The organism is Streptomyces sp. NPDC097617, from assembly GCF_044761485.1.
GTDB lineage: Bacteria > Actinomycetota > Actinomycetes > Streptomycetales > Streptomycetaceae > Streptomyces.
On the sequence record NZ_JBIWCL010000029.1, the window covers coordinates 1 to 53,664 of the forward strand.

The window sequence follows — 53,664 nt, forward strand, 5'->3', positions numbered from 1 at the left end:
CCGGTGGACCGCTGGGAGGCCGACCGCGCCGCGATGCTCGCCGTCCCGCCGGTCACCCCACCGCACTGGTGGCGCTTCTCCACCAGGCTCGGCCGGGACCACTACATCCGCGTCGACACCAACGACTACTCCGTCCACCCGCGCGCGATCGGCAGGACGGTGATGGTCCGCAGCGACACCGAGGAGGTCACCGTCACCTGCGGTGATGACATCGTGGCCCGCCATGCCCGCTGCTGGGCCAGACACCAGTCCCTCACCGATCCCGAGCACGCCACCGCGGCCGCGGTCCTGCGCGGCGAGGTGATCCACCAGCAGGCCGCCCGCGCGGCCACCGCCCGCGCCGCGATGCTGGCCCCGGACAGCCTGGGCATCGAGGTCGAGCAGCGCGAACTGGGCACCTACGACCGCATGTTCACCCTCATCGAGGGCGGCGCCGGAAAGGAGGACACCTGATGGCCCGCACCATCGCGCCCGCGAAAACGCACCCCACGGCCGACGCGGGCAAGCCTGACGGCCACGGCGCCCGCACGGGCCGGCAGACCGCCGCCGACCTGGCCTTCCTCGCCCGGGCCATGAAGGCCCCCGCCCTGCTGGACGCCGCCGAACGCCTGGCCGAACGGGCCCAGGCCGAAGCCTGGACCCACACCGAGTACCTCGTCGCCTGCCTGCAACGCGAGGTCTCCGCACGCGACAGCCACGGCGGCGAGGGCCGCATCCGAGCCGCACGCTTCCCCGCGATCAAAACCATCGAGGAACTCGACGTCGCCCATCTGCGCGGCCTGACGCGCCAGCAACTCGCCCATCTGGGAACATTGGACTTCATCGCGGCCAAGGAAAACGCCGTCTTCCTCGGTCCGCCCGGGACTGGCAAGACGCACCTGGCCACCGGCCTGGCGGTCCGCGCCTGCCAGGCCGGACACCGGGTCGCGTTCGCCACCGCCGCCCAGTGGGTCGACCGCCTCGCCGCCGCCCACCATGCCGGCCGGCTTCAGGACGAGCTGGTCAAGCTCGGCCGCTATCCGCTGATCGTGATCGACGAGGTGGGCTACATCCCCTTCGAGGCCGAGGCCGCGAACCTGTTCTTCCAGCTGATCTCGAACCGCTACGAGAGGGCCAGCGTGATCGTCACCTCGAACAAGCCCTTCGGGCGCTGGGGAGAGACTTTCGGAGACGAGACCGTCGCCGCCGCCATGATCGACCGGCTCGTCCACCACGCCGAGGTCCACTCCCTCAAAGGCGAGTCCTACCGCATGCGAGGACGCGAACTCGGCCGCGTCCCCACCGCAAACGACAACGACTGACACCACCGAGACCGTTCGGTGGCTCAGGATTCAACCGTCCGAACTGGTCCCAAATTCAGCCGTCGCCGACACCCTGGCGCGCACGCCCGGAATCCTCTGCGGACTCGGTTGCGCAGCAGGCACCGGGGCATGCGGTCGGGCAGACGCGAACCGGTGTTGCACCGAGCCACCATGCCCGGTCGCCGAGGACGAGGAGATGGCCTGTGAGCGGAGTGTGGATGTACGCGCAGGACAGCTGTCGGCGTCCTTCGACTACGACGCCGAGTCTGCATGGGACGAGTCCCTGGCCCGCTCCTGGACGGCCCAGCCTTCGGCCCGCTGACCAGCTAGTGCGGAGGCAGCCCCCTCCAGCTGACTGCTTGCGGAAGCAATTCCGCGCGCCAGCGGCCTACCATCAAGAGCTGCCAGTGGGCGGGCCGGATAGCTCTGCCCCCTCCGGGGCAGCACCAGGGAGGGCGTGCCCCAACCGTGCCCTTAAGGGCGGTCAACAGCGGTCACAACCGGACTCCGGAGGGCCTTCGAGAGGGGTCCGCCAGGCCCTGTTTACGCAGGTCAGCCGCGGTTTGGACGCGCTCCGCGCAGCAAATTCCCAAGCTTATAGCGCGGGTTCGATTCCCGTCATCCGCTCCACGGCAAAGCCCCAGGTCACAGACCTGGGGCTTGTTTGTTGTCCGATGCGGCGCTACCGCTCCTCCCCCGATTTGACACCCCATCCCACTTCACGCCCGTCGGACTCGCCAAGATCGACACCGAACTCGGCCCCGCGCGCAAGCGGTTCGCCCCACGTCAGGCTGATCCCGCTCCCGTCTCGGACTTCTCGGCAGTCGTGAAGATCCGGTCCAAGTGGTGACGGAGCACCGCGATGGCCGACTCCGGACTCCGCTGGCCCACAAGGATGCTGGTGCCCATGGTCGCCGCCATCGCGAGCAGGCTGATCGCCTCGGTGCGCGCGTCGGCGCCCGGGTCGGCCAGGCCTGACGCCTGCGCCTGTTCGAGCAGTCCGGCCAGGGCGCTCTCCGCGGCGTCGGGGTTGTCCATGAAGGGCTGGGCGGCCAGCGCCTCGTCGGTCACCGACAGGATCGCGTAGGAGCTGTACAGCAAGTGGAACGTACGGCTCTCCGCGTCGGTCGGCAGTGAGGCCAGCAGCAGCGCCTCCACCGTGGCGCGCGGGCCCGGATCCGGGCCGGCGGCGGCCAGGCGGGCGCCCACCCGCGCGGTGAAGCGGTCGGTCAGGTGGCGGAGGCCGTAGAAGAGCAGCTTCTCTTTGGTCTCGAAGTAGTACTGCACGAGGCGCAGGGACACGCCGGCCTCCGCGGCCACGTCCCGCATGCCGACCGCGTGCAGTCCGCGCCGCCCCGCGACCTGGATGAGCGCTTCGGCGATCTGGGTGCGCCGCTCCTCGTGATCCACACGCTTCGGCATGTTCTGGTGTCTCCGCCCGTCGGTGATGGGTTTGCGGTCCGCTGCCCGAACCTCTTCATGATACCGCCGTACCACGGTCGTGATACATTCGTACCACGAAGAACGGATCTTCACCGGAGGTGCCGCCGTGCCCGAGAACACTGCCCGCGTACGCCGCGATGTCGGCCGCTACGTCAACGACACCCTGCGCGACCGCTACTTCGCCGCCGCCGACGTGCTCTACGCGACGGGGGCGCCCGTCCGCTCCGAGACGGACGTGGAGACCACCTTCGGCACCACGCACGTCTACCGGTACGGCCCCTCGGACCCCGCCGCCGCATCCCGTACGCCGATCGTCCTGATCCACGGCGCCGGCTACAGCTCGGCGATGTGGTACCCCAACACCCCCGGACTCAGCCTCGACCGCCCCGTCTACGCCCTCGACACCCCTGGCGATGCCAACCGCAGCGTCCACCGTGAGCCCATGTGGCAGCCCGAGCGCGCCGCGCAGTGGATGGCCGAGGCCCTCGACGCCCTCGGCCTGGACCGAGTCCACCTCGTCGGCTCCTCCTACGGCGGCTGGCTCGTGCTCAACCAGGCGCACCGGCGCCCCGGACGGCTCGCCTCCGTCACCGCCCTCGACCCCGGCGGCCTGGAGAAGGTCGGCCTGCGCTTCTTCGCCTGGGTCTTCGTGAGCCTCTTCGCCACCCTCGCCCCCAAGGCGCTGCGCCCCCGGCTCGCCAAGTGGCTGGACCAACCGGTCCTCGCCATCCCCGAGATGCGCAAGTGGATCCAGCTCGGCGCCCGCGCGTACCGCATCCGCCGACCCGCGCCCCTGCCGCTGGCCCAGGACGCACTGCGGTCCATCCGGACCCCGCTCTACGTGATCATGGGCAAGCACAGCCTGCTCGTACACCCCAAGCGGCAGCTGGAGCGCATACCGAGGCTGGTGCCGGGCGCCCGCGCCGAGATCATCTCCGCGACGGGGCACGGCCCTCAGATCGACCACCCCGACGTGGTCAACGCCCGGATGCTCTCCTTCATGGAGGACATCGACTCCCTCGACCCCGCTGCGGTCGACGCATAGGGCTGTTGCAGGGAGCAACTGCGCGGGCGGCGCCCACTCCGTGCCACAACGTGCCAGCAGGGGCGGTAAACACCGGTCAACAAGCGTGCCGCAGCAGCAGCCAGTACGGGGTCATCAGCGGCTGTTCATGCAGGTCAGGCGCCATGCATTGGCCCAAGTGCCGGGTGATTCCCAAGCTTATAGCGCGGGTTCGATTCCCGTCATCCGCTCCACAGCAAAGCCCCAGGTCAACGACCTGGGGCTTTTTGCTGTCTAGATCTCTCCGCTACCCACGCACCCCTGGCGCACCACAAGTCCTTTCGGCAGGCGCTGGGTTGAGCTCGGGTCATCACTCACTGCGAGGGGTCGGCTCAGCGGCCCTGGGGTCGCTGCCGGAGCCGCTGAGGCACTGGAGCCTCACATCCGACACGAGTGCGAGAGGCACGGTGCCGAGCATGCGGACGGAGGGCTCCAGTACGTGCTCTTCGGGGACCCCGGCCCCCACCGCGGCCAGGCGAGCGGTTGGCGGCCGGAGTACCTAGCCGTGCGGGGCGGCCTCGGCCACCTCGACCACCTCTGAGCCTTCGCGACGCACCCGCTCGGCCCCCCAGGCGCCAAGTGGCCCGAGCGCTTGGTTGAGCGTGTGCCCGTGCTCGGTCAGGGAGTACTCCACCCGTGGCGGCACCTCGGCGTAGACCTTCCGGCGCACCAGGCCGTCTTCTTCCATCTCACGCAGGTGTTGAGTCAGCATTTTCTCGCTCACTCCGGGCAGACCGCGTCGGAGCGCGGCGAAGCGGCGTACGGGATGGGCGTCGAGTTCCCAAAGGATCAGCCCCTTCCACTTGCCGCTCACCACGTCGAGCGCGGCGTCGATGCCGCAGATGTAAGGCCCGCGTCTCGGTGCCTTGGCCACCGCTGATCCCCTTACTGAAAGGTAAGTACCGAAGAAAATAGTGGGTACTTCCGAGAGTAGTGGCGCTCTCCGAGCATGGAGGGGTGAACGAACAACAGCAGCACCACACCACCAGGCAGAACAGCGCTGTCACCGTGATTGGGCTCGGCCCCATGGGCCAGGCCATGACCCGTACCTTCCTCTCCGCCGGCCACCCGGTCACCGTCTGGAACCGCACCGCCCGCCGGGCCGACGGCGTCGTCGCCGACGGAGCCGTGCTCGCGGCGACACCAGGCGAGGCGGTCGAGGCGAGTGAACTCGTACTCCTCAGCCTCACCGACTACCAGGCGATGTACGACATCCTCGACAGCGCCACCGCATCGCTCGCCGGTCGGACACTGGTCAACCTGAGCTCAGACACTCCCGACCGCACGCGCGAGGCGGCAGCGTGGGCGGCGGGCCATGGGGCCGCCTTCCTCACCGGTGGGGTGATGGTCCCGGCGCCGATGGTGGGTACAGAGGCGGGCTTCGTCTACTACAGCGGCCCCACCGAGGTGATGGAGAGCCGTCGGGCGACGTTGGCACTGCTCGGCACACCGAAGCATCTGGGCGAGGATCCGGGCCTCGCCCAGATGATGTACCAAGCCCAGCTCGCGGTGTTCCTCACCACGTTGTCCGCGTTGATGCACGCCACCGCCATGCTCGGCACCGCGGGAATGAAGGCCACGGAGGCGCTGCCGGAGTTGCTCTCCTTCACCGACTCGATCGGCGCCATTCTCAGGGCCGGTGAAAGGGTGCCCGGCGCCGCGCTGGATGCCGGTGAGCATCCCGGCGACCTCAGTACGGTCACCATGATGGGCGCGACGTCCGACCACATCGTGGAATCCAGCACGTCACTCGGCCTCGACCTCGCGCTCCCCCTGGCCGTTCAGGCCCACTACCGGCGCGCGATCGAGAACGGACACGGCAACGACAACTGGACGCGCATCATCGACAGCATCCGAAAGCCCCGCTGACCGCACGCAGAACTGCTGACCGACCCGTCCGGCGGGCGGCGCCGGCGGCCCGGGTCCAGGGCCGGCCGAACGCCGCCGACAGGATCGTGCACGCGCACGGCAGATCCGTCCCCGACGCTCGCCGGTGTCCGCGAGGTGACGCGCGGCTTCCCTCGCGTCGGCGAGCAGCGAGGCGTCGAGGGCTGGCCGGCGCTCGGGTAGCCCTGTCCGGAGGGCCGCCAGGCGGACGAGGAAGCGGACGGACGCGAACGGGTCCTCGAGCAGGTGCGCGATGGCGTCGCCGGGACGTGCGGCAGGGGCTTCGGCGAGGACGGTGCGCACCGCCGGTTCCCTGAGGCGGCCGAGCGCCGCGAGGGCGAGGGCACGTTGCCCGGACCGCACCAGGCGCCGTACCGGCTCGCGGGGCTCGCCGAGGCGGAGCAGGGCGACATCGCCCGTTTGGGGCCGGGGTCCGTCGCAGGCCTACCTGCTTCGCGCGCCGCGTCATGCCTTCGATTGTCGTGCGACACCAGCTGACCGTCTACTTCCCCGACCTTCAACGCTGTGCCAGGGCGTCGCCAATCCCACTCCCCGGAGCGCATCTTCTCCACGTAGTCGTTTGGAGTCGGCCGCCTTGCGTCGGCCCGACTCCGAGCCGTATCGCGCCCACGCTGCGAGCGGCTCCGAGGACAAGGGGCACCGCCTCATGCACTGGTATCTGTCTGTCCGTGGCCACGTGCCCGCGGCGGGGATGCGTGGGATCGCCGCCGTCCCCGGGACTCGGGAGCAACCGTGACCACCGACAAGCAGTTCAAGAAGGACACCCGCGAACTCGACCTGGTGGTGACGGCCGGCGAACGGCACCGTACGGACGAAGGGGCTCACCCTCGCCGACAAGCCGGGCCCGCAGACGATCCAGACGGGGTACAGCGACGTGGTGTCGGTGCGGCTGGTGATCCGTGAGGCGGCGGGGCTCACCCCGGGCCGTCATGTGGCGCTGACGGAGGTCGAGTTCTTCTGGAGGAGCTGAGACTGCCCTCACGGCCGGTCGAGTCTGCCCTCGGGTACCTGGCGTCCGCGGGGTCGCCCCGTGTATCCAGGACAAGGACGTACGCGAGACGTACGCAGGACACAGGCATCACGTACGGCTCCGATTCTCCGACGAAGGAAGCGCCAGTGCAGGACCACGCGAAGGTCAGGTCGAACGCTACCGAGGACGCCCGGTCGACGGTCCGCAGGCCGGTCACCGCACCACCCGCACAGGCCTCCGGGCTCCTCGGGCTGCAGGCGACGGTGGGGAACGCGGTGGTCGTCCAGCGTCTGAAGCAGCAGCCGCACCGGCACGGTGCGGGGTGCGGCCACGAGGCGGAGGAGGCGCCGGTCCAGCGCTCGGCCGTCCACGACGTGGTGCGGGCCGGCGGCAGGCCGCTGGACGGCAGCACGCGCGCGGACATGGAGAGCCGGCTGGGCGCCGACTTCTCCGACGTCCGCATCCACGACGACAGCGCGGCGAAGGCGTCGGCGGCCGAGGTGGGCGCTCGGGCGTACACCAGTGGGGACCACGTGGTGATCGGGGAGGGCGGCGCCGACAAGCTCACGCTCGCCCACGAACTCACCCACGTGATCCAGCAGCGCCAGGGCCCCGTGGCCGGTACGGACAACGGAGCGGGCCTGCGGGTCTCCGACCCCTCCGACCGCTTCGAGCGGGAGGCGGAGAGCAACGCGCGCCGCGCCATGAGCGGGGCGGCGCCGAGGACCGAGCAGCACGCACAGGAGGCGGGCCGGGCCGACCAGGGGGCGGCCCAGGAGTCGGTCCAGCGCTGGGCGGCACAGGCCGGCCCGAACCAGCAGCACATGACGGTCTCGGCGAACGGCGTCTTCGCCGTCCCGAGCGACGACGCCACGTCGATATGGATCCGCGTCAACGGGCCCGCGGGGTCCTACTCCCCGGCCCTGCGCCCGACGAGCACGGCGCAGCAGGCCCTCTTCGGCGGCACGGAGCTGTACCAGGAGCACGAGCTGGCGCGGAACATCCTGGACGACTGCCTCCACACGGCGGAGGAGATCATGCACAACGCCGTCGGAGAGCTGGCCGACGGCGCGAACAGCAACGTCCGTACGAGCGCCGGGCTCAAGGCCTTCGGCATGTCGGACGAGCAGAACCGCGACCGCGCAGGCGACTTCCAGGGGACGACGGACCGCGACGCCAGCCCGGTGGTGGGACAGTCCTACCTGATGCTCGCCATGAACCCCGGGGAGCAGATCATGTCGCAGTACCACGCCGCAGCGGTGGTGGGCATGGACGGCCAGGACACGGTGACGATGGAGGCCTTCGCCGGAAGCGGCCAGACGTCCGCGAACCCGATGACGTACACGATCGGCACGGTGGCCTCCTTCCACGACTACTGGACGGGCGCGTACTACACCCCGAACTACCCGGCGGTCACCATGAAGACAGTGGTCCTCGTCAAGCGCGGCAAGGGCCGCCGGGTGACGGCGGGCTCAGAACAGCCGGCCAACCCGAACGTCGCCTAGGCCAGGAGACCGCCCGAACCCGCCCGTGAAGCCCGCGCAACCACGCCCGCCGAACCTCGGGCAACCGTCGGCGTCGGCCGGCTCCATGTCCCACAGCGGCCGGCCGAACCAGGACCGCATCTGCTCCAGGTGTCCGACGTCCCCGCGGATGGTGCCGTCCGCCAGCCCCGCCGAAGCCCGCGCGAGAACGAACCCGGCGAGCACGGCGGTCTCGAACTGCTCCAGTTCCTCCGCCGAGACCGGATCGCGGAACTCGCGCAGGTCGCGTACGGCTGCTGCCAGCGCCAACCCGAGCTTCCTCACCTTCACCCCGATCACAGAACTCACGGGATGTCGCACATAAGAACCATGCCACCGCCATTTGCGGCTGGTGACATGGTTCTTACAGGCACCCCGAGTTGTGGGCCCGTCTGATGAGCCCGTTGACGGACAGCTGCGCCAGCTTCGGTCGCGGATAGAGCCTGCAGCGGACTGGGGCCTCGGCGCTCGAAAGGGTCCAGCCCGGCCCGGCCCGTCTGGCCGGCGCTACCCGTCGACGCCGTAGGGCCGGATCGGCGGCAACGGGCGAACTTCGCTGCTGGCACGGTGCCTGGTCCCCTGGTGCCGGCGGCTGGTGTGTATGTGTGAGCCAGCCGGTACGGCGCGAGGGGAGCCGATGAATGTTGCAGGTCCCTTCGATCCCCCCACCGTCACGCCGGGGGCCGTCGCAGCAGGGTCATCGGATCCCAGCCCCTGGGACGCCCGGTTCCGGCCTGCCGTGCTCCATCAGGGATGTCTGGGGGCGGCAGGAAGGTGGAGCTGGGCCTGGGTGTGCAGGTGCGCGATCAGGTTGGTGGTTCCGGGCTGCCGGCGGATGGTGGTGGCGAGGGCTTGGCTGGTGCGCCGGTAGGTGTCTTCTTCGAGGAGTTGGCGCAGTGTGTGGGTGAGGTTGGCGGTGGTGAGGCGGTGGATGGGGATGGCGGCGGGTGTCAGGCCGAGTCGGGTGAGGCGGTGTGCCCAGTAGGGCTGGTCCAGGGCGACGGGGACGGGGAGGGTGGGGGTGGCCGCGTCGAGGGAGGCGTGGACGGTGCCGGGGCCGGCGTGGTGGACGGCGGCGCGCGTCTGGGGGAACAGCCAGTCGTGTGGGCATTCGCCGATGGTGATGACGTCGTCGGTGTCGGCGGTGAGGTCGGCCCATCCTGCTTGGACGACGGCCCGGATTCGGAGCTTGCGTGTGCTGGTGGTGATGGTCCTGATCAGTGTGTCGCGGTCGATGCGGTGCATGCTGCCGAAGCCGAAGTAGACGGGGGCCGGGCCGCTGTCGAGGAAGTCCGTGAGGCGGCTTTCGGGCTTCCAGCCGGGTGTGCGGGCCGGTGTCCAGTGTCCTGTCGTGTGGTGGCCGGGGGGCAGGGGGTACCGGTGGGGCAGCAGGGCGGCGTTGATTCCGTAGGCGACCGGCTGGTGGCGTAGGACGCGAACCACGTCGTTGCACCTGCGTGGTGGCAGGGCGAGGGCGGTGCGCAGCAGTGCGAGGGCGGGCGCGTAGGCCGGGCTGAGGGCGAGCTTGACGAGCAGGTCGGTGAGGCGGTGCTGGGGTCGGGGTGCGTCCGTGATGAGGCGGGGCAGCATCATGGCGTGCGCGACGGTGTAGACGCCGAGGCAGGGCAGGTTCAGGCCTTCGGCGATCAGGGCGCCCTGGGGGTGGAGCAGGGGGTGGGTGAGCAGGATGTCGGTCCCGTCGGCCGCGGCGTTCAGCATCGTCGTTGCTGCGATGGTGGTGATGTCCTGGCCGTTGAGCCGCTTGGCACTTCTCGACTTGGGCTGGGTGGCGAGAGCCTCCTGGCGGTCCAGCGGCATGGCGCGGACGGTCAGGCCGTGGACGGTGAAGCGGGCCGCGTACCGCTTCGAGGTGACGACGGTGACGTGGCAGCCGGCGTCGCGCAGTGCGACCGCGATGCCGGTGTAGGGGGCGATGTCGCCGGTGGTGCCCCAGGTCGCGAGGAGGACGCGCAGGCCGTCGAGCCGGGGCGGTGTGGCGGGCATGCGGCGCTCGTCTTTCACTGTGCGGCGGCCGTCCGGGGGCAGGGGGTGGGGGTGAGGAATCGGGTGACGATGCCGGCGAACTCGGCGTCCTGCTCCAGATACAGCAGGTGGTCGGCGTCGGCGACGATGGTGAAGACCGCGTTGTCGATGGTGGCGGCGACGGCACGGTTGTCGTCGATGGTGGTGACGGTGTCGTGTTCGCCTACGCCGACGAGGCAGGGGATGCCGGTGATCCGCCCGTCGGGCAGGGGCGCATCCAGGAGCAGGCGTCCGCGGTCGGCGACGTACCGTGCGAGCGGGTCTTCGGCGGCGGCGGCCAGCTGATTGCGCAGCAGCCGGGCCGCCGCCCGGATGGGCAGGATGTCGCGGCCGGCACGGGCGTTGGTCAGGATGTCCACCAGGCTGTTCGCGGCGTCCTCGTGGTGGCCGGCCCGCTGCCGCGGACCGGTCACGCGAGGCTGCGGGCCGACGGCAGCATCGGGGAGCCCGGTGCGCGTGTGGGAGCCCGGTCGGCGCATCGACCTGGTGATGAGGGCCGTGAGGGCCGGCGAGGGCCGGGGGGACGCGCCGAAGAGCAGGACGTGGGTGATCCGGCCGGGGTGCTGCTGGGCGAGGCGGTAGGCGATGGGGTAGCCGGATGATCCTCCGAGTGCGGCAAAGACGTCGAAGCGGGCGTGATCTGCCGCTGCGATCGCGGCCTCCGTCAGGTCCGCCCAGGTCAGGTGCGGGCCGACGGGTGGGTGGGCGGGGGGCAGGTCGGGGATGATCATCGGGTGGAGGTGGCCGAGGCGTCGTTCGAGACGGCCCCAGGAGTACCGGTCCTGAAAGCCGCCGCCGAGGATGAGCAGGGGGGCGGCTCGGTAGGGAGCGTGCGGGGTGACGAGCCGGCAGGGGAAGTGAGCGCCGCGCCAGGGGACGTTGAGGTCCGCGGTGGTGAAGCCGGCGAGGGTGCTCACGCCGTGGCCGTCTGATGCCGTTCGATGAAAGCGGCGAGGTCGGCGACGGTGGAGTCGCCGGACAGGCTGCTGAGGTCGGATTCGGGGATGACCAGGCCGTGGTCCTCCTCCAGGATCATCGCGAGGACCGCGATGGCCATGGAGTCCACTCCGGCGGCGGTCAGGGTGGCCTGCGACTGCACGGGCCCGGGCGGCAGCGCTGCCTGCTGCGTGAGGGTGGTGATGACGGTGGCGAGCATGTCGGACATGAGCACAGCTCCAGGCATGTGGCGGGCTAGGGGCGTTCGGGGTGGATCACGGCAGTGAGGTTCGCCGGCCAGGTCGCCGTGGAGGCGGCCCAGGTCACTCCGCTGCCGAACGACACGATCACTGCCCGCTGGCCGGGCTTGAGGGTGCCCTCGGCAGCGGCATGGGCGAGCAGCAGAGGAACTGACGCGGCTGCCGTATTGCCGACGGTTTCGATGTTGGACGGCATCTTGTGCACCGGGAATCCCAGACGGGCCGCCACGGCCCGGGTGATGGCCGCGTTCGCCTGGTGGGCCAGGAGCACGTCGACCTCCTCCAGCGTCCACCCGGTGGACGAGACGACTTTCAGGGCGGCGTCGCTCATGCGGCGCACGGCGTTGCGCAGGACGTCACCGCCGCGCATGTGGAGATACAGCTCGTCCTCGGATGCGGTGGGGGTGCGCCGGCGGGAACCGCCGGCGGGGATGGCGATGATGTCGGCCAGCGTGCCGTCGCTGCCCCACACCGATGCGCCGAACGTCGCCGCCTCGCCTTCGCCGGCGCCCCGCAGGACCGCGGCGCCGGCACCATCTCCGAACAGGGGAGCGGTGTTGAGGTCCTCAGGGTTGATCATCGCCGAGGCGCACTCCGCGCCGATCACCAGCACCCTGCTGGACGGGTCGCTGCTGATCAGTCCACGGGCCAGCTTGCAGCCGTACAGGAACCCGGAACAGCCGGCATTGATGTCGAACGCAGGGATGCCGGTCAGGCCGAGACGGCTGGCGACCTCGGGGGCGGTGGCGGGGCAGATCCGGTCGGGAGTGGTGGTCGCCACGATGAGGGCATCGGCATGCGGCGACCCGGAGGAGGCGAGCGCCCGCGAGCCGGCCTCGTAGGCGAGATCGACGGTGGCGGTGCCGGGGCTCACCCGGTGCCGGCGGGCGATGCCGATGCGCCGGTGCACGAAGTCGGCCGTCTCGGCCGTCATGACCTCGGAGTTGTCCACCACGGTCGGCGGCAGCCAGCTCCCGAGACCGCAAAGAACCGTCTGCGTCACATGCTCTCCTGTAGGACGTGTGCCGGCGCCCGATGGCGCGGCCGAGGGACATCCGCCACCTATCCGACGGACACGGGACGGGGCAGGGCCGCAGGACCGGCGCCCGTAGGACGGGCCGCGCTCTCGCCCACGAGGTAGGGCAGTGAGGTCAGGGGCCGGTCGGTGAAGTAGCGCATGACGAGATCGCTGGCCTCGTCCCGGCGTTCCAGGAACACCCAGTGGTCGGCCTCGGCGATCGCGGCGAACCGGCAGTCCTCCAGGCCGGCCGCGAAGCCGCGCTGCTCGGCCATCGAGCTGATGCTGTCGTGCTCACCACAGAAGACGAGCGTGGGAACCCCGGACAGGCCACCGACAGGATCAAGGTTTTCCAGGACCGACCGCTCCATCGTCTGGAACCCGTGCGGGGAAGTGGTCAGCGCCCGCAACGTCATCCGGCGCACGAGACGCCGCACGATGTCACGGTTGCGGACCTCGGCCCGGCCGCGTGGGCACAGGAACATCTCCATGAGGATGTCCACCATGCCCTCGGGGTCACCCGCCCGCATCCGGTCCGAGCCCCGTTTCCACAGGGTGATGAGCTTGTCGCTGATCTGCACCGGGACACCCCCCAGGGCAAGCCGGGCGATCCGCTCGGGGCGGTCCTGGGCGCACCGGTAGGCCACGGCGGACCCGAAGGAGTACCCGAGAAAGTTGACACGCTCGATCCCGAGGTCATCGAGGATGACGTCCACGGCGCGGCACATGGTCTCCATCTTCTGCCGCGGGTTCAGCGGGGTCGCGGCCCCGGAGCCCGGCAGATCCATGGAGATCAGGTCGGCGTGGGGCAGGACGTGCTGCTGCATGATCGACCAGCCGTGCATGCCCTGCAGCACCCCACCGATCGCCAGGACCGGCTCGATGACAGGGCTGGCACTGCGCAGCATCTGGTAGGAGAAGGACAGGCCGTCGTAGGTCAGGGTGCGCGTGATCGCGTCGCTCATCACAGATCTCCCGCTCCGGTCGGCAAGTTCAGCTCTGGGCGGGGGCCGCGGACACGGACTCGCCGGCCCGGGCCCGTTCGCTGTCGACGAGCTCGGCGGTGGCACCCAACGTGAGCTGCTCGGAGGCCAGTGAATCGTCCAGATGGATGGCGTAGCGGTCCGAGAGCGTCACGAACAGCTCCACCTGCGCGATCGAGTCGAGCCGTAGGCTCGCGAACGTGGCCTCGGCCGTCAGCCTTTCCACCGGCAGCCCGAACGTCTCCTGCAAGAACGACGTGATGTAGGCCAGGGTGTCCTGATCCTGAGCGTCCATGGCGGTACTTCCTCTCACCAGCTGGGGCGGGGGCGCAGCCATCGGGAATCTCCGGTGGCCGTCATGAAAAAGTGCGAACAGATCCAGAGTCAGGACGGGGGCCGGATGTCGGGCCAGGTCATAGCAACTGAGCCCCACACCGCGCCGGCCCCGAAGGCGGTCAGGAGAGTCCGGGCTCCGGCCCCCACGGACTTCTCGCGTACGACCTCGTCCAGCACCAGAGGGATCGAGGCCGAGGAGGTGTTGCCGACATCGCGCACGTTGCCCAGCCGGGCCGGCCCCGGGACACCGACCAGATCGGCGACCTTGTCCAGGATCCGCTGATTGGCCTGGTGGCCGATGAACGCCTCCACCACGTCGGGCTGCCAGCCCACCGACTCCAGAACCAGCCGGGATACCTCCGTCATCCGCCGCACCGCGTGCGAAAACATCTGCGGACCCTGCATCCGCAGACACCGCTCACCGCGCGCCGCCTGCTGTCGCTCCTCAGGCCAGCGCGAACCGCCCGCAGCCACGATCGCCAGATCCTTCTGCGTACCGTCGCTGCCAAGACGCACCGCCAGCAGGGCACCCGGCTCCTCCGCGCAACCCCGCTGCAGCACCACGGCCCCGGCCCCGTCCGCGAAAACGACAGCGGTTCCCCGGTCGCTCGGGTCGGTGATCGTCGAAAGCGCCTCCGCGCCGATCACCAGCACCCGCTCGGCCATACCGGCCTTGATCCACGCGTCCCCGGCCGCCAGCGCGTAAGTGAACCCCGAACACGCCGCCGAGACATCGAACGCCGCCACGTTGCCCAGCCCCAACTGGGCGGCGACCCACGGCGCCGTCCCAGGGGAGTGATGATCCGGGGTCGTCGTCGACAGAACGACCAGATCCACGCTCGTGATCTCGGCGCTGCGCAACGCCCGACGCCCTGCCTGCACTGCCAGATCACCCGTGCTCTCGCCCGGCTCGACCCAGTGACGCGTCCGGATCCCGGTCCGTGAACGGATCCACTCATCATCGGTATCCAGCAACGAGAGCGGCTCGTCGGTGTTGCGCACCAACCGGCTCGGAAGATACGAGCCCACACCGGTGATCACCGCAGCCGAGACCAACGACACTCGAACTCCCCTGAACGGCGCTTACGACAACATGCGGATGTAACTGTTCCGCTTCTGTCGGGGCATGTCGCCGGACTCCTCGCGTGTCGGCACTGCTCCACACGGACGAGTTACCGCCGTCGAATTCGTGAATCCATCACGAGGCGTCGCCAACGGGTGGGTCGTGCCCGCGCAGCGGCTCCCTCACCGGGCACGCTGGTCAGGCGCGCACCCGCCGCGACCCCCAGAAGCGTCGACGGAAAGGAACACAATGAATCAGGCTCGGGTATGGACCTTGCTGACCGCTGCAGTCGCTGTCGCCGGGGTCCTCGTGGTGGCCACGCAGCGAACACCTCCGCGATCCCGGCTGCGGCTCCCGCGAGCATCCTGGATCGAGCACCGAGGAGGCTGGGGCGCCATCAGCGTCATCTGACCCGCACGCAAACGACAGTGACGGACTGCCCGAACAACGCCAGCACAGGAGCGGGGCTCACCCCTGTCCCGGGGTCCAGTTCGTGTTATTCGCCAGCAGCGTCTCGAAACAGGAACGGCGTCTGCAGTACCAGTTCAGCGTCCACCCGGTATCCCTCATCCGGGTCCAGCGCGCCGAAGCTCAACCTCATTTGCTGGTCAAACGCCGTGCCCCATCCCACGGGAACCCGAGGGGACCTGGGGCAGTCACGGTGCCCGACAAAGCGGTCGCCCCCTGATCAAGATACTGGTCAGGGGCAGTTCACCTGCGGTGGGTGTGGGATTTGAACCCACGGTGACTCGCGCCACAACAGGAGGCAGTCCCCTACGGGCCGCCGGTTCCATCCGTCACCAACATCCCTCCGGCGGGGGCCTCCGGCTCCGGGATGACCGCGTCCGCTCCACATGCGTGTGGGCCGACAGCAGCGTCCTGCAGTGTGCGGCGGCGCGTTGCCGCCGTCGTAGGTGACCTGTGATGTTGTGGTGGAGGGGTGAGAGGACTTCTGCCCCGGCCGCGGCCGGAACCGCAACGCGGCCTGCACCTGTGGCCGATCCGCCGGGTCCTTGTGCTGGCCTTCGCTGCCGCCACTGTCGCGGCCACCGCGGTGTTCTTCATCGGGTGGAAACTGCTCGGCGTCCAGGGACTGGCCTCCGAGCAGCGTATCGGCCCTCAAACCCTGTTCGACCTGGCGAAGCTGTCCTTCGGCGTGGTCGCGGGCGCTGGCGCCCTCGTCGCCCTGGTGGTGGCTTACCGGCGTCAGAAAGTCGGTGAGGACGCGGTCGGACGGGAGAAGACTCGCCTGCACAGCGAACGCTTCACCAGTGTTGTCGATCAGCTCGGCAATGAGTCCGAAGCCGTGCGGCTCGGCGCCGTGCACGCCCTGGCTGGCCTTGCCGACGACGCCCCCACCCGTGACTTGCGCCAGACCTGCATCGACGTGCTGTGCGCTTACCTCCATCTGCCCTACACCGCCATAGCCGACCTGCCGGAGGGTGACGCACAAGCCCGGCACCGCTACCTGGCCCTCCGGGAAGTCCGGCACACCGTGATTCGCCTCATCCGGAACCACCTCCGCCTCGCTCCCGAACATCCGCGCTCGTGGCAGGGCCACCAGTTTGACTTCACTACCGTTACCTTCGACGGGGGAGACTTCTCCGGCGCGGTGTTCTCCGGCGGCACGGTCAACTTCTTCGGGGCGGAGTTTTCCGGCAGCACGGTCAACTTCGCCAAGGCCAGGTTCTCCGGCGGCAAGGTCGTCTTCCGCAATACGAAGATCTCCAGCGGCTTGGTCAACTTCTATGGCGCCGTTTTCTCCGGCACTCGGGTCGACTTCTGCGACGTGAAGGTTCTCGGCGGCAAGGTCACCTTCCGCAATACGAAGATCTCCGGCGGCATCGTCGACTTCCGCGACTCAGAAGTCTCTGGCGGCACCGTCAGCTTCCGCGGCGTGGAGATCTCCGCCGGTAGGGTCAACTTCTCCGGCGCAGGGTTCATTGCTGGCGAGGTCGACTTCCACGGCGCGAAGTTCGCCGGCGGCACGGTCAACTTCTCTAAGGCCAGGTTCTCCGGCACGCAGGTCAACTTCTCCGATCTGGAGGTCTCTGCCAGCACGGTCACCTTCCTCGGAGCGAAGTTCTCCGCCGGTAGGGTCAATTTCCACGGCGCGGGGTTCACTGGTGGCACGGTCAACTTCGGCGGGGTGTTCGCCGGTGGCACGGTCGATTTCTCCGGGGCGAGGTTCTCTGGAGGCACGGTCGATCTGTCGATGGCAAGCGGTGTCCCACCAACAGACCTGATTCCAGAACACAGGGGGCCTCTCCCCGCCGGCCTTATCCTGCCCCCTGATTGGCATCCGACGGAGGCCTGATCAGATGCTGGCTGTGCCACAGCCATGCCAGGTAGGACGGGGAACAACGGTCAACTGCGGGGTGCGATCGCGAACGCTAGTGTTCTCGATGGCACCCGTTCGCGCTGGTCAAGGCGGCAATGGTGCCTGAGGATCGGTGATTCCCAAAGGTTATGGCGCGGGTTCGATTCCCGTCATCCGCTCTTCCACTGAGCCCCAGGTCAGTGACCTGGGGCTCAGTCATTGCCTCACCCCGGGGCCGGGGATGTGAGCGGTGTGCCGTGGTGGGTCCGTCTCAGGGGGCGATTTCGAACTTCGGGGGCTTGAGGTCCTTGAGGCATGCGGTGTTCGGCGCAGTCGGGGTGTCGAAGAACGATGCCGCGATCTCCTGCGCGCACTTCGATGTGGCGATCACAACGTGGGGCTCGTACGGGACCGTGACGACGGTGGCTCGGGGCAGGGTGCGGGCTACGTACGGGCCGTTGGCCGCGGCGGTCTGGCCGTCGAAGCTGCCGGAGAGGGCGAGGGTGGGGATGTCGCTCTTGGTCACGTCACGGATGGAGGGGGGTGCCGCGGGGACGTTCCAGACGTCGCAGTCCGGGCGGAGGAAGGTGAGCAGCGGGGCCTGGGCCTGTACCGAGCGCGGGTACGTCGGGAAGGCCTCCTGGCCTCCCTTGAGCGCTTCGGCCTCGGTCTCGTACGGGGTCCACTCGCTGCAGAAGACGCCGTAGACGAGCCCGTGGGAGGTCCGTCCGATGGCCTGCGGGGCGTACTTCCCGCCCGCCCACTGCTCGGCGATCGGCTGGGGGTTGCCGTGGGCCAACTCGTCGAGTTCGGCGGGGACCTGGGGCGCTATGTGGGTAGCGGCGGTCATCCAGTTGACCAGGGCGCCGCCGTCCAGGACGACCTTCACCTGCTTCTGGGTGCCGGGGAGCGTCACGGTGGTGGTGACCGGCTCGGCTTCGAGCTCGCGGACGAGGCGGTCGAAGGTGGCCTGCACGTTCGGGTAGCGCTTGTTGCAGGCGGGCTGCTCCGCGCAGGCCTTGAACACGTTGCCGAAGCCCTCCTTGGCGGCGTTCCAGGTGATGACCGATCCGCCCGTGGACGGCGGGAGAATGCCGTCGATGCCGACGGACCGGATTCCCCCGGGGTGCAGGCGCATGTAGACGAGCGCCAGTTGGGTGCCGTAGGAGATGCCGTAGACGTTCCACTCCTTGAGGCCCAGCGTGGTGCGCAGGTCCGCGAGGTCGGCGGAGCTCTCGATGTCGTTGTAGGTGCTGAGGTCGGCCCCGGTCTCCGCCAGTTTGTCGCGGCAGATACGCGTCTCCTTGACGTGCTCACGCTCGGTGGACGGCGCGTCGTAGACGAGGCCGGTCGCGCGTGCGTTGAACTCGTCGATGTTGGTGCAGGTGAGCGCCGGATCGGCCGAGTACGTGCCGCGCTGGGACATGAGGATCAGGTCCCGGTCACGGTTCATGCCACCGTCGATCGCCATCTTCGCCTCTCCGACCGCGTCGTCGCCGGGTCCGCCGGCGAGCCACACGATGGGGTCGGGTTTGGGTTCGGCGGCCTTGGCCGCCACGATCGCGACACCGAGTTTGATCTTCCGGCTGTCCGGCTTGGTGCGACTCTCGGGCACGGTGAGCGTTCCGCAGCGGGCCCCTTCGAGCTCGGGGACCGGATCCGCGGTCCGCGGGCAGGGCCCCGGCTCGAAGGTGGCATCGCCCACCGTGCGGGTGACCGTTCCGATCGGCTCCGCGGCGTTGGTGCCCGCCTGGGCGGGTGCCACGAGCAGGCCCGTGATGAGGACCCCGGTGGCCACTGTGGCCGACCTGGTGTGGTGCCGTCGCGCCGTGCGGTGGCGACGGGGTGCGGGGTTGAGAGGCATCTGCCCTCCCGGTCACTTCGGGGTGATCGTGAACGGTTTGGGGGTGAGGCCGGCCACGCAACCGGTGTCGGGCGCGTTCGGGTCGTTGAGGAACGAGGCCAACACCTGCTGTGCGCAGGGCGACTGGGGGACCACCCAGTGTCCGATGCCGGGGACCAGCACGGAGGTCGAGTTGGGCAGCGTACGGGCCGCTTCCTTCGCCAAGTTGGCCCCGGTCTTCAGGTCGAAGGTGCCGTGGATGATGAGCGTCGGAATCGTGCTCTCGGTGACCACCCGCTGGGTGGCGGAGCGGTCCGGAACGTTCCAGATGCGGCACACGTCGTGCTCGAAGGGGAGTTGCGGCCCCTGGGCGAGGACGGTGTCCGGCCAGTCGGGGAAGGCCTTGCGGCCCGCGTTCAGCACGTCGGACTCCGACGTACCCGGCGCCCACTCGGCGCACACCACCGACTGCGTCAGACCATGGGCGGTCATGCCGACCGGCTGGACCGACTCGGCCGCGCGGGCCTTCGCGAAGCGCTCCGTGCGTCCGCGGCTGAGCTCGTCGAGGGCCGCCGGGACGTCAACGGGCCAGACGGCGTTGGCGACCAGTACGTTCACCAGGGCGCCCCCGTCGATGTCGACCTCGACCGGGGCACCGCCCTTCGGCGGGCTGGCGGTCAGCGTCAGCGGCTGCGCCTCCAGCTTGCGGACCTGCTCGTTCAGCGTGCCGACGACGTCGGGGTAGCGGCTCTTGCAGGCGGGCTGGGCCGCGCACGCGTCCGCGATGGCCTTGATGCCCTCCTCGTAGCTGGGCCAGGTCACCGGCAGTCGGGTGAGGTTCGAGGGGGAGAGCGAGTCGATCGCCACCGCGCGGATGCCCTGGGGGTGTTCGCGCATGTAGGTCATGGCCAGGTTGCTGCCGTAGGAGTACCCGTAGACGTTCCACTCCTTGAGGCCCAGTGCGGTGCGCAGGTCGGCGAAGTCCGACGCGTTCTCGGTACTGTTGTAGGCGGCCAGATCGACTCCCTCGGCAGCCAGGCGGTCCCGGCACTGCTTCACCGCGCCCAGCAGGGAACGCTTGTGTGCCTCCGAGTCGTAACGCAGGCTCCCGGCCTTCGCGTTGTGCCGGTCGATCTCCGGGCAGGCGAGGTTCGGCTGCCCATAGAGGTTGCCCCGCTGGGCCATGATGATCAGATCCCGGTCCCGGTTCAGGCCCGAGTCGACGAGGAAGGGAATGTCGTCGAACGTGTCGCCCCCGGGGCCGCCCGCCATGAACACCACAGGGACCTGGCCGGACTTCGGCGCCGTGGCCGGGATGACCGCCACAGGCAGCTTGATGGTCCGGCTCCCGGCCCTGGTCCGGTTCTCGGGGACCTCCAGGAAGCCGCACTTCGCGGTGCTCAGCGCCTCGATCGGCTCGGCCGGCTTCGGGCAGGGGCCGGGCACGAACCCCGCGGGGACGGCGGGAGCCTGTCGCAATGCGGCGCTGCTCGGTGTGGCGCCGAACGCCATCAGGCAGACCATGGTGGCCGCGGCAGCCGCCGCGCTGATGGGGTGCTTGGGCATGTGATCCCGCTCCTCTGCCGACATTGCGGCCGCCCCGCCGGGCGGAACCGCAGCGGGTTGGGTGGATCGCACCACTTCGACGGTAGCCCGTGGCGCGAACCCGCGCATGCGGACGGCCGTCGGCCCACTCCGGAACGCAGCCGTGCGAAGCACTGTTCGCCGCCTGGTTCGCCGGCGCACACGACGGCACCGCCGAGGCCGCGATCGCGCCCTGAACCCGTCCCATGCGCGACTCGCACCTCCGGTGAGGCACCCCGTCCACGTCCGTGCCCCGGCCGTGGCCCTCAGCACGGTCAACAGCGGTCAGGAACGGGACGGGGAGCAGCTGCGGTTGAACCGGCCCTCCCGATGCACCCTGCTGATGCGGAGAGGGAGGGGAGGCTGTGCACCACGGGCAAGCCGCCGCCGGACAGCAGGCTTGGCGACACGACGCGGGGGCCGGCACCACAACCTGGGTGCCGGCCCCCGCGCCTACCCGACCGGCGCACTCAGGTCCTTGGTGTCGGGGGCGTCTCGTGGTCATCCTTGAGAAGCACGATCCCGTCCACTGATTCCTCCTCACATCGGCGTACCGGGCAGCGCGATCGGCCGCCCTGACAGCGTTTACCCGATGCGGATGGGAGAGCCCCGCCCGCGATGGGGCCTTGGCTCGGAAACGCGATGCGCCTACGCCGTACGCCGACCGGCGCCCGCACACCACCGGCCTGTCCTACCGGGGCGAGCCGTCCGTGCATCCCCTCGGAAGGCGGTCAGCGGTCGGAGGGTTCTGGTCCACGGGGAAGAGGGGCAGGGCACCAGTGATCTCCAGGAGGCGCTGGAGCTGGCGGTTGGGGGCTGCGAGGCGGATATGCGTGCTTGCGGCCTGTGCTGTGTGTCGCGCGCCGAGAAGTGCGTTGAGTCCCGAGGAGTCGCAGAAGGTGAGGCCGCTGCAGTCGACCACCACAGGCCTTGTCTGTGAGGCGTGGGCGAGTGCCTCGCTGAGGGCGAGCCGCAGGGAGGGTGCAGTCTCGATGTCGATCTCGCCGGTGGGCCGAACCGCGACCGCGTGGTCCAGGACCTTCACGGCGATGTCGTTGGCACCGGCCTCCCGGTAAGGACGTTCGGCCATGGTGGATCACTCCTCGGGTCTGGGCGTGAAGCCCCGGCACCTGTCGGCTGATCACGTGCCCGGGGGCGCGGTTCACGTGCTGCGCTGGTCGTGGGTGTCCTGGCGGATCTGGTCGGTGTGTCGGGTCAGGGCGTCGATGCGTTCGGCGAGCTCAGAGTCCTCGGGCCCCAAATGAGGCCTCGTGTCGGCCAGGGGGCCCACGAGGCGAGCGGCGTCGTTGTCGGCGAGGGCCAGATCCAGGTCTCCGACAGCACTCTGGGCACCGGCGGGCAGGTCGGTGAGGGAGGTGACCTGGCCGGCGAGCCGGCGTAGGTCGGCCGCGTTGTCGCGGGCCCACGTAGTGACGGTGCGGTCGGCGGCGCGCATGTCCCGGGTGGCCTGGACGCGCTCCTCCCCGGTGCTTCCGGCGGTGCCCGGGCGTAGGCGAAGGTAGCGGCGTTCGGCGGCCTGACGGCTGGCGAGCCCGAGGGGCCCTGCGAGCTCGGCCCAGCTGGCGCCCTGTCCGCGGGCAGTTTCGATCAGGCCGCTCTCCCAGCCGGCGAGCTGCTCGCGGATCTCGCGGAGCATCAGCAGTGCGGTCAGAGCGGGGTGCGGGCCCGCATCCGGCGCCTCCGGCGTTGACGCCGCACTGGTCGTCGGGGTTCCGGCGGGTGGCTGCTGTGCGTCCCGTACGGCCTGGTGGATGGCCTCCAGTGCCGCGGCCGCGGCGAGAAAAGGCACGGGTCCGGTCGGTGGGGTGGCCTCGTTCATGACACTCTCCGTCGCCTTGTCATCCTCCCGATGACTCGCTCCTTGTCATCGCTTCGATGACATATTACAGCGGAAGCACGTTGAAGCGCCGGCCGGCACCGTGCGAGCCCGGCTCGCGGCCCGGCTCCCCGAGGCGTACGCCCCGATCCTCCTCGACCCGTTGCAGGCCCGAACCGCTCTCCCCCGCGATGACGTTCGACCAGATGCTGGAACGCGTGCGCCACGAAGGCGCCCACCCCACCCGCGAACGCGCCGAGGAAGCCGTCCGCAACGCCCTCGCGGCCCTCGGCCGCCAGATCACCGGAGACGAGCGCGTCGCCTTCGCGCAGCGCCTGCCCGCAGAGGCCGCCCCCGCCATGACGGCCCAGGTACCCGACTACCAGGCCAGCCCCGGCCCGCCGCCTGATCCCACGCCGGCAGCCGCGGCTGCGATGGGCCCGGACTGCTCACATGAACGCATACAGGCCACGTTCGAGCCCGATTGCCTTACTGCCGAACACGCGAAAATCTATGTTCGCCAGCGTAGACATTCCCCTGCAACATGGTTATGGTTTCTCTCGTAGCCCAGAGAGACCAGAGGGCTCGGCAGAGACGAACTGCCGGGCAGCAGTACATGCAGTTGCAGTTCGCAGGCCGGTGCGGTGGTGGAGTTCCGAAGCCAGGGTTGTTGCAGGACGGCGACGGGACTGACGACCGGACCGGGCGGCCCGCAGTCATCAGGGGCTGCCAGGAGCAGTACCGCAGTTAACGCAGTGCCAGTAACGGCAGTTCGCAGTACAGCAGTGCAGTCAGTGAGCGGTACCTCGGTAAAGGCGTCGGCTGCGGGCGCGCGTACCGGGAAGTTCGGCAGTGGGGTTCCAAGCCAGTGCAGACGCAGGATGGGCAACGGGGCTGGCTGCCGAAGAGTGGCGCTGTCACAGGTCACCAGCAGTACGTAGTCCCCGCTTCAGCAGTAGTTGATCAACGAGGAAGAACGGAGGGGCCAGGCGCCATCAGGATCGCCCGGGCCGAAGTCTGAGCCCGGGTACCGCAGGACATCGATAGCGAGGTGGTCTCCGGTCAAGCAACCGCGATCCCCGCACTCCCGGCAGCAACTCGGCCGAGGCGGCGGAAACACGAGGTCGGCGCAGTATCAGGGCCGACAGATGGTGTAGTAGTTCCTTCGGGGCCCTGGTGCCGTACGGCACCAGGGCCCCTCCATGCGTTCCATGAGAGAGGTGCAATGACAGCAGACGACTCGTTCGGCCGTCTTGACGACGACGACTACCCCGCCTACACGATGGGCCGGGCCGCCGCAATGCTCGGCACCACCCAAGGCTTCCTACGCGCCATCGGCGAGGCCCGCCTGATCACCCCGCTGCGCTCCGAGGGCGGACACCGTCGCTACTCCCGCTACCAACTGCGCATCGCGGCACGCGCCCGGGAACTCGTCGACCAGGGCACCCCCATCGAGGCCGCCTGCCGCATCATCATCCTCGAGGACCAGCTCGAGGAAGCCCAGCGCATCAACGCCGAGTACCGCCGCTCCGCCGAATCATCCCTGCCGCCGGCCTCGGACTGAGGCGGGCCCGCCAACCTTCGGACGGGCAAGTCGTCCCGCGAGAAGGGACAGAAATTCGGCCAGAGGGATACCTCGAGCCGCCGTGAGAACGACCTGCTGCGCGAAGAGGACCTGCACGACGAGGGGCTTTGACCGGCGAACCAACCGCCCACACGCCCAGGGCCCGGCCGGTCCACCGTCACTCCGACCGGCTCTGTCGCATCCCGCCCGACGCCGAAGAAGCGGGCCGCCCGCCACGGGGCGCCGCGCTGTGGGCTCGGCTTGAGGACCGGGATCAGCCTGCCGCACCGGCGGCGCTGTCCTCAGGCTCGGGTGCTGACCGCCTGAGGGGTCACCCGTCCGCGCTTCTCGAAGAAGACCATGCCCGGACGGGCGTCGAAGCCGCAGTTGTGCAGGGCGGTGGCACCGGTCTCGCCGTCGGGCGGGACCGCGACCGCGTGCACCGTTCGGGCACCACCGGCGAACAGCCGGTGCTCCAGAGCCGTGCTCAGGTCGCCGCCCAGCCCCTGGTGACGCCAGGCAGGCGCCGTGCCGATGCGCAGGATCCACGCCCGGTCGCCCTCCACCCTGCTCACCGCGGCGCCGACCACCACCTCGTCCGCGGTGGCCACCACCGCAGGGTGGAGAGCCTGGAGGGGCGCCACGGCGTCCGAGAGCGGAAAGAGAGGTGGCTCTTCGGCCGTGCCGCTCTCCGCATCGACTCGGATCACCGCTTCGAGATCATCCTGGGTGTAGTCCCTGACACGCCAACCCGTCATGGTCAGCTCCGCATGTTCGGCCGTACTCCCATCATCGGTCGATGTGGTCCAGGGCCTCCACGGCAACGCCGGTGCCGCGGACCGCTCGGGGAGCGTGCTGGCACGGCCCCTTCAGGCCGGCGGCACCGCACGGCACGGCGCCGCCTCACGGCGGCAGAGCCCCGCCTCGGTTGCCCGTCGTTCGCCCCCTGACAAGGCTCCAGGTCAGCGACCTGGGGCTTTGTTGTGCCCAGAGCTCTCTAACGCTGCTGGAGCAGCCCGCTGTTCATCGCCACTACCACGGCTCGCGTGCGGTCGCTGACGTCGAGTTTTGCGAATATCCGCAGGAGATGCGTCTTCACCGTGGCCTCTCCGATGAACAGACGCCGACCGATCTCCGCGTTGGACAACCCGTCGGCGACCGCGCCCAGTACTTCGGACTCGCGCGCAGTGAGTGCCACGGGCGCGGGCCGGCGCATCTTGGCCACGAGCCGTTGCGCGACACGCGGGGCGAGGACGGTTTCGCCCCGGGAGGCCGAGTGGATGGCTTCGACCAGTTGGTCCCGGGTGGCGTCCTTGAGGAGATAGCCGGTCGCCCCCGCCTCGACACCGCGCTCGATGTCGGCGTCGGTGTCGTACGTGGTCAGGATGAGGACCTGGGTCCGCACGCCGCTTCCGACGATCTCTGTGGTGGCGCCCACTCCGTCGAGGACGGGCATCCGCAGATCGAGGAGCGCCACATCCGGGTCAAGCTGTTCGACGAGCCGCACGGCCTCGCGGCCGTCTCCCGCCTCGCCGACGATGTCGATGGTGGGCTCGGAGGTCAGCAGCGCGACAAGTCCGGCGCGCATCACCGTATGGTCGTCGGCCAGGATGACGCGCAGGCGCCGGCCTTGTGTCGTAGCCGTAGCCGTAGCCGTGGGCACAGTCGTCATGTCAGACCTGACCGTTCATGGGGATCAGGGCGAGGATCCGGGTGCCGTCACCGACCGAGCTGGTGACGGTGAGATCGCCGCCGAATTCGGCGAGGCGCTTGCGCATTCCGTCCAGGCCGAAGCCATGAGACTCCTCGACGACGAATCCGCGTCCGTCGTCGGTGATTTCCAGCTCGACGCCGGCCTGGTGGCGGGCGAGGACGACGCCCACCGTGGAGGCGTCCGCATGCTTGCGGATGTTGGCCAGGGACTCTTGCGTGCACCGCAGCAGGGCGACCCGCGTCGGCTGATCGCATGCGATGTCCGCCAGCTCCGCCGTGACGATGAGCCCGGTGTCCTCGGTGAACCGGTCCAAGGTGCGGCGGAGCGTCGTTGCGACCGATCCGGCGGCCACGCCGCTACGGGGGGCCACACCTACGAGGACGCGGGCCTCGGCGAGATTCTCCCGGGCTGTCTGTTCGATGGACTGCAGCTGCTGGGCGCTTCTGTCGAGGTCCACAGCTAGCCCGGACCGGGCCGCCTCGGCCAACACGATGATGGAGGCGAAACCCTGGGCGAGGGTGTCGTGGATCTCCCGGGCGAGGCGGTCGCGCTCCTCTGCGGCGCCCTGGCGCTGGTACGCGTCGACCAGCTCCAGCTGGGCGGTCTTCAAATCCGCCCTCAGCTTGACCCGTTCGTCCCGCAGCGCCAGTGCTCGGGGCGTCACCACCGCCATCAGGACGCCGACCGCGTACACCGCGAGGGAGGAAATGGCGTTGGTGGTCAGGACATCGACGCCCCAGCCTTCCCGCAGCGTGCCGCCGACCGTGATCGCCACCGCGCCGAGGCCCGTGTGGACGACCGCTGCCCTGAGGCTGTCCGAGAAGATGACGAACTGCGCGAGCGTCACCGTGTAGAAGACTCCGAGGCCGTCGCCGACGTAGGAGAGAGCGCCCAGCGATCCCACGAGGACGCACAGATAGCCGTACGGGCGCAGCACGGGATTGGCGGGCCGGCAGCGTACGAGCGCGTAGCTGAGTGCGAGCACGGCCACCAGGGCCGGCACCCCGTACTTCGTCGTGGGGGGAGCGTCGCCCACGACGGTGATCAGAGTGACAAGGGCGATGAGCGCCCAGGACAGTCCCTCCCACCCGTGGAGTGCCCAGATCCATAACGGGTCACCACGCTCAGGCCGTTGCAGCATGATCGTCAGATTACGTCCTGGAGCGGACGGGTCGAACGGCTGCGGGCCGGTGGTACCGGTTTTCCGGCGCGGGGCGCCGTGGCCACCAGGCGCGCTCGCCGAGGAGCAGCAGGATCGAGGGCAGGATCATCATCCTGATGACCACGGCGTCCAGCAGGACCGCCACGGCCAGGCAGAGGCCCATCTGCTTCATCTCTGTCAGGTGCAGGAAGACGAAAGCCGCGAACACCGTGACCATCACCATCGCCGCGCTCGTCACCACCTTCGCCGACCGGCCGATGCCCTCCAGTACCGCCGCGCGGGCCGTCATCCCGTTGTCCATCGCCTCCTTGATCCGGCTGACCACGAACACCTGGTAGTCCATCGACAGTCCGAAGAGGATCACGAAGAGAAAGAGCGGCACCCGCGACGCGATCGCACCGAGGGAGTCGAAGCCCAGCAGGTCCTCTGCCCAGGTTCCCTGGAAGACCAGAACCAGCGCGCCGAGCGCGGCGGCGGCGGAGAGAAGGTTGAGGAGGACGCCGACGAGGGCGATCACCACCGAGCGGAAGGCCCACACCGTCATCACGAACGTCAGGAGCAGAAGGAACCCGACGACCAGCGGCAGTTTGCTCTTCTCGTGCGCCACATAGTCCTGTCCACGGGCCACATCACCGCTCACCGCCATGTCCGCACCGGGCAACATGGCGGCCGTGGCGGGCAGATACACCTCACGGACGTGGCCGAGTGACTCGATCGCCCGGCCGGAGGGCGCGGGATACGGGACGGCCAGTTCGAGCACGCTGATCCGGCCGTCCGCCGACGTGCGCACCGTCGGCTCGGCGTTCCGGGCGAACAGCGGGTCCGCCTGGGCGCGCCGGCCCAGTTCCACCAGAGCCTGCTTGACCTGCGGTGCCTGGTCGGGGGCGGAGCGGGCGACGACCTCGTGCTTGACCAGGAGTTCCGGGAACTTCGCGGTGAGCCGGTCGTAGACCTGCATGGCCGGGATGTCGCGCGAGAAGGTGTCCTTGCCCGGGTCGATGAGTTTCATACCACTCGCGGGCGCCGCTATGGCGAGCATGACGAGTACGGATACGCACAGGGTGATCACTGGATGCCGCCGCGCGGGGCGCAGCAGGGCGTCGAAGACCCTGCCGTTCTCCGGCTTCACCGACTTCGTACGGACAGGCTTGCCCCGGCTCGCCCGCCGCGCGTCCCTCGTGGCGGTACGGCGCCCGGTACGGTGGCCGATCTTCACCAGCAGCGCGGGAAGCACGGTCAGAGAGCTGGCCACGGCGACCGCCACGACCAGGATCGTGCCCGTCGCCAGGGAGGAGAAGATGACGTCCGTGGCCAGGTAGAGCGTCGCTGTGGAAGCGATCACCGCCAGGCCGGAGACCATGATGGCTCGGCCGGCCGTGGCCGCCGCGAGGTCCACCAGCGCCTCGGGGCTGAGCCGGTTTTCGGCGCGGGCCCGTTCCTCGCGTTCGCGCTTGAGATAGAAGAGCGTGTAGTCGACGCCTACGGCGAGGCCGATGAGCAGGATCATGTTGGTCCCGACCCCTGGGTCGGGGAGGACGTGGGAGGCCAGCATGGCCAGGCCCATGGCGGCGGCGATCGAGGAGAGAGCCAGCAGCAGTGGCACACCGGCCATGACCACCGAGCCGAAGACGATCAGCAGGATGACGAGGGTGACCGGCAGGGTGATGCGTTCCGAGAGGGCGAGGTCGTCACCGCGCTGGTCGTTGACGCCCTGACTGATGGCGGGTGATCCGGTCTCCTCCACGACCAGGTCCGGGTGGCCGACCGCCACCTTCGCCGTCTGTTCGAGGAGCGGTACGACGTTCTTCTTCCCGTCCAGCTCGGCGCCCTTCAGCACCACGGTCACGCGCAGGGCGCTGCCGTCCTTCGAACGGACCGGGAGCGCCACGCTGTCCACCTCGGGCAGCTCGGCCATCCGGTCGGTGAGCTCGCGGACCGCGGAACCGGCCGCCTCCGTGTCGAGGGGACCGGACTTCGCGTGGATCAGGACGTGCTCGGTGGGCCGGCGCTGGAGGCCGCCCTCGGTCGCCATCGACTCGGCGTGCCCCGCCTCTCCGACCCAGAAATCCTTGGTGGTCGCCGCGTTGCTACCGGTCGCGATACCGGCGCCGAGGCACAGAATGACGAACAGGAACCACCCGATGATTGCGCTCCACGGGTGGCGGGCGCTCCAGCGGGCCATACGGACCGGGCAATTTCTCATGCCTCAGATGCTCGTCCGCAGGGTCGTTCCCCCGGCAGCCTCGACTGGTTGAACCCCGCGTCCACCGGTCGGTGGACGCGGCTGGCCTGCCGGATATCCTTCCGCCCTCGCGAGAGGCCCACGAAGAGGACGTATTCGCAGTTCAGGAGCCATACGGGCGGTCTGGGCAGCGTTGATTCCCACGTTCATGGCGCGGGTTCGATTCCCGTCATCCGCTCTTGGACCAAGGCCCAGGTCACCGACCTGGGCCTGCGTCGCTGTCCAGCCCTCTTCGGACTCGCGCGCCATGCCCATGCCGCCCTGCGGCGGCGGTGGGTCAGCTGTGTGCGGTGTCCTCGCCCGTCTGTCCGGCGTCCTCGGCCGCGCCGGCCTTCTCGCGCATCTTGCGCACCAGCTCCGCCTTCTGGTCGGCGGCGCCCTTGCGGTCGAGGTTGCGGTGCGGCCCGTTGTTCTGCCGTTCGGCGCGGGACAGCCTCTTGCGCTGGCCGCCGCCCTGGCCCACGGGGTTGTTGATGTTCTTGCTCACGGTCATGGGTTGTCCCGGCAATGTTGTGGAGTGATCTACGGATTCATCGGTGGGGGACGGGCGCGGCGACGCCGAAGGACGTCAGTAGGGGCCCGTCACGCTCTCACCCGTAAATCAGCGTCTGGAAGACTATGACGTTACCCGGTCCCGTCGGCGCCGCACACCAGACCTTGGGCCACCCCGGGCTCGGCCCGCCGGCGAACCCGGCAATCGAAGGCCTGCTGAGCGACGTCCGGCAGCGGCTCACCGGACGCGCGCCCGCCGTCGCGGATGACGGGTGCGTGGGAAAGGCGTCCTTCGGTTGCTACCCCTGAATCGGCAGGTCGGGATGGGTGGCCAGGAAGATCATGTACGCGACTGCCGCAGCCGTCCCTACGGAGGAGAGCAGCAGGGCAGTCAGCGGCTGATCACGGCTCGTGCCGTTCCGCGAGGCAGCTCGGTACTCGATGGAACCCCGGACGAGACCTGCCAGGCCGAGCGGCAGGGCCAGCATCCACACAAGCATCCAGAACGGGCAGCAGAACCAGAAGGCAACGGAAGCCCCGCCGAGGACGACGGCCGGACTCATCCGCCCCCGTCCGCCACTGATCGTGTCATCGGTGTGTGTCACCAGTTGATCAAAGCAGCCTGACCCCGAGGGCGCGGGCCGCAGTGGTCAGCGGTTCGGGGGGATGACCTTCCCCGTCAGCGCGTTGATCGCCACAGTGGTTCCTTGATCGTTGACGGGTACGTCCTCGCCCGCGGGCGCCGGCGTCCCCTCCGGCCGGGGAAGGGTGAAGCTGATGAGCCAGCGCGTCTCCCAGTCGCCCTGAGCGTTCTTCTGGACCAGGATCTCCGAACCGGCGAAGCTGCCCGCGGAAACCTGGGCCTCAGCCGTCCGGCGCGCTTCCTCGGCGGTCACCCGGTGCGCGGGAGGCGCGGCCGGTCCGAGCTCGTTGCGCCCGGTGAAGGCGGAGATCCGGCCGTCGGGATCGACGACCACGTCCATCCGCATGGGCATGAGCACGCCGTCGACCCGCTGGCGCCAGCCCACGGTCTGCTGACCGCTGTCGGCCGTGGTCGGGTCCACCATGGTCGTACTGTCCTTCAGCGCCCAGGGGAACCGGGCCTGTACGAACACCGCCGCCTGAGCTACCGCTTCCTCCTTGGTACGCACCGGCTTCGCGGTCACGCCCGGCAGCGACTTCGCCTGACGCGAGCCTGTGATGTTCACGGCGCCATCGGTGAAGTTGAGGAATCCGTCCTCGAGGGTCACCAGGGTCTGGCCCGCTGCCGCGCCCTCGCCCTTCATGTACTGGATGCTCGAAATCCGGGCGTCCGGGCCCCAGACGTCCCGGACCGTCCTCCTCGCGACCTCCTGCTGCGCGGAAGTGGCCCGGGTCAGTTCGGTGACCTCGGAGAGGACCGGGGTGATGGCGACGGCTCCGAAGGCGAGGAGCACCACGGCACCCACCCCGAGGATGCGCAGGCCCTGTACGAGGTCGGCCTTGCCCAGCGCCGACCGCATCCCGCGCAGGGCGAGCGCCAGTGCTACGCCGATCGCCGTTCCGAGGCTGTTCGCGATCAGGTCCTCGGAGGTGCAGGACCGGCCGATGGACGACGTCAGCGCTTGGACCGACTCGATGCCGGCGGACAGCAGCACACCGCTCGCGACGGACACGGCGGGACGGCGGAAGACCAGGACCGAGAAGAAGGCCGCCGGCACGAACAGGGCGACGTTCATGATTCCCTGCTGGGCCAGCAGGGGGGTGAACACGTCGCGGCCGATGGTGCAGATCCCCGAGGCCGACGCCCCGGTGTGGCTCGGATAGAGCGTCGCGGACAGCGCCCCGGCGACCGCCCACCCGAACAGCACCGCCGGCACCTTGGGCAGCCCGCGTACCCGCACGAGCCAGAGTTCAACCACATCCGCACCGGCGCCGCCCTCTTCGCGTTCGCGCTTCTGATCCTCCTCGCCCTGCGGCCGTCGGCCCGGGTGGCGGGGCGGTCGTAGGGCGCGGTCAGGAGGGTTGTCGGAGACCCGCGATGAGGAGGGCCACCAGGCGGCGGGCGTCGTAGTCGGGGTCGCGTTCGGTGCCGATGCAGAGGTTGCCGATGCCGCGCATGAGTTGGTACGCCGTCAGGTCCGGGCGGATCTGTTCCGCCGCGGCGGCCGCGTCCAGGAGGTCGGTGCACACCGGCAGGAGGCGGTCGAGGAAGTAGGCGTGCAGGCTTTCGAAGCCGGTGTTGTCGGCCTGCATCGCCGCGGCCAGGCCGTGTTTGGTGACCAGGAAGTCGACGAAGAGGTCGGCCCAGCGCTCGAGGGCGGCATGCGGGGTCGGGCTCGACGCGAGGAGGGCCGGGCCGGCTTCGGCGCAGGCGTCGACCTGGTGGCGGTAGACCGCGATCACCAGGTCGGCGCGGGTGGGGAAGTGGCGGTAGACCGTGCCCACCCCGACGCCCGCCCCGGCCGCGATGTCGCGCACCGGTGCCTCCACACCCGACGTGACGAAGATCGCCGCGGCCGCGTCCAGCAGCGTCTGCTGGTTGCGCCGGACGTCCTTGCGCCGGGATCCGGCCGCACCGCCCGGGCCGCCCGCACTCCCCGTGCCGCCCGTGCCGCCCGCACTGCCCGCGCTTCGATCGCTGTCGTTCACCGCGAAGCCCTTCTCGTTCATCGGTCTTGCGAAACGGAACCGTGTTCCATATTGTTGGCGGAGCAACGTTCCGTTTTGCTCATGATGGCAGACCGGGCAGACAACCCCCGGCCATGCCCTCCGTTGGAAGGCACCTCCATGTCCGACCCGACCACCGTGATGTCCGCGAAGCCGATCGTCCTGCCCGCCCCGAACCGCGGCGAGGACCTCCAGGTGCGCGTGTCCGCCCCCGTGACCGGCAGCGACCTGCCCGTCATCGTCCTCTCGCACGGCTTCGGCTGGTCGATGAACGGCTACGCCCCGCTCGCCGACCACTGGGCCGCCCAGGGCTTCGTCGTCGTCCAGCCCACCCACCTCGACTCCCGGACGCTCGGCATCCCGCACGAGGATCCCCGTACGCCGCGAATCTGGCGAATCCGGATCGAGGACCTGACCCGCGTGCTGGACGGACTCGACATGCTGGAGGCCGCCGTACCGGGCCTCGGCGGGCGCGTCGGGCGCGATCGGATCGCCGTCGCCGGCCATTCCTGGGGATCCCAGACCGCGAGCGCGCTGCTCGGCGCGCGGGTCCTCGGCGCCGACGGCGTCCCCGGCGAGGACATGTCCGACCCGAGGGTGGGCGCGGGCGTATTGCTCGCGCCGGCCGGGCTGGGCGACGACCTCACCCCGTTCGCCGTCGAGAACCTGCCCTTCCTGAGGCCGTCCTTCGACACCATGACCACCCCGGCCCTCATCGTCGCCGGGGACAACGACCACTCCCACCTGTCCACCCGCGGACCGGACTGGTCCACCGACCCGTACACCTTCAGCCCGGGGAGCAAGAGCCTGCTCACGCTGTTCGGCGCGGAGCACTCGCTCGGAGGCATCCCCGGCTACGAGGTCGCCGAGACGACGGACGAGAGCCCCGCGCGCGTCGCCCTGATCCAGCAGCTCAGCACCGCCTTCCTCCGCAGCACCCTGCTCGGTGCGGACGCCGGGTGGAAGTCGGCCGTCACGGCGCTGGAGGCCGAGGCGAACCCGCTCGGGAAGGTGGAGAGCAAGAACAGGTGATCCCGCGGAAAGGTGTTATCGGCGTGCGCCCCGCGGGTCTCCCTCTGTGTCAGGCCAGGTGGGCCGTCACCTCCGAGGAGATGCGATGCGCGATCACGACGACGATTTCACGCAGGACCGGCCGCGCGGGAGCCGGGCCGGGGGACACCGCAGGGGCCGCCGCAGGGCTCCGGTGATGGCGGCGGCTGCCGTGGTCCTGCTGGCCGGCGTCGGAGCGGCGGCCTACGCCCTCGGCTCCGACGAGGCCCCGGTACGTACGACGACGGCGGCCGGCTCCCCCTCGGTGCTCGGCGGCGGCCGGCCGAGTGCGACGGACCTCATACCCGCCCCCACGGCGTCTCCCACCGCCGGTGCGAGCGCGTCCGCGGCCGCCGCGACGCCGAGCCCGGATGCCACCGTCTCCGCCTCGCCCGCGAAGGACGGCGGCCGGAGCACCGGTGCGCCGGCCGAACGTTCCGCCAAGCCCTCCGCGCCGAGCACCCGCCCGGCCGGCAGCGGTCCGACGGGACCGGACCCCAAGGTGCCCGGTGCCCGCACCACGACGCAGGACGTCGCCGTGGCCCAGTCGCTGTCCCTGCAACTGCTCAACGGCGAACGGGCCGCCGTCGGACGGCCTCCGCTCGTGCTCAAGCGGGACCTCAGCGACTTCGCCCGCACGTGGGCTGAGCACATGAAGAACAGTGGGTTCTCCCACTCCTCGTCCGACGACCGCGCCTACCTGAAGACGGGCTCGCGCACGTGGACGGGCGAGAACATCGTCTGGTACAGCGATGCCTCGATGACCGCCCAGGAAGCCGCCGAGAAGTTCCAGTCGATGTGGCGGCACAGCTCCGGGCACTACAAGGCCCAGGTCAACCCGGACTTCACCGAGGTCGGGGTGGGCATGTACCACGATGCCTCGGGCTGGTGGGCCGTGCACAACTTCTCCGACGGCAAGTGAGACGGTGAGCCCTACTCCGGGGCGGCAGGTGCCGGGACGGGCCACGGGTGGTCCGGGGTGACGATCAGGGTGACCGTTCTCGCGACGATGGACGCGTTGTTCTTGTTGCCGTCGTTCACGTCGGAATTGACCAGCACGACGAGCGTGGCCTTGTCGGAGGGGACTGGACGGCGATCGCCGCGTACCCGGGCAGGTCTCCGTTGTGCCCGAGCCAGCCGTAGGTGTCGAGGAGCCCGAGCCCGTAGGAAATGCGGGGCACACCGGTCGGGAGGGTGTGGAGCCGTTCGGCCTGCGTCCTCGCGGTCAGGAGCCTGCCGTCCAGCAGGGCCGGGACCCAGCGGCGCAGGTCCTGCGTGCGGGAGACCATGTTGCCGGTGGCCCAGCCCCAGGAGGGATTCCAGCCGCTGGCGTCGGTGACGGCGCCGTCGGGCGTGAGGTCGGCCGGACGTCACCGAACCCCCGGGGGCGCCCCAGGCCGTCCGTCCGGCTCGCGAACACCTCGGCGGTGGCCCGGCGCAGCGGTTCGTGGGTGCTGGCCACTTCCAGCGCGACGGTGGCGATGGGGCACGCGTCGGCGAAGTCGAGCTCCCGCAGGGTCTGCGCGGCGGCGGTGAAAGCGTCGCACGTGACGGCGCCATGTCCGCCGCCCGGGCGCCCGAAGGGCCCCCGGCATCCGTACCCGCCCCGGCCCGGGGCGCGAAGAGCTCGACGATCAGCGCCAGGTAGGCCGCGCCGGACGTACGGATCACCTCCTCGCCGAGCTGCGACCTGCCCCCGGGGAAGAAGTGGTACGCCGAGCCGTACCGTGCGGACCGGCGCGTGGTTGCGCCCGGGCCGGCTCCCGCTCCCCGCCGATCTGGAGGCCTTCCTCGACGCCGGTACTCCGCCGGTGTACGTGGGCTTCGCCAGCATGCCCGTGCGCGACGCGGAGCACGTCGCGCGGGTGGCCGTCGAGGCCGTCCGCACGCAGGGCCGGCGCATCCTCCTGTCCGGCGGCTGGGCCGACCTGGCCCCGGTCGACGGCCAGGACGACTGCTTCCGCGTCGGCGAGGCTGCTCCTCGACACCGCCGAAGCCACCGCCGGCCGCGGCGGGCTCAGCTCACCGCCTTCCTGATGAGCCCGGCGATCAGCTCCTCGTCGGCCGGGGTCAGCTTCGTCAGTGCGTAGGAGGTCGGCCACATCGTGCCCTCGTCGAGGTTCGCCGGGTCGCTGAAACCGAGGGTGGCGTACCGGGACTTGAACTTCTGAGCGCTCTGGAAGAAGCAGACGATCTTGCCGGCCCTGGCGTAGGCGGGCATCCCGTACCAGAGCTTCGGGGAGAGGTCCGGGGCACTGGCCCTGACCATGGCGTGGAGCTGTTCGGCGAGGACGCGGTCCGCGTCCTCCATCTCGGCGATCTTCGCCAGGACCTCGACCTCGGGGTCCGGCTTGGCGGCGCCCGCACCGCGGCCGCGCCCGGCCGCCCTCAGCTCCTTGGCACGCTGCTTGATCGCGTCCCGTTCCTCGGCCGAGAACCCGTCGGCCTGCTCCTCGGCCGGGCCGGTGCTCCTGGTCGACGTCTGCGTGCCCTTCATGGCATGTCCTCTCTCGCAACGCTTGCTCGGGTGGTGCCGGGGGGTGGTGCCGGGGGGCGGTGCCGGGGGGTCAGGCGGTGGGGGCCGGTACCGCGGTCTCCCAGGCGAACCCGTCCGGGTCGGTGAAGGGGCCGCCGGAGCCGCCGATCACGAGCCGGTGCGAGCCGGTGCCGTCGATCGGGACGCCGACGTCCTTGGCCAGGGCGCGGCGCCCGTACAGCGCCAGCTTGAAGGGGCTCGACGGGGTGGCGAACTCGACGTACTTGCTGCCGAAGCTCTTGCCGACGGCGAGTCCCTGCTCGACGTAGAACCGTTTGCTCGCGGTCACGTCGGCGGTGCCCAGCAGGAGCACGATGTCGTCGATCCGGCCGGTGGCGGGGCCCGAGTCCCGCTTGGCGGAGGTCGCGACCTTCCAGATCGTCCCGTCCGGGGCCTGTACGACCCCGCCGTAGCCCCAGAACGACTTCGAGGCGGGCTTGAGCGCGGTGGCCCCGGCGTCGAGGGCGGCGCCGACGAGGGCGTCGACGTCGGCCGGGCAGGGGACCGTGAGGGAGAGCGAGAACCCGCGGAAGCCGGTCGTCGGTGCTTCCGAAGCCCGCAGGCGGACCTGCGGCCCCGGAGCGAAGGCGGTGTAGAAGCGGTGGGCGGCCGTGGTGTCGGCCACCTCAAGGGTGAGGGTTTCGATGGAGGGCATGAACATCACGCTAGTTGCGGCGCCGGGGCCGGCGCTTCTCGAATCCTGACCGGTTCGGCCGCTCGCCGCGCCGTACGCGCGTACGCGTCCGGCGCCGTGCCGACCAGCTCGGTGAACCGGGTGCGGAAGATGCCCGGGGTGGCGCAGCCGACGGCCCGGCCCACCTCGGGGACCCCGAGGTCGCCGGCCGTCAGCAGGGCCGTGGCGCGCTCGATGCGACGCGCCGTCAGGTAGCCGTACGGGGACGCGCCGTACGCGAGCCGGAACCGGCGGCCGAGGTGCCCGGCCGCCATGCTCGCCGCGCGCGCGAGCTCCTCCACGTCCAGCGGGCGCGCGTACTCGCGGTCGAGCCGGTCCCGGACGCGGCGCAGCCGCGCGAGTTCCGACAGGTGCGCCGCCTCGATCAGTGCCTGTCTCCACGCGGGATGACACATGGATGATCCCCCTTCGTCGGCCGAACCCGCTCAGCGGATTTCCTGGATGCGGATCAGGTTGCCCGCGGGGTCGCGGAAGGCGCAGTCGCGGACGCCGTACGGCTGCTCGGTCGGCTCCTGGACCACCTCGGCGTCGCCTGCCTGGATCTTCTCGAAGGTGCTGTCGAGGTTCTTGGTGGCCAGCAGGATCCAGCCGTAGGTGCCCTTGGCCATCATCTCGGCGATGGTGCGGCGCTCGGCGTCGGTGACGCCGGGGTCGACGGCCGGCGGCGCGAGGAGGATGGCGGTGTCGGGCCGGTCGGCGGGGCCGACCGTGATCCAGCGCATCCTGCCCTGGCCGACGTCGCTGCGGACCTCGAAGCCGAGGACGTCGCGGTAGAAGGCGAGGGAGGCGTCCGGGTCGTCGTGCGGGAGGGCGCTCATGTGAATGCTGATGTCCATGGCCGAAACGGTAACTTCGCCCGGACGGACGGCGCTTCTCGAATCCTGACCGATCCGGACCACCGCTCCGGACCCCTCCTGCCCGTCACCTTGCCGCACCCTGCCCTACCCGGCCGGAGCCCGCGGTGACACGGTTTGCCGGGCCGGGCGCACGACTCGTGATCACCACGGGCTGCGTCCGGGCGGGGGACCGGTGGGCGGACCATCGGGCCGGTATCGGCGCAGCTCAGGGCGGTGTGATCACCCGGGCGGCCCGAGGCGCCGGTGATCTTCCCGGAGTGCGGCGCGCGACGCGTCGGCATAGGTCTGTGCTCGTGGGCGTCGTAGGCGTCCCATGCCCCCGTGCGGGGCCACCCGCTGCTTGAGCAGCCCTGGTGAGGAGTCACATGTCACGCATGAAGCGCCGGTCCGCGGAGCGAACCGCACGCCGCGCCGGGATCTCGGTCCTCGCGGCCGCGGCAGTTCTGGTCGCCGCCGTCCCGGCGGCCGCGCACGACGGTTCGGCCCGCCCCGAGGAGAAAGCCGCCCTCGGCGCCGAGCACGCCCAGGAGCATACGAAGGTCCGCGAACAGCTCCTCGAGCTGGGCGGTTACTCCCAACTCGCCCGGATCGACAGCCTGAACTCACTGACCCGGTCCCAGGCCGACGTGAACGCGCGCTTCCACCCCAAGGCGTTCGGGCAGTTCGCCGAGTACTTCCAGTCCCCGGACTTCGCCGCCCACATCGCCCTGCTCCCGACCGGCAAGGTGCTGCTCTTCTCCTTCGAGCGCATGGAGACCGACCCGACCGAGGAGCCCGCACCGACCAACACCCTGGGCAGGGCCAACGCCGGCCGGGCCTTCCTGTGGGACCCCCGCCGGGGAACGGGGCCGGACGCCTTCAAGAAGGTCACCCCGCCCGAGCTGGTCGTACCGGACGGCACGGGCGAGAAGCGTCCGGCGCCCTTCTTCTGCGCCGGGCACGCCTTCCTGCCCAACGGCATGCTCGGCGTCTTCGGCGGCAACCTCGGCTACGGCGGCGGCGCCGGCGCCAAGCTGTCGCTGGTCTTCGACCCGTGGACCGAGGGCTGGTCCGTGAACAAGGACATGGAGGTCGGCCGCTGGTACCCCTCCGTGGCCACCGCCCCGGACGGCCGCCTGCTGATCATGTCCGGCCACACCGACGAGGGCTGGGGCACCTCCACCTCCGTCATCGAGCGCTTCCCCGCCAAGAGCCACCCCGTCCCCTTCGAGAAGACGGTGATCCCGAGGGACGTCCCGACCGACACCCTGCGCGTGGACGCGCCGTTCGGTGCCGACAGCGACTACCCGCACCTGTTCACCCTGCGCGACGGCAAGGTGTACGGCCTCGGCCGCCACGCCACCAGGCAGTGGGCCTTCGACCCGGTCGCGGAGACCCGAACGGACCTGCCCGCGCGCCCCGACGGCGTCCACCGCGGCTACGGCTCCGCCGTGGCGCTGCCCGCCGGACTGCGCGGCCCCGACTCCGTACTGGTCCTCGGCGGCGACCGCGAGGACCCCAATACCTACCGGCTGACCAGCGGCGGCGCCTGGGAGAAGCAGCAGCCCCGCGCCTTCGGCCGTACGCAGGACGACACACTGCTGCTGCCGGACGCGACCCTGCTGACCGTCAACGGCGCCCACGGCATCAGGGACTACGGCAACGGCGACTACAACCCCAAGTCCGACCTGAAGTACCGGCAGATCGAGACCCGCAACGCCCTCGGCGAGTGGAAGCTGGGCCCGGCGCAGCGGCTGCCGCGCGGCTACCACTCCAACGCCCTCGTCCTCCCGGACGGCCGGATCATGGTCACCGGTGACGAGCTGCAGCAGCTCGCCAACGACCCGAAGATCGACGACGACATGAACGGCAGCATCGAGATCTTCGAGCCGGCCTACCTGCACCAGGGCCGCCGCCCGGTCCTCGACCGCGTCCCCGAGGGGCCGCTGCGGTACGACACCGCCTTCACCGTGGGGACCTCCACGCCCGACCGGGTCAAGAAGGCCGTCCTGCTCGCCCCGACCACCGCGACGCACTCCCTCAACACCAGCCAGCGCCACGTGGAACTGGGGATCGTGAAGCGCCAGGGGAACAGCCTGCGCCTGCAGGCACCGCCCTCCGCCAATGACGTCCCGCCCGGCTACTACATGCTCTTCCTGCTCGACGAGTACGGGGTGCCGAGCGCGGCCAAGTGGGTCTCCTTCAGGTAACCCACTCACAGCTCACCGCACATCGCGGCCCCGGGTCATCGACCCGGGGCCGCGGTGCGTCACCGCTTGCCGGTCCGCGGATCTAGGCCAGGATCTTGGCCTTCGCCCGGTCGAATTCCTCCTGGGTGATGTCGCCCTTGTCCTTGAGCGCGGAGAGTTTGTGCAGCTCGTCCGCCGAGCCGCCGCCGGCCCCGGCCGTCTTCTGCACGTACGAGCGGAAGGCCGCCTGCTGCTCCTCGGTCTGCTTCCGGTCCCGTTCGTGCATGCTGTGCCCGCGGACGATCAGGTAGATGAGAACGCCGATGAGAGGCAGCACCAGCACGAGGATGAGCCAGCCCGCCTTCCCCCAGCCGCCAAGGGTGTGGTCACGGAAGACATCCGTGATGACCTTGAAGAGGAGGAAGAACCACATGACCCACACGAAGAACCACAGCATCGTCCAGAAGACGTTGAGCAGCGGGTAATCGTCCATGTTCGACTCCGATCATGCACGTGGTCATTCATTCATACAGGTGACCCAGGCCGTCCGCATTCCGGCGTCCGGCTCCGGTCGCGCGATGGGCTCCGGGCCGTTCTCCTGAAGCCATGGAACGCAACGCAGCCGGACAGCGCCGACGCTTCCTGCTGGGCCACCTGCTGCGCTCGGTGCTCTCGGTCGCCCTGCTCACCGGGCTCTACTACGTGGCGCCCCTGGAGGGCGGGTTCGGCATCAACACCGTGCTGACGCTCGTGCTCGGACTGCTGATCTTCGGGCTGCTGACGGCCTGGCAGATCGCCGCAGTCTCCCGTGCGCAGTTCCCGCGGATGCGCGCCCTGGAAGCGCTGGCCACCGGCGTACCGCTGTTCCTGGTGCTGTTCTCCGCGACGTACTACCTGCTCGCGGCGCAGGACCCCACGTCGTTCTCGGAGCCGCTGACCCGCACCGACGCCCTCTACTTCACCATCACCACCTTCGCCACCGTGGGATTCGGGGACATCGTGCCCACCTCCGAGGGGAGCCGGGTGCTGGTCACCTTCCAGATGGTCGCCGACCTGATCCTGATCGGAGTGATCGCCAAAGCACTCGTCGGCGCGATCAAAATCGGCATGCACAGGCGCAGTTCGGTGCCCCCCGAACCGGGCGACAGGCCCTGAGCGGCGAAGCGCGCCCCCGAGGTGGACCATCGAGGAAGCGGAAAGGAAGTGAGCCATGCCGCAGTCGCGCCCTCGATCCGAACCGCCCCCCGGCGGAACGCAGCCGCAGGAGGCCGACGTCCTGAGGCAGACCCTCCGCAGCCCCGGTTACCTCAAGCTGCTGTTCTTCTGCGCGCTCATCAGCATCCCGGTGTCCCTCGCGTCGTTCTGGTTCCTCGCGGCGCTGCACAAGATGGAACACCTGATGTGGACGGACCTCCCCGAGGCCCTGGGCTGGGACGCCCCGCCGTGGTGGTGGCCGCTCCCCCTGCTGTTCGTCGCCGGCATCGTGGTCGGCCTGGTCGTCCCGCACATGCGCGGCAACGGCGGTCACCTCCCCGCGGGCGGCCTGCAGACCGGCGGGGCCTCGGCCTCCTACCTGCCCGGCGTCGTGATCGCGGCCGTGGCCAGTCTGCCGCTCGGCGCGGTCCTGGGTCCGGAGGCCCCGCTGATCGCCCTCGGCGGCGGGCTGGCCCTGCTGTTCCGCAACCTCGCCCAGGCGCCCGTCACCCCGCAGGGCACCGCCCTCGTGGGCGCGGCCGGCGCCGCCGCGGCCATCGCCACCATCTTCGGGAATCCGCTGATCGCCGCGGTGCTGCTGATCGAGGTGGCGGGCGTGGGCGGGCCGCAGCTGTTCGCCGTGATGCTGCCGTCCCTGCTGTCCGCCGGGGTCGGGGACCTGGTCTTCACCGGCCTCGGACGCTGGACCGGGCTGCCGGTCGGCAGCCTGAAGCTCGAGCTGGGCGTGCCCGTGCCCCACCTGGACGCGCCCGACGTGCTCTGGGCGGTGGCCATCGCCGCGGCCCTCGCCGTCGCCCTGCACCCCGTACTGACCGGGGCCCGGCTGATCGCCGCGTACGTACTCGAACGGCCCCTCCTGCGGACCGTCCAGTGCGCCCTGGCCGCCGCGGCCTGCGCCAGCCTCTACGCGCTCATCACCGGGCTCTCGCCCGCCGACGTCACCGGGTCGGGGCAGTCGGCCATCGGCAAACTGGCCGCCGACCCGCACTCCTGGAGCGTGGGTGCGCTGATCGGCATCCTCCTCTTCAAGGGCGCCGGTTACGCCATCTGCCTCGGCAGCCTGCGCGGCGGCCCCGTCTTCCCCGCCCTCTGCCTCGGCGCCGTCGCGGGAGTCCTGCTCGGGCCGCTGCCCGGGCTCGGCATCGTGCCCGCGATGGGGGCGGGCATGGCGGCTACCGCCGCCAGCGCGCTGCGGCTGCCGGTGAGCAGCGTGGTGATGGTGGTCCTGATGCTCGGCGGCACGGCGATGATCCCGGTCGTGATCATCTCGGCCGTGGTCGCCTTCGTGGTCACCGAACTGCTGCCCTTGGGTCCCCCGATCCCCGCACTGCCCCCCGTACCGGCCGTGCCCGCGTCGGCCGCCGCGAAGTAGCCGGCTGCCGACGCGAAGGACCCCGCCCCTGTAGCCGGGCGGGGTCCTTCGTACGTGGATGCGGGGGGGGATCAGCCCGTCAGCACCGCAGGCCGGTCGCAGCGGCCGTCGTGGCCGCGTCCAGCGATTCGATCTGCGGCTGCAACTGGGTGCGCGCGTCCTTGCCGGTCGTGTCGCCGGGCAGGTCCTGGTAGCTCTTCTTGAGGTCCTCGGCCGCCGACTGGACCGCGGCGCGCTCGGCGTCCTTGAGCTGGGTCGCGTTCTCCTTCACGTTCTCCCAGTCCTTCTGGACGGCCTCGTAGGCGTCCTTGACCTGGTCCTTGGTCGCGTTGGCCGGGTTCAGGGCCTTCAGCTTGGCGTTGTCGGCCTTGAGGGCGTTCAGGTCGGTGCAGAGGTCCGCCGCGGCCTTGGTGGCCTCCTCCGCGGGCGAGCTGCTGTCGTCGGAGCACGCGCAGAGAGCGAGCATCGCGCCGACGCAGAGCACACCGATCACCGGGAAACGCTTCATGGGGGGCCTTCCTCCATCAGACAGACCGGCTGTACGGGATCTTCCGGTACACCCACACAAAATATGCAGATACCGGAACACTCCGCATCCGCACCGCTACGGACGGACGGGCGGGCGGGCGGGCGGGCGGTGCGGACGCGGTCCGACCGGCTTCCGATGGGCGCGTCCGGTCGGCGCGGCACCCCTAGGGCCGGATGTTCTGGTTCAGGTGGAACAGGTTGCCCGGGTCGTAGGCGCGCTTGACCGCGACCAAGCGGTCGTAGTTCCCCTTGTAGTTGGCCCTGATCCGGTCCTGGTCGTCATCGGCCATGAAGTTGATGTAGCCGCCCTCCTGCGAGTGCGGGGCGGTCGCCTCGTAGTAGTCGCGCACCCAGGCCGTACCGGCCTCGTTGGTGGCGGGGTCGGGCCACATCCCGGCGATCACCGTGGCGAACGAGGCGTCCCGGTAGGCGAAGGCCGTCGCGTCCGGTGCCACGCGGTGGCAGGCGCCGTTGATCGGGTAGATGTGGACCGTCGAGTTCACGGCGGGCAGGCCCGGCGCGTGCCGCAGGTGCGCGGCGATCACGTCGTCGCTGAGCTCGGAGACGAAGTTGGCCTTCCAGTAGTGCTGGAGGCCGGGCGGTACGAGCGCGTCGAAGGCCGCGTTGAGAGCCGGGTACGGCATCGGGCCCACGTGCTCGGCGACCACCGGTGCGAAGTCGTGGAAGGCCCGCAGGGCGCGCTCCCCCTCCTCGATCGGCCCCGACCAGCACGCCACGATCAGCGCGAAGGGCTCACCGTGCCGGTCCGCCGGGATGAACGGGAGCGGCGGGGCGATCTGGAAGGCCGGGAAACCGCCGAGTTCCTCCGGGGCATCGGCGATGTGGTCCGCGAAGGAGCGCAGCACGGTGGCGGCGTCCGCCAGCTCGAAGAGCATCGGTCCGCCGTAGACGTCCTTGACGGGGCTCAGCCGGTATTCGAACGAGGTCACCGCGCCGAAGTTGCCGCCTCCGCCGCGCAGTGCCCAGAAGAGGTCGGCGTTCTCCTCCTCGCTCGCCACGACGAGCCGTCCATCCGCGGTCACCACATCGGCCGAGACCAGGTTGTCGCAGCTCAGGCCCAGCCCGCGGGCCAGGTAGCCGAGGGTGAGTCCGCCGATGCCCGTGGTGGAGATGATCCCGCCGGTCGTGGCCAGCCCGTAGGCGTACGTGGCCGCGTTGAAGTCGCCCCAGGTCGCTCCGCCCTCCGCGCGGGCGGTCCGCGCCGCGGCGTCGACGCGGACGCCGCGCATCGCGGAGAGGTCGGCCACCACGCCGTCGTCGCAGGTCCCGAAGCCGGGCACGCTGTGTCCGCCGCCGCGCACCGCCAGGTCGAGCCCGTTCTCGCGGGCGAAGTCGACCGCGGCCATGACGTCCCCCGCGTTGGCGCAGCGCACCACGGCGGCCGGCCTTCGGTCGATCATGGCGTTGTTCACCTTGCGCGCCTCGTCGTAGGACTCGTCGTCGGGGGTGACGACCGCCCCGCGTACCCGTTCTCGCAACTGGTCGATCGAGAGCTTGCCCATGGCCATCGCTCCTCGTGCATCACGTCGTTTCGGTTGCGTCGCGCCACGGCCTCGCCTCAGGGCTTCAGGTGGCTGAAGCCCACCTCGAAGTGTTCGACCGAGACGATCCGCTGGCCTTCCCGCTGCGCCGTGGCCTCCCGGATCCGGGCGGCTTCCACCTCGCTGTCCCTCATGGTCCGTTCGTCGTCCCACAGGGTCAGCGTCCTGGCCACGCCCGTGGCCCGGTCGACGAGGTAGTAGACGCCCCGGAAGCCGGGAACCTCCTGGACCTGCCTGACGATCGCCTCCGAATGCGCGCTCACGTCTCCCTCTGCGGGGACCGGTGATCCCTGGTAGGTGCTCAGCCTCGCGAACATCTGCGGCAGTCCTTCCTCGCAGGGCCGCCGGTCGGTTTCGGGCGGCTCCACGACCAGCGTGCTCCGGCAGCGGGCGGCCCGCATGCCGGAGCGGCGCGACAATGGTGGTGCCATGGCTGTTTCCATTGCCGAGAGGCGGGACGTCGAGGTGCCGTACATAGCTGTGACCGCCCTGAGTCATGTCGGTCTGGTGCGCGAGCACAACGAGGACAGCCTCGTCATCGGACCGTGGACCCTGTGCGGAACCGTGACCCAGAACCCCCAGACCCTGGTCTTCCCCCTCGGCCGACCGCTCGTCGTCGCGGTCGCGGACGGGCTCGGCGGCCAGCCGGCCGGCGAGGTGGCCAGCGAACTCGTGGTGCGCCAGCTGTCCTCGCTCGGACCCACACTGGACGGCCCGGAAGCCGTCGGTGATGCGCTGAACCTCTGCAACCACGCCGTGCACTCGGCCACCGAGGGACGGCCGGAGCTGACCACCATGGGCACCACGGTCGCGGGTGCCCTCCTTCTGGCGGACTCGCTGCTGGCGTTCAACGTCGGCGACAGCAAGGTCTTCCACGCCACGCAGGAGGGACTGCGCCAAATCAGCGTGGACGACAGCCCGCCACCGGCTCCCGGACACCGCACCACCTCCGCGGTCACCCAGGTCCTCGGCGGCAGCCGCGCGTACAACGAGATCACCCCGCACATCGCGACGTTCGCGGTGACCGAGGGCGACCGCTACCTGGTGTGCAGCGACGGGCTCACCGACCCCGTCCCGAACGAGGAGATCGAGGGGCTGCTGCGGGTGCACGACGACGGCCGGGCCGCCTTCGAACTGTGGAAGGCCGCCATCGACGCGGGCGGCCCGGACAACATCACGCTGGCCCTGCTGCGCATCGGCGCGTAGCGCGGCCGGGAGCGCGGGGCGGCCGCGGGCCCGGGCAGCGAGGCAGCGCGACAGCCTGCCGCCCGGGGCCGACGGCGCGTCAGGGCGTGGTCACGCTCTTCGTGTAGGCGTCGCCGAGGTCGCGGACGTCGACGGAGGCGTGGACCGCCAGGCCCGCGGCCTTCGAGGTGTGGCGTTCGACCAGTTCCAGCACCGCGCGGGTCAGGCGGGACTTGGTCTGCGGGGTGCGGCCCCGGGCGATGGCCAGCTCGACGTGGACGACCACCGACCGGGCGTCGGTGCCCTCCCCGACGACGGACTCCTCGAGGCGGTGGAAACGCGTCTTGCAGTTGCCGATCGCGGTGTCGAGGATCTCGACCTCCAGCGCGTGCAGTTCGAGCGCGAACGCCCGCCGGTCGAAGGCCCCGGTCAGCGAGTCCGAGTAGTCGACGACTGCGTGGGGCACGGGCCACTCCCTGCTCTGCGGATTCGGGGCAACGGGCCCCGGCCCCGCGCCGGTTGGCGGGGCCCTGAGCGACGGTAACCGAGTCGGCCCGACTGCGGGGGGTGCGCCGGGCCCGGCCGGCCCGTGCGCCGGGCCCGGCGGGAACGATTCCGCGGAGAACCCTTGGCGTTCATATGATTTCCGGGTGCGAAAAACCACCGCTGCGGGCCCGGAATTTCGGCCCGGACGCGAGGAGATTTCCCCTGCCATCGGCGCCCCCTGTGCTACGGTGACGTCCGTTGCAGTTGTGGTTCCCAAAAAACTTACAAGTGCTCTCACCGGACTTTCCGGTGGGTGCACTTTTTATTTCCGGTGCATGCATTGAGAATTACGCGTTCCGGTCGGGGCAATCATCACGGCGACACCGGTCCCGCACAGTGCGGATCCGGGCACTGCCCCAAAGGAGAATTCACATGGCATCTGGCACCGTGAAGTGGTTCAACGCGGAAAAGGGCTTCGGCTTCATCGAGCAGGAGGGTGGCGGCGCCGACGTCTTCGCCCACTACTCGAACATCGCCTCTTCCGGCTTCCGTGAGCTTCAGGAAGGCCAGAAGGTTACCTTCGACGTCACGCAGGGCCAGAAGGGCCCGCAGGCCGAGAACATCGTTCCCGCCTGACGTTCGCGCAGACGCGGCCGAGGTCAGCACCCTGGGGTGCGGGCCTCGGCCGTCCGCGTTTTCCCGGCGGAACCCGGCCCGGCGGGCGCCGCTCCCCGGAAGCACGGCCGGTCCCCGAGCACCCTTGCTAGAGTCCGTGCCCATGTCGATCCCTGACGACCTGCTCCTCGATCTCGCCACCATGGTCGAGTCGGAGCAGACCAATCAGATGTCCCTGACCGTCGTGGTCCACGGCGCCGTCATCACAGGCCGCCTCGCCCCCGAGAGCGTCTGGCGTCAGCGGGTGGCCGAGGTCCTACGGGACTCCGACCAGCTGGGCCCGTTCGCCGAGATCTTCAGCTCTCCGGCACGAGGCGGCAGACCACAGGCCGAGGCACCCTCGCACCTGCATTTCCATGTGGCACGCATCCTCCAGGGCACCCTGGGCATCCCCGAGACCGGCGGAATGTACCGGATCGCGGTCAAGGACGTCAGCGCCTGGACCGTAGGAGACTTCAGCTACTCCGACAAATAACCCCCTTTCGGCATGACGGAGAACGGCCCCCGCATTCCACACGCCGGGGCCGTCCCGGACGATCCACCGAATCCCGCCTATTCGGGCCGCCGCGACCGCCCGGACAACGCCCCTGCAATACCGCCGGACAGCGCCGCACAATGCCGCCCTGCGGATCTCGGCGCCGGCCCGGTTCACGCCGGGCGGCCGAGCTCCCGGAGGAAGCGCTCCTGATCGGCGAGGAGGCCGGGCGGGAAGAGGGAGCGGGGGGCGAACACCGCCGTCAGGGTCAGCCGCCAGGAGGAGCGCTCGACCTCGGTGCGCAGCAGTGCGTGGGTCGCCCCCGGATAGCGGCGGACGGTGAGGGTGCCGGGCGCCAGCACGCTCCGGTGCAGCACCTCGGTCTCGGCGCCGTCCACGTTCAGGTCGTCGGCGCCGGAGATCAGCAGCACCGGGACCGGCGGCATCGCCCGCAGATCCCCGGTCACGTCCGCGGTGTGGTTGCGGCTGATGAACGTCCAGCGCTCCTCCGTGAGTTCCCGGTCGGCGCCCGCGGTCGCGCGGTACTCCTCGTACGTCGCCCCCCGCCGCAGCAGCGCCAGCGTGTCCTCCCGGGTGCGCAGCGCGGCCGCCGTGCGGTCGGCGTCGGCCCCGGCCGCGCGGAGCTCGGCCCGCAGGTTGTACTCCCCCTGGCGCTCCCAGTTCACGGCGGTGCCGACCGCGATGACGAAGCGCACCCCGGGAGCGGGCGCCCGGGCCACCACTTTGGGCATGACCCATCCGGCCTGGCTGGCGCCCCACAGGCCGATGCGGGCGGGGTCGATCTCGGGCCGGGTGCGGGCCGCCCAGGTCAGAGCGTCGGTGGTCTCGCGGGCCCGGTCGTCCATGGTCTGGCCGAGCCAGTCGGCGGGCTTGTCGAGGGAGAGCGAGGCGTAGCCGGCCCGGGCGAAGGCCTCCCAGTAGGGCCGGTAGAAGCCGTCGTGGGTGGCGTCGACCTCGCCGTCGCCGTGCACGAGGACGACCAGCGGGAAGGGCCCGGGCCCCCGGCCGGCGGGGGTGGCGAGCACGCCGGGAAGGTCGTGGCCGGCGGCGGGGACGGTGACGCGCTCCTCGTGGAGGCCGTAGTCGTGCTGCCGCACGACGACAGCGGCGAGGACGCCGGCGGTGGCCAGGGCCAGGAGCAGGGCGGCGAGGAGGACCCGTCGGAGTCGGCGGGCCCCTCCGGGTGTGCGGGTCTCGGTCATCTGCGGCTCCGGATTCCTCGCTCGGGGATTCATACACTCGTTCGCTTGCATCAAAAACGATCGTAGCGGCAATGAACGTATTACGCTTGTGCGTATGACGACGGAGAGCGTGGAGGTACGGCGCGGGCTGCCCGAGGGGGCCGCCGCGCGCGTCGCCGAGCTGTACTGGGAGGCCTTCGCGGGCAAGCTGGGCCTCGCCCTCGGCCCCACGGCCGCCGGACGGCGGTTCATCGCCGAGCACCTGCACGCCGACCGGGCGGTGACCGCGCTGTCCGGCGGCGCCGGCGACGGGGACGGCCGGGTGGTGGGTGTGGCGGGCTACCAGCTGGCCGGGCGCGGCCTGGTCGGTGGCGACGTGGCCGCGGTCAGGGCGCAGTACGGGCGGGTCCGGGGCCTGTACCGGGTGTTCCTGCTGGCCCTGCTGGAACGCACCCCGGCCCGCGGCGAGCTGGTCATGGACGGCATCGCCGTGGACCCCGCCGCGCGCAGCCGGGGCATCGGCGGGCTGCTGCTGCGCGAGGTCGAGGCGATCGCCGTGGAGCAGGGCTGCCGGCGGATCCGGCTGGACGTGGTCGCGGAGAACCCGCGGGCGCGGGAGCTGTACGAGCGGCACGGGTTCCGGGCGGTACGGGTGCAGCGCACGCCCTGGCTGCGGGACGTGCTGGGATTCGGGGCCGTGACGACGATGCACAAGGAGGTGGCGGCGAGATGAGCGGTATCCCCACACGGATGGTGGTGCACGCGCTGGTCCGGGAGGACGGGACGGTCGAGGGCGGCGAGCTGTACGAGGTCGCCGCGCTGCTCGGGATGACCGACCAGCAGGTGCGGCTGTGCGTGAAGCGGCTGGTGGCGGAGGGCCGGTTCACGGCCGAGGGACGCGGCCGGCGGGCCGTCCTGCGCCTGGCGGGGACGCAAGAGCCGGGGCCCGGGGCGGGGCTGCCGCTCGTACCGGAGGTGGAGTTCGTCCGGCACGCGTACCGGCAGGACCGGGGGCTGGAGCCGTGGGACGGGCTCTGGCACGCGTTCGCCTTCGCCGTACCGGAATCCTCGCGGGCCGCGCGGGACTCCCTGCGGGACGCGCTCACAGGGCTGGGGGCGGCGCCGGTCCAGGGCGGGCTGTACGTCACGCCGAACGCGATCGAGCCGTACGTACGGGCGCACGCGGCGGAGCTCGGCCTGTCGGAGGCGCTGAGCTGCCTGAGCACCCGGGACCTGGCCGTGGGCGGCACCTCGGACCCGCGGGCCCTGGCGGAGCGACTGTGGCCACTGCCGGAGATCGCGGCGCGGTACGCGGCGCTGCGCGAGCTCGCGCAGCCACCGGCCGGACCGGACACCGCCGCCGGGACGGCAGCCGCCGGGACGGACGCTGCTGCCGGCTCGCAGGCCCCTGCCGGGTCGCAGGCAGACGGAAGCGGAGCCGGCGCAGGCGGAGCCGATGGCGGGGTCGCCGGGCTGGCGCACGCCGTGGCGCTGGCGGCGGCCTTCTCCGCCGCGATGCTCCCCGACCCGCTGCTCCCGCCGGAACTGCTGCCGCAGCCGTGGCCCGGCACGACGGCCCGGGCGGCGGCGGCCGAGGCCTGGTCCCGCCTGGAGGCCGCCGCCCCGGCCCCCGGGCCCCGCCTGTTCCGCCTGTACGGCGAGGCCCTGGCCTGACCCGGCGGACGGGGAACCTGTGGACGGGGACCAGTGGGAGGGGCCGGCGGGCGGGGGACGGCGGGCCGACCCCCGCCCCGTCCACATCATGGACAACTACCCTCGTTTCATGAACCCAGAAGCCGACGCCTTCGCCGCCGTGAAAGAAGCTGACCGGAAGCATGTCTTCCACTCGTGGTCGGCGCAGGAGCTCATCGACCCGCTCGCGGTGGCCGGCGCCGAGGGCTCGTACTTCTGGGACTACCAGGGCAACCGCTACCTCGACTTCTCCAGCGCCCTGGTCTACACGAACATCGGCTACCAGCACCCGAAGGTCACCGCGGCCATCCAGGAGCAGGCGGCCAAGCTGTGCACCGTCGCGCCCGGTTTCGCCGTCGACGTGCGCTCCGAGGCGGCCCGGCTGATCGCCGCGCGCACCCCGGGCGACCTCGACAAGATCTTCTTCACCAATGCCGGGGCCGAGGCGGTGGAGAACGCCGTCCGCATGGCCCGGCTCCACACCGGCCGGCCCAAGGTGCTGTCCGCCTACCGCTCGTACCACGGCGCCACCTCCACCGCGATCAACCTGACCGGCGACGCCCGCCGCTTCGGCAACGACTCGGCGACCGCCGGTGTCGTGCACTTCTGGGGCCCCTTCGCCTACCGCTCGCCCTTCTACGCGACCAGTGAGGCCGAGGAGTGCGAGCGGGCCCTGCGTCACCTCGAGGACACCATCGTCTTCGAGGGCCCGCAGTCGATCGCCGCGATCATCCTGGAGACCGTCGGCGGCGCCCCGGGCGTGCTCGTGCACCCGGACGGCTACCTGGCCGGGGTACGTGCGCTCTGCGACCGCTTCGGCATCGTCTTCATCCTCGACGAGATCATGGTCGGCTTCGGGCGCACCGGCACCTGGTTCGCCTCCGAGCACTGGGGCGTCACCCCCGACCTGATCTGCTTCGCCAAGGGCGTGACCAGCGGCTACCTCCCGCTCGGCGGGGTCGCCATCTCGGCCGCCATCGCGCAGACCTTCGCCCGTCGGCCCTACCCGGGCGGGCTCACGTACTCCGGGCACGTGCTGGCCTGCGCCGCCGCCGTCGCGACGATCAACGTGATGGAGGAGGAGGGCATCGTCGAGCAGTCCGCCCGCACGGGCGCGGAGCTGCTCGGCCCCGGGCTGCGCGCACTCGCCGAACGCCACCCCTCGGTCGGGGAGGTCCGCGGGCTCGGCACCTTCTGGGCCCTGGAGCTCGTACGGAGCAAGGAGACGCGCGAGCCGCTGGTCCCGTACAACGCGGCGGGGGCGGACAACGCCCCGATGGCCGAGTTCGGCGCCGCGTGCAAGAAGGGCGGGCTCTGGCCGCTGATCGCCGGGAACCGCATCCACATCGCGCCGCCGTGCAACATCTCGGTGGACGACGTGGCCAAGGGGCTGCGGATCCTCGACGAGGCTCTCTCCGTGGCGGATGCGCACACCGTCTGACCTGCTGATCTGTGGGGTCGCCCAAGGCGTGGGTGCTGGTGTTCGGAGGATTTGTACGGGGATCAACCCCCCGTACACATGCTGCAATCCGTGCAGGCCGCACTGCGCACAACAGGCCAAGCACCTACGAACCGGGATGCACGTCAGGCCCGGGGCGGTCCCTCGGCGAGGGGCCGAACGGCGGGGAGCGGGACGTCCTTGATTCGGGCGGGCGCTGGACGCCGGGCGTACGGGATCCAGATGACCGGACTCCGTGTTCCCGAGTACCCGAAGGAAGACAGCATGAGCAAGCACGTCCTGGCCCAGAACCAGTACGGCAAGGCCGAGAACCGCATCGTGAAGGTGACCCGCAAGGGCCGTGGGGGTACCTCCCAGACGGAGTCTGGGGGAGGTTCCTGGCACGAGATCCGCGACCTCAACGTCTCGGTCGCGCTCCGCGGTGAGTTCCGCGACGTCCACCTCACCGGCGACAACGCCAACTGCCTGCCGACCGACACCACCAAGAACACGGTGTACGCCTTCGGCAAGGAGCACGGCATCGACTCCCCCGAGGCCTTCGGCATCCTGCTCGCCAAGCACTTCGTCTCCTCGCAGCAGCCCATCCGCGAGGCCCAGATCCGCATCGAGGAGTACGTGTGGGACCGGATCCCGGTCCCGACGCGCAAGGAGCAGCACTCCTTCGTCCGCAAGGGCCAAGAGGTGCGCACCGCACAGATCACCTACAGCGAGACGACGGGCCTCCAGGTCATCTCGGGTCTGAAGGACCTGACGGTGATGAACTCGACCAACTCCGAGTTCCACGGCTACATCAAGGACAAGTACACGACCCTGCAGGAGGCGTACGACCGCATCCTGGCGACCAAGGTCACCGCGCGCTGGGCGCACTCGGCGCTGGCCGCCGACGACGCCGGGTACGACTGGGACCAGGCGTACAAGAAGGTCCGCAAGAACATGCTGGAAGCCTTCGCGGAGACCTACTCGTACTCGCTGCAGCAGACCCTCAACCAGATGGCCGAGCGCGTGCTCGACCACTGCCCCAAGGTCAACGAGGTGCGCCTGAACCTCCCCAACAAGCACCACTTCCTCGTCGACCTGGAGCCCTTCGGACTCAAGAACGACAACGAGGTCTACTTCGCGGCGGACCGGATGTACGGCCTGATCGAGGGCACCATCCACCGTGACGGGGTGCGGCCGGTGATCGCGACGTCCGACTGGATCGTCGCGTAGGCGCACCTGCGCAGGTCATACCGGCCCGGCGTGCGGCTGTTCCTCCTGCGGCTGCCCCACCAGGAGGTTCCAGCGCCCCGCCCGTCCGGTGAGGGCGGTCACCGACTCCGGCCGTACGTCGAGCCGCCAGAAGGCCACCGGCGGCAGTTCCAGCGCGTGCACCACGGCCGCCCGGACGACGGCCTGCTCGACCACCAGCCGGTGCGTGCCCTCGGGCAGGGCGGCCAGCCCGGCCCCGACACGGGCGATCAGCGCGTCCACCGACTCCCCGCCCGGTGGCGCGTAGGCGGGATCCGACAGCCAGGCCCGCACGGCCGCCGGGTCGCGGCCCGCCACCTCGTCCAGGGTGCGCCCCGCCCACTCGCCCGTGTCCAGGCCGCGCAACCCCTCGTGTCCGGGGCACGGCCGCGCGTGGCCGAAGCGGCCCTGACGCGCGGCCGCGTCCAGCGGGAAGGTGATGAGTCGGACTCGTACCGACGAGGTCTTCATAAGGGGAGCGTAAGCGCGGTACGGTCACAAATGACACAATTGAATGACGACGGTACGACGGAAGCCCGGTGAGAATCCGGCACGGTCGCGCCACTGTGAAACCTCCCGGAGGGGAGGAAAGTCAGACCCGCCACCGTCGCAGCGAGCACCACTGACCGGGACGCGTGTTCCCCCTGGAGGTTCTGCCATGGCCCACTCCGCCGTGCCCACGACGAACGCACCCGCCATCGCCCCCATCTCGCTCTCCGCGCTGGCCCCCTGGGCCGTGTTCGTCGGCATCCTCATGCTCGTCCTGCTGTACTTCGTCGGCGCCGAGCAGGGCGCCACCGCGGTCTTCGAAGGGGAGACCATCCACGAGTGGCTGCACGACGGCCGCCACCTGCTCGGCTTCCCCTGCCACTGATCCCCTGCCACCGAACGACGTCTCAGCAAGGGGACCAGAAGCATGACTTCCACTTCTCCGGGTGGGGTCTCCCCCCGGACCCTGCTCGTCCGCGGCATGCTCGCCGGCCTGCTGGCCGGGGTTGCCGCCTTCCTCGTCGCGTACCTCCTGGGT

60 protein-coding genes (1 of these 60 only partly in view) are annotated in these 53,664 nt (G+C 70.4%); 24 read left to right on the forward strand and 36 right to left on the reverse strand.

Annotation, left to right across the window (positions count from 1 at the left end; all coding sequences use genetic code 11):
- Together ACIQZO_RS33570 and istB are read left to right on the forward strand one after the other, a co-directional pair.
- Positions 1–453, forward strand: a 453-nt coding sequence (locus tag ACIQZO_RS33570) for a Mu transposase domain-containing protein (protein WP_403633684.1), incomplete at its 5' end; no start/stop codon positions are given.
- Positions 453–1,301 carry an IS21-like element helper ATPase IstB gene (gene istB / locus ACIQZO_RS33575; RefSeq protein ID WP_403633686.1) on the forward strand — a complete coding sequence of 283 codons (849 nt, stop codon included), beginning with the start codon at positions 453–455 and terminating at the stop codon, positions 1,299–1,301. The genes ACIQZO_RS33570 and istB, both read left to right, overlap by 1 nt.
- Positions 1,302–2,087: 786 nt before the next feature.
- Here the strand turns inward: istB and ACIQZO_RS33580 are convergent.
- Positions 2,088–2,723, reverse strand: coding sequence for a TetR/AcrR family transcriptional regulator (locus ACIQZO_RS33580; protein ID WP_403633690.1), 636 nt, complete (start codon positions 2,721–2,723; stop codon positions 2,088–2,090).
- Positions 2,724–2,850: 127 nt separating this feature from the next.
- Between ACIQZO_RS33580 and ACIQZO_RS33585 the strand changes: the two genes are divergently transcribed.
- On the forward strand, positions 2,851–3,789 hold the full coding sequence (locus tag ACIQZO_RS33585; RefSeq protein WP_403633693.1) for an alpha/beta fold hydrolase: 939 nt from the start codon (positions 2,851–2,853) through the stop codon (positions 3,787–3,789).
- Between the two features lie 517 nt (positions 3,790–4,306).
- On the opposite strand, the gene ACIQZO_RS33590 is transcribed toward ACIQZO_RS33585, so the two are convergent.
- Positions 4,307–4,681 carry a winged helix-turn-helix transcriptional regulator gene (locus tag ACIQZO_RS33590; RefSeq protein WP_403633696.1) on the reverse strand — a complete coding sequence of 125 codons (375 nt, stop codon included), beginning with the start codon at positions 4,679–4,681 and terminating at the stop codon, positions 4,307–4,309.
- 83 nt (positions 4,682–4,764) lie between these two features.
- On the opposite strand from ACIQZO_RS33590, the gene ACIQZO_RS33595 reads away from it, so the two are divergent.
- The 3 genes from ACIQZO_RS33595 to ACIQZO_RS33605 all read left to right on the forward strand — a co-directional run bounded on the left by ACIQZO_RS33595 (position 4,765) and on the right by ACIQZO_RS33605 (position 8,190).
- Positions 4,765–5,676, forward strand: coding sequence for an NAD(P)-dependent oxidoreductase (locus ACIQZO_RS33595; protein WP_403633943.1), 912 nt, complete (start codon positions 4,765–4,767; stop codon positions 5,674–5,676).
- A 771-nt stretch (positions 5,677–6,447) separates the two neighbouring features.
- Entirely contained in the window at positions 6,448–6,618 is a 171-nt protein-coding gene (locus tag ACIQZO_RS33600) for a hypothetical protein (protein ID WP_403633698.1), read from the forward strand.
- A gap of 213 nt (positions 6,619–6,831) precedes the next feature.
- Positions 6,832–8,190 (forward strand): DUF4157 domain-containing protein, encoded by a 1,359-nt coding sequence (locus tag ACIQZO_RS33605; protein ID WP_403633701.1) that lies wholly within the window; start codon positions 6,832–6,834, stop codon positions 8,188–8,190.
- Here the strand turns inward: ACIQZO_RS33605 and ACIQZO_RS33610 are convergent.
- The 8 genes from ACIQZO_RS33610 to ACIQZO_RS33645 form a co-directional block, all read right to left on the reverse strand.
- The gene (locus ACIQZO_RS33610) at positions 8,158–8,478 is read right to left on the reverse strand and encodes a hypothetical protein (RefSeq protein WP_403633704.1); all 321 of its coding nucleotides are present in this window, start codon (positions 8,476–8,478) and stop codon (positions 8,158–8,160) included. The two genes, ACIQZO_RS33605 and ACIQZO_RS33610, sit on opposite strands and share 33 nt — an antisense overlap.
- Positions 8,479–8,955: 477 nt before the next feature.
- Positions 8,956–10,212, reverse strand: a complete 1,257-nt coding sequence (locus ACIQZO_RS33615; RefSeq protein ID WP_403633707.1) for a glycosyltransferase — start codon at positions 10,210–10,212, stop codon at positions 8,956–8,958.
- A gap of 14 nt (positions 10,213–10,226) precedes the next feature.
- A complete protein-coding gene (locus tag ACIQZO_RS33620) occupies positions 10,227–11,168 on the reverse strand; it encodes an alpha/beta fold hydrolase (protein ID WP_403633710.1) in 942 nt (313 codons plus the stop codon).
- Positions 11,165–11,416: an acyl carrier protein gene (locus tag ACIQZO_RS33625; RefSeq protein WP_403633712.1), complete on the reverse strand. Its 252-nt coding sequence runs from the start codon at positions 11,414–11,416 to the stop codon at positions 11,165–11,167. Before ACIQZO_RS33625 ends, ACIQZO_RS33620 begins: the two co-directional genes overlap by 4 nt.
- 26 nt (positions 11,417–11,442) lie before the next feature.
- A complete protein-coding gene (locus tag ACIQZO_RS33630) occupies positions 11,443–12,450 on the reverse strand; it encodes a 3-oxoacyl-ACP synthase III family protein (RefSeq protein ID WP_403633715.1) in 1,008 nt (335 codons plus the stop codon).
- Between the two features lie 59 nt (positions 12,451–12,509).
- The gene (locus tag ACIQZO_RS33635; protein ID WP_403633717.1) at positions 12,510–13,430 is read right to left on the reverse strand and encodes an alpha/beta fold hydrolase; all 921 of its coding nucleotides are present in this window, start codon (positions 13,428–13,430) and stop codon (positions 12,510–12,512) included.
- Positions 13,431–13,458: 28 nt separating this feature from the next.
- On the reverse strand, positions 13,459–13,743 hold the full coding sequence (locus ACIQZO_RS33640; protein ID WP_403633719.1) for an acyl carrier protein: 285 nt from the start codon (positions 13,741–13,743) through the stop codon (positions 13,459–13,461).
- An 89-nt stretch (positions 13,744–13,832) separates the two neighbouring features.
- Positions 13,833–14,846, reverse strand: a complete 1,014-nt coding sequence (locus tag ACIQZO_RS33645; RefSeq protein ID WP_403633722.1) for a beta-ketoacyl-ACP synthase III — start codon at positions 14,844–14,846, stop codon at positions 13,833–13,835.
- Between the two features lie 941 nt (positions 14,847–15,787).
- Between ACIQZO_RS33645 and ACIQZO_RS33650 the strand changes: the two genes are divergently transcribed.
- A complete protein-coding gene (locus tag ACIQZO_RS33650) occupies positions 15,788–17,164 on the forward strand; it encodes a pentapeptide repeat-containing protein (protein WP_403633725.1) in 1,377 nt (458 codons plus the stop codon).
- 274 nt (positions 17,165–17,438) lie between these two features.
- Here ACIQZO_RS33650 and ACIQZO_RS33655 read toward each other — a convergent pair whose 3' ends face one another.
- The 4 genes from ACIQZO_RS33655 to ACIQZO_RS33670 all read right to left on the reverse strand — a co-directional run bounded on the left by ACIQZO_RS33655 (position 17,439) and on the right by ACIQZO_RS33670 (position 22,434).
- Positions 17,439–19,031, reverse strand: a complete 1,593-nt coding sequence (locus tag ACIQZO_RS33655; RefSeq protein ID WP_403633728.1) for an alpha/beta fold hydrolase — start codon at positions 19,029–19,031, stop codon at positions 17,439–17,441.
- Positions 19,032–19,043: 12 nt separating this feature from the next.
- Positions 19,044–20,576 carry an alpha/beta fold hydrolase gene (locus ACIQZO_RS33660; RefSeq protein WP_403633730.1) on the reverse strand — a complete coding sequence of 511 codons (1,533 nt, stop codon included), beginning with the start codon at positions 20,574–20,576 and terminating at the stop codon, positions 19,044–19,046.
- 709 nt (positions 20,577–21,285) lie between these two features.
- The gene (locus ACIQZO_RS33665) at positions 21,286–21,684 is read right to left on the reverse strand and encodes an STAS domain-containing protein (protein ID WP_403633732.1); all 399 of its coding nucleotides are present in this window, start codon (positions 21,682–21,684) and stop codon (positions 21,286–21,288) included.
- Positions 21,685–21,756: 72 nt separating this feature from the next.
- Complete coding sequence (locus ACIQZO_RS33670) at positions 21,757–22,434, reverse strand: HSP18 transcriptional regulator (RefSeq protein WP_403633735.1); 678 nt, start codon at positions 22,432–22,434, stop codon at positions 21,757–21,759.
- A gap of 188 nt (positions 22,435–22,622) precedes the next feature.
- On the opposite strand from ACIQZO_RS33670, the gene ACIQZO_RS33675 reads away from it, so the two are divergent.
- Positions 22,623–22,997 carry a DUF2267 domain-containing protein gene (locus ACIQZO_RS33675; protein WP_403633738.1) on the forward strand — a complete coding sequence of 125 codons (375 nt, stop codon included), beginning with the start codon at positions 22,623–22,625 and terminating at the stop codon, positions 22,995–22,997.
- A 659-nt stretch (positions 22,998–23,656) separates the two neighbouring features.
- Positions 23,657–23,995, forward strand: a complete 339-nt coding sequence (locus ACIQZO_RS33680) for a MerR family transcriptional regulator (RefSeq protein ID WP_403633741.1) — start codon at positions 23,657–23,659, stop codon at positions 23,993–23,995.
- Positions 23,996–24,297: 302 nt separating this feature from the next.
- On the opposite strand, the gene ACIQZO_RS33685 is transcribed toward ACIQZO_RS33680, so the two are convergent.
- The 8 genes from ACIQZO_RS33685 to ACIQZO_RS33720 all read right to left on the reverse strand — a co-directional run bounded on the left by ACIQZO_RS33685 (position 24,298) and on the right by ACIQZO_RS33720 (position 32,236).
- Positions 24,298–24,753: a GNAT family N-acetyltransferase gene (locus ACIQZO_RS33685; protein WP_403633744.1), complete on the reverse strand. Its 456-nt coding sequence runs from the start codon at positions 24,751–24,753 to the stop codon at positions 24,298–24,300.
- A gap of 239 nt (positions 24,754–24,992) precedes the next feature.
- Complete coding sequence (locus tag ACIQZO_RS33690) at positions 24,993–25,667, reverse strand: response regulator (protein ID WP_403633746.1); 675 nt, start codon at positions 25,665–25,667, stop codon at positions 24,993–24,995.
- Position 25,668: 1 nt separating this feature from the next.
- Positions 25,669–26,850, reverse strand: a complete 1,182-nt coding sequence (locus tag ACIQZO_RS33695) for a sensor histidine kinase (RefSeq protein WP_403633749.1) — start codon at positions 26,848–26,850, stop codon at positions 25,669–25,671.
- 10 nt (positions 26,851–26,860) lie between these two features.
- Positions 26,861–29,074: an MMPL family transporter gene (locus ACIQZO_RS33700; RefSeq protein ID WP_403633752.1), complete on the reverse strand. Its 2,214-nt coding sequence runs from the start codon at positions 29,072–29,074 to the stop codon at positions 26,861–26,863.
- Positions 29,075–29,390: 316 nt separating this feature from the next.
- A complete protein-coding gene (locus ACIQZO_RS33705) occupies positions 29,391–29,606 on the reverse strand; it encodes a DUF6243 family protein (protein ID WP_403633755.1) in 216 nt (71 codons plus the stop codon).
- Between the two features lie 298 nt (positions 29,607–29,904).
- On the reverse strand, positions 29,905–30,210 hold the full coding sequence (locus ACIQZO_RS33710; RefSeq protein WP_403633757.1) for a hypothetical protein: 306 nt from the start codon (positions 30,208–30,210) through the stop codon (positions 29,905–29,907).
- Positions 30,211–30,255: 45 nt separating this feature from the next.
- Positions 30,256–31,506, reverse strand: a complete 1,251-nt coding sequence (locus ACIQZO_RS33715) for a VanZ family protein (protein ID WP_403633760.1) — start codon at positions 31,504–31,506, stop codon at positions 30,256–30,258.
- Between the two features lie 94 nt (positions 31,507–31,600).
- Positions 31,601–32,236: a TetR/AcrR family transcriptional regulator gene (locus tag ACIQZO_RS33720; protein WP_403633946.1), complete on the reverse strand. Its 636-nt coding sequence runs from the start codon at positions 32,234–32,236 to the stop codon at positions 31,601–31,603.
- 138 nt (positions 32,237–32,374) lie between these two features.
- Here ACIQZO_RS33720 and ACIQZO_RS33725 point away from each other — a divergent pair, with 138 nt between their 5' ends.
- Both ACIQZO_RS33725 and ACIQZO_RS33730 read left to right on the forward strand, forming a co-directional pair.
- On the forward strand, positions 32,375–33,286 hold the full coding sequence (locus tag ACIQZO_RS33725) for an alpha/beta hydrolase family protein (protein ID WP_403633763.1): 912 nt from the start codon (positions 32,375–32,377) through the stop codon (positions 33,284–33,286).
- Between the two features lie 85 nt (positions 33,287–33,371).
- Positions 33,372–34,226: a CAP domain-containing protein gene (locus ACIQZO_RS33730; protein WP_403633765.1), complete on the forward strand. Its 855-nt coding sequence runs from the start codon at positions 33,372–33,374 to the stop codon at positions 34,224–34,226.
- An 11-nt stretch (positions 34,227–34,237) separates the two neighbouring features.
- Here the strand turns inward: ACIQZO_RS33730 and ACIQZO_RS33735 are convergent, their stop codons facing one another.
- The 3 genes from ACIQZO_RS33735 to ACIQZO_RS33745 are packed head-to-tail and all read right to left on the reverse strand — an operon-like array spanning position 34,238 to position 35,138.
- A complete protein-coding gene (locus tag ACIQZO_RS33735) occupies positions 34,238–34,363 on the reverse strand; it encodes a hypothetical protein (RefSeq protein ID WP_403633767.1) in 126 nt (41 codons plus the stop codon).
- Positions 34,342–34,593 (reverse strand): hypothetical protein, encoded by a 252-nt coding sequence (locus tag ACIQZO_RS33740; protein WP_403633957.1) that lies wholly within the window; start codon positions 34,591–34,593, stop codon positions 34,342–34,344. Before ACIQZO_RS33740 ends, ACIQZO_RS33735 begins: the two co-directional genes overlap by 22 nt.
- The gene (locus tag ACIQZO_RS33745; RefSeq protein WP_403633770.1) at positions 34,530–35,138 is read right to left on the reverse strand and encodes a hypothetical protein; all 609 of its coding nucleotides are present in this window, start codon (positions 35,136–35,138) and stop codon (positions 34,530–34,532) included. Before ACIQZO_RS33745 ends, ACIQZO_RS33740 begins: the two co-directional genes overlap by 64 nt.
- Between ACIQZO_RS33745 and ACIQZO_RS33750 the strand changes: the two genes are divergently transcribed.
- Positions 35,032–35,394, forward strand: coding sequence for a hypothetical protein (locus ACIQZO_RS33750; RefSeq protein ID WP_403633960.1), 363 nt, complete (start codon positions 35,032–35,034; stop codon positions 35,392–35,394). The genes ACIQZO_RS33745 and ACIQZO_RS33750 overlap by 107 nt on opposite strands.
- Here ACIQZO_RS33750 and ACIQZO_RS33755 read toward each other — a convergent pair.
- The 4 genes from ACIQZO_RS33755 to ACIQZO_RS33770 form a co-directional block, all read right to left on the reverse strand.
- On the reverse strand, positions 35,322–35,801 hold the full coding sequence (locus tag ACIQZO_RS33755; protein WP_403633772.1) for an iron chaperone: 480 nt from the start codon (positions 35,799–35,801) through the stop codon (positions 35,322–35,324). The two genes, ACIQZO_RS33750 and ACIQZO_RS33755, sit on opposite strands and share 73 nt — an antisense overlap.
- Before the next feature lie 70 nt (positions 35,802–35,871).
- Positions 35,872–36,495 (reverse strand): glyoxalase, encoded by a 624-nt coding sequence (locus ACIQZO_RS33760; protein WP_403633774.1) that lies wholly within the window; start codon positions 36,493–36,495, stop codon positions 35,872–35,874.
- 5 nt (positions 36,496–36,500) lie between these two features.
- Complete coding sequence (locus ACIQZO_RS33765) at positions 36,501–36,929, reverse strand: helix-turn-helix transcriptional regulator (protein WP_403633777.1); 429 nt, start codon at positions 36,927–36,929, stop codon at positions 36,501–36,503.
- Positions 36,930–36,959: 30 nt separating this feature from the next.
- Positions 36,960–37,370 carry a VOC family protein gene (locus ACIQZO_RS33770; protein ID WP_403633779.1) on the reverse strand — a complete coding sequence of 137 codons (411 nt, stop codon included), beginning with the start codon at positions 37,368–37,370 and terminating at the stop codon, positions 36,960–36,962.
- 386 nt (positions 37,371–37,756) lie between these two features.
- Here ACIQZO_RS33770 and ACIQZO_RS33775 point away from each other — a divergent pair, with 386 nt between their 5' ends.
- Positions 37,757–39,580 (forward strand): galactose oxidase-like domain-containing protein, encoded by a 1,824-nt coding sequence (locus ACIQZO_RS33775; RefSeq protein WP_403633781.1) that lies wholly within the window; start codon positions 37,757–37,759, stop codon positions 39,578–39,580.
- 82 nt (positions 39,581–39,662) lie between these two features.
- Here the strand turns inward: ACIQZO_RS33775 and ACIQZO_RS33780 are convergent, their stop codons facing one another.
- A complete protein-coding gene (locus ACIQZO_RS33780; protein ID WP_403633783.1) occupies positions 39,663–40,052 on the reverse strand; it encodes an SHOCT domain-containing protein in 390 nt (129 codons plus the stop codon).
- Positions 40,053–40,165: 113 nt separating this feature from the next.
- Here ACIQZO_RS33780 and ACIQZO_RS33785 point away from each other — a divergent pair, with 113 nt between their 5' ends.
- Together ACIQZO_RS33785 and ACIQZO_RS33790 are read left to right on the forward strand one after the other, a co-directional pair.
- Positions 40,166–40,714 carry a potassium channel family protein gene (locus ACIQZO_RS33785; protein ID WP_403633786.1) on the forward strand — a complete coding sequence of 183 codons (549 nt, stop codon included), beginning with the start codon at positions 40,166–40,168 and terminating at the stop codon, positions 40,712–40,714.
- A 55-nt stretch (positions 40,715–40,769) separates the two neighbouring features.
- Positions 40,770–42,146, forward strand: a complete 1,377-nt coding sequence (locus ACIQZO_RS33790; RefSeq protein ID WP_403633789.1) for a chloride channel protein — start codon at positions 40,770–40,772, stop codon at positions 42,144–42,146.
- A 79-nt stretch (positions 42,147–42,225) separates the two neighbouring features.
- On the opposite strand, the gene ACIQZO_RS33795 is transcribed toward ACIQZO_RS33790, so the two are convergent.
- The 3 genes from ACIQZO_RS33795 to ACIQZO_RS33805 all read right to left on the reverse strand — a co-directional run bounded on the left by ACIQZO_RS33795 (position 42,226) and on the right by ACIQZO_RS33805 (position 44,667).
- Positions 42,226–42,654 carry a hypothetical protein gene (locus ACIQZO_RS33795; protein WP_403633791.1) on the reverse strand — a complete coding sequence of 143 codons (429 nt, stop codon included), beginning with the start codon at positions 42,652–42,654 and terminating at the stop codon, positions 42,226–42,228.
- Positions 42,655–42,838: 184 nt separating this feature from the next.
- The gene (locus ACIQZO_RS33800) at positions 42,839–44,197 is read right to left on the reverse strand and encodes an FAD-binding oxidoreductase (RefSeq protein WP_403633793.1); all 1,359 of its coding nucleotides are present in this window, start codon (positions 44,195–44,197) and stop codon (positions 42,839–42,841) included.
- Between the two features lie 56 nt (positions 44,198–44,253).
- Positions 44,254–44,667 carry a hypothetical protein gene (locus ACIQZO_RS33805; protein WP_403633796.1) on the reverse strand — a complete coding sequence of 138 codons (414 nt, stop codon included), beginning with the start codon at positions 44,665–44,667 and terminating at the stop codon, positions 44,254–44,256.
- A gap of 34 nt (positions 44,668–44,701) precedes the next feature.
- Here ACIQZO_RS33805 and ACIQZO_RS33810 point away from each other — a divergent pair, with 34 nt between their 5' ends.
- Positions 44,702–45,442, forward strand: a complete 741-nt coding sequence (locus ACIQZO_RS33810) for a PP2C family protein-serine/threonine phosphatase (protein WP_403633949.1) — start codon at positions 44,702–44,704, stop codon at positions 45,440–45,442.
- A 79-nt stretch (positions 45,443–45,521) separates the two neighbouring features.
- Here ACIQZO_RS33810 and ACIQZO_RS33815 read toward each other — a convergent pair whose 3' ends face one another.
- Entirely contained in the window at positions 45,522–45,887 is a 366-nt protein-coding gene (locus ACIQZO_RS33815) for a 5-carboxymethyl-2-hydroxymuconate Delta-isomerase (RefSeq protein ID WP_403633798.1), read from the reverse strand.
- 452 nt (positions 45,888–46,339) lie between these two features.
- Between ACIQZO_RS33815 and ACIQZO_RS33820 the strand changes: the two genes are divergently transcribed.
- Both ACIQZO_RS33820 and ACIQZO_RS33825 read left to right on the forward strand, forming a co-directional pair.
- Entirely contained in the window at positions 46,340–46,543 is a 204-nt protein-coding gene (locus ACIQZO_RS33820; RefSeq protein WP_030011983.1) for a cold-shock protein, read from the forward strand.
- Positions 46,544–46,685: 142 nt separating this feature from the next.
- Positions 46,686–47,057, forward strand: coding sequence for a hypothetical protein (locus ACIQZO_RS33825; RefSeq protein ID WP_403633801.1), 372 nt, complete (start codon positions 46,686–46,688; stop codon positions 47,055–47,057).
- Positions 47,058–47,230: 173 nt separating this feature from the next.
- Here ACIQZO_RS33825 and ACIQZO_RS33830 read toward each other — a convergent pair whose 3' ends face one another.
- Positions 47,231–48,280 carry an alpha/beta hydrolase family protein gene (locus tag ACIQZO_RS33830; RefSeq protein ID WP_403633804.1) on the reverse strand — a complete coding sequence of 350 codons (1,050 nt, stop codon included), beginning with the start codon at positions 48,278–48,280 and terminating at the stop codon, positions 47,231–47,233.
- A 94-nt stretch (positions 48,281–48,374) separates the two neighbouring features.
- Here ACIQZO_RS33830 and ACIQZO_RS33835 point away from each other — a divergent pair, with 94 nt between their 5' ends.
- The 4 genes from ACIQZO_RS33835 (at position 48,375) to pucL (ending at position 52,619) form a co-directional block, all read left to right on the forward strand.
- The gene (locus ACIQZO_RS33835) at positions 48,375–48,992 is read left to right on the forward strand and encodes a GNAT family N-acetyltransferase (RefSeq protein ID WP_403633806.1); all 618 of its coding nucleotides are present in this window, start codon (positions 48,375–48,377) and stop codon (positions 48,990–48,992) included.
- Entirely contained in the window at positions 48,989–49,933 is a 945-nt protein-coding gene (locus ACIQZO_RS33840; RefSeq protein ID WP_403633809.1) for a PaaX family transcriptional regulator C-terminal domain-containing protein, read from the forward strand. The genes ACIQZO_RS33835 and ACIQZO_RS33840 overlap by 4 nt, the downstream gene beginning before the upstream one ends.
- Before the next feature lie 109 nt (positions 49,934–50,042).
- Positions 50,043–51,392, forward strand: coding sequence for an aspartate aminotransferase family protein (locus ACIQZO_RS33845; RefSeq protein ID WP_403633811.1), 1,350 nt, complete (start codon positions 50,043–50,045; stop codon positions 51,390–51,392).
- Positions 51,393–51,674: 282 nt separating this feature from the next.
- Positions 51,675–52,619 (forward strand): factor-independent urate hydroxylase, encoded by a 945-nt coding sequence (gene pucL / locus ACIQZO_RS33850; RefSeq protein ID WP_403633813.1) that lies wholly within the window; start codon positions 51,675–51,677, stop codon positions 52,617–52,619.
- A 15-nt stretch (positions 52,620–52,634) separates the two neighbouring features.
- Here pucL and ACIQZO_RS33855 read toward each other — a convergent pair whose 3' ends face one another.
- Positions 52,635–53,108, reverse strand: coding sequence for a histidine phosphatase family protein (locus ACIQZO_RS33855; protein WP_403633815.1), 474 nt, complete (start codon positions 53,106–53,108; stop codon positions 52,635–52,637).
- Between the two features lie 187 nt (positions 53,109–53,295).
- Here ACIQZO_RS33855 and ACIQZO_RS33860 point away from each other — a divergent pair, with 187 nt between their 5' ends.
- A complete protein-coding gene (locus ACIQZO_RS33860; protein WP_401609793.1) occupies positions 53,296–53,511 on the forward strand; it encodes a CbtB-domain containing protein in 216 nt (71 codons plus the stop codon).
- Between the two features lie 42 nt (positions 53,512–53,553).
- Positions 53,554–53,664, forward strand: partial view of a CbtA family protein gene (locus tag ACIQZO_RS33865; RefSeq protein WP_403633819.1) — the 5' portion only. Its footprint extends 657 nt past the window's final position; the window shows 111 of its 768 coding nt (coding positions 1–111); it begins with the start codon at positions 53,554–53,556; the stop codon falls past the right edge of the window.

Coding starts and splice junctions, on each gene's coding strand:
- istB (WP_403633686.1), top strand. CDS start 453: ATGGCCCGCACCATCGCGCCCGCGAAAACGCACCCCACGGCCGACGCG.
- ACIQZO_RS33580 (WP_403633690.1), bottom strand. CDS start 2,723: ATGCCGAAGCGTGTGGATCACGAGGAGCGGCGCACCCAGATCGCCGAA.
- ACIQZO_RS33615 (WP_403633707.1), bottom strand. CDS start 10,212: ATGCCCGCCACACCGCCCCGGCTCGACGGCCTGCGCGTCCTCCTCGCG.
- ACIQZO_RS33625 (WP_403633712.1), bottom strand. CDS start 11,416: ATGTCCGACATGCTCGCCACCGTCATCACCACCCTCACGCAGCAGGCA.
- ACIQZO_RS33635 (WP_403633717.1), bottom strand. CDS start 13,430: ATGAGCGACGCGATCACGCGCACCCTGACCTACGACGGCCTGTCCTTC.
- ACIQZO_RS33640 (WP_403633719.1), bottom strand. CDS start 13,743: ATGGACGCTCAGGATCAGGACACCCTGGCCTACATCACGTCGTTCTTG.
- ACIQZO_RS33655 (WP_403633728.1), bottom strand. CDS start 19,031: ATGCCTCTCAACCCCGCACCCCGTCGCCACCGCACGGCGCGACGGCAC.
- ACIQZO_RS33660 (WP_403633730.1), bottom strand. CDS start 20,576: ATGCCCAAGCACCCCATCAGCGCGGCGGCTGCCGCGGCCACCATGGTC.
- ACIQZO_RS33665 (WP_403633732.1), bottom strand. CDS start 21,684: ATGGCCGAACGTCCTTACCGGGAGGCCGGTGCCAACGACATCGCCGTG.
- ACIQZO_RS33670 (WP_403633735.1), bottom strand. CDS start 22,434: ATGAACGAGGCCACCCCACCGACCGGACCCGTGCCTTTTCTCGCCGCG.
- ACIQZO_RS33675 (WP_403633738.1), top strand. CDS start 22,623: ATGACGTTCGACCAGATGCTGGAACGCGTGCGCCACGAAGGCGCCCAC.
- ACIQZO_RS33680 (WP_403633741.1), top strand. CDS start 23,657: ATGACAGCAGACGACTCGTTCGGCCGTCTTGACGACGACGACTACCCC.
- ACIQZO_RS33685 (WP_403633744.1), bottom strand. CDS start 24,753: ATGACGGGTTGGCGTGTCAGGGACTACACCCAGGATGATCTCGAAGCG.
- ACIQZO_RS33690 (WP_403633746.1), bottom strand. CDS start 25,667: ATGACGACTGTGCCCACGGCTACGGCTACGGCTACGACACAAGGCCGG.
- ACIQZO_RS33695 (WP_403633749.1), bottom strand. CDS start 26,850: ATGCTGCAACGGCCTGAGCGTGGTGACCCGTTATGGATCTGGGCACTC.
- ACIQZO_RS33700 (WP_403633752.1), bottom strand. CDS start 29,074: ATGAGAAATTGCCCGGTCCGTATGGCCCGCTGGAGCGCCCGCCACCCG.
- ACIQZO_RS33705 (WP_403633755.1), bottom strand. CDS start 29,606: ATGACCGTGAGCAAGAACATCAACAACCCCGTGGGCCAGGGCGGCGGC.
- ACIQZO_RS33725 (WP_403633763.1), top strand. CDS start 32,375: ATGTCCGACCCGACCACCGTGATGTCCGCGAAGCCGATCGTCCTGCCC.
- ACIQZO_RS33730 (WP_403633765.1), top strand. CDS start 33,372: ATGCGCGATCACGACGACGATTTCACGCAGGACCGGCCGCGCGGGAGC.
- ACIQZO_RS33740 (WP_403633957.1), bottom strand. CDS start 34,593: ATGGTCTCCCGCACGCAGGACCTGCGCCGCTGGGTCCCGGCCCTGCTG.
- ACIQZO_RS33745 (WP_403633770.1), bottom strand. CDS start 35,138: ATGCTGGCGAAGCCCACGTACACCGGCGGAGTACCGGCGTCGAGGAAG.
- ACIQZO_RS33755 (WP_403633772.1), bottom strand. CDS start 35,801: ATGAAGGGCACGCAGACGTCGACCAGGAGCACCGGCCCGGCCGAGGAG.
- ACIQZO_RS33760 (WP_403633774.1), bottom strand. CDS start 36,495: ATGCCCTCCATCGAAACCCTCACCCTTGAGGTGGCCGACACCACGGCC.
- ACIQZO_RS33765 (WP_403633777.1), bottom strand. CDS start 36,929: ATGTGTCATCCCGCGTGGAGACAGGCACTGATCGAGGCGGCGCACCTG.
- ACIQZO_RS33770 (WP_403633779.1), bottom strand. CDS start 37,370: ATGGACATCAGCATTCACATGAGCGCCCTCCCGCACGACGACCCGGAC.
- ACIQZO_RS33775 (WP_403633781.1), top strand. CDS start 37,757: ATGTCACGCATGAAGCGCCGGTCCGCGGAGCGAACCGCACGCCGCGCC.
- ACIQZO_RS33780 (WP_403633783.1), bottom strand. CDS start 40,052: ATGGACGATTACCCGCTGCTCAACGTCTTCTGGACGATGCTGTGGTTC.
- ACIQZO_RS33785 (WP_403633786.1), top strand. CDS start 40,166: ATGGAACGCAACGCAGCCGGACAGCGCCGACGCTTCCTGCTGGGCCAC.
- ACIQZO_RS33790 (WP_403633789.1), top strand. CDS start 40,770: ATGCCGCAGTCGCGCCCTCGATCCGAACCGCCCCCCGGCGGAACGCAG.
- ACIQZO_RS33795 (WP_403633791.1), bottom strand. CDS start 42,654: ATGAAGCGTTTCCCGGTGATCGGTGTGCTCTGCGTCGGCGCGATGCTC.
- ACIQZO_RS33800 (WP_403633793.1), bottom strand. CDS start 44,197: ATGGGCAAGCTCTCGATCGACCAGTTGCGAGAACGGGTACGCGGGGCG.
- ACIQZO_RS33805 (WP_403633796.1), bottom strand. CDS start 44,667: ATGGCACCACCATTGTCGCGCCGCTCCGGCATGCGGGCCGCCCGCTGC.
- ACIQZO_RS33820 (WP_030011983.1), top strand. CDS start 46,340: ATGGCATCTGGCACCGTGAAGTGGTTCAACGCGGAAAAGGGCTTCGGC.
- ACIQZO_RS33825 (WP_403633801.1), top strand. CDS start 46,686: ATGTCGATCCCTGACGACCTGCTCCTCGATCTCGCCACCATGGTCGAG.
- ACIQZO_RS33830 (WP_403633804.1), bottom strand. CDS start 48,280: ATGACCGAGACCCGCACACCCGGAGGGGCCCGCCGACTCCGACGGGTC.
- ACIQZO_RS33835 (WP_403633806.1), top strand. CDS start 48,375: ATGACGACGGAGAGCGTGGAGGTACGGCGCGGGCTGCCCGAGGGGGCC.
- ACIQZO_RS33840 (WP_403633809.1), top strand. CDS start 48,989: ATGAGCGGTATCCCCACACGGATGGTGGTGCACGCGCTGGTCCGGGAG.
- ACIQZO_RS33845 (WP_403633811.1), top strand. CDS start 50,043: ATGAACCCAGAAGCCGACGCCTTCGCCGCCGTGAAAGAAGCTGACCGG.
- pucL (WP_403633813.1), top strand. CDS start 51,675: ATGAGCAAGCACGTCCTGGCCCAGAACCAGTACGGCAAGGCCGAGAAC.
- ACIQZO_RS33855 (WP_403633815.1), bottom strand. CDS start 53,108: ATGAAGACCTCGTCGGTACGAGTCCGACTCATCACCTTCCCGCTGGAC.
- ACIQZO_RS33860 (WP_401609793.1), top strand. CDS start 53,296: ATGGCCCACTCCGCCGTGCCCACGACGAACGCACCCGCCATCGCCCCC.